The sequence below is a fragment of the Calidithermus timidus DSM 17022 genome (genome assembly GCF_000373205.1).
GTDB classification, from domain to species: Bacteria; Deinococcota; Deinococci; order Deinococcales; family Thermaceae; genus Calidithermus; species Calidithermus timidus.
On the sequence record NZ_KB890696.1, the window covers coordinates 389,265 to 444,477 of the forward strand.

Annotated in this window: 51 protein-coding genes and 1 tRNA gene (2 of these 52 only partly in view); 18 read left to right on the top strand and 34 right to left on the bottom strand. The window is 65.3% G+C overall.

Going from position 1 to position 55,213, the window contains the following annotated elements; genetic code table 11:
* Positions 1–904 carry the 5' portion of a DUF1385 domain-containing protein gene (locus B047_RS0108455; protein ID WP_018466528.1) on the bottom strand. Its footprint begins 80 nt before the window's first position, so 904 of the gene's 984 nt are visible here — the first part of the coding sequence; its start codon is at positions 902–904; its stop codon lies off the left edge, out of view.
* An 87-nt stretch (positions 905–991) separates the two neighbouring features.
* On the opposite strand from B047_RS0108455, the gene B047_RS0108460 reads away from it, so the two are divergent.
* Positions 992–2,458 carry a leucyl aminopeptidase gene (locus B047_RS0108460; protein ID WP_026234738.1) on the top strand — a complete coding sequence of 489 codons (1,467 nt, stop codon included), beginning with the start codon at positions 992–994 and terminating at the stop codon, positions 2,456–2,458.
* Positions 2,459–2,510: 52 nt separating this feature from the next.
* Here the strand turns inward: B047_RS0108460 and B047_RS0108465 are convergent, their stop codons facing one another.
* Positions 2,511–2,951, bottom strand: a complete 441-nt coding sequence (locus B047_RS0108465) for a Fur family transcriptional regulator (RefSeq protein ID WP_026234739.1) — start codon at positions 2,949–2,951, stop codon at positions 2,511–2,513.
* Positions 2,952–3,122: 171 nt separating this feature from the next.
* Between B047_RS0108465 and B047_RS0108470 the strand changes: the two genes are divergently transcribed.
* The 3 genes from B047_RS0108470 (at position 3,123) to B047_RS0108480 (ending at position 4,048) form a co-directional block, all read left to right on the top strand.
* On the top strand, positions 3,123–3,386 hold the full coding sequence (locus B047_RS0108470) for a septum formation initiator family protein (protein WP_018466531.1): 264 nt from the start codon (positions 3,123–3,125) through the stop codon (positions 3,384–3,386).
* On the top strand, positions 3,376–3,645 hold the full coding sequence (locus tag B047_RS0108475; RefSeq protein ID WP_018466532.1) for a hypothetical protein: 270 nt from the start codon (positions 3,376–3,378) through the stop codon (positions 3,643–3,645). Before B047_RS0108470 ends, B047_RS0108475 begins: the two co-directional genes overlap by 11 nt.
* A gap of 124 nt (positions 3,646–3,769) precedes the next feature.
* Complete coding sequence (locus B047_RS0108480; RefSeq protein WP_018466533.1) at positions 3,770–4,048, top strand: hypothetical protein; 279 nt, start codon at positions 3,770–3,772, stop codon at positions 4,046–4,048.
* Between the two features lie 102 nt (positions 4,049–4,150).
* Here B047_RS0108480 and dnaE read toward each other — a convergent pair whose 3' ends face one another.
* A complete protein-coding gene (gene dnaE, locus B047_RS0108485) occupies positions 4,151–7,912 on the bottom strand; it encodes a DNA polymerase III subunit alpha (protein ID WP_018466534.1) in 3,762 nt (1,253 codons plus the stop codon).
* Between the two features lie 87 nt (positions 7,913–7,999).
* On the bottom strand, positions 8,000–8,443 hold the full coding sequence (locus B047_RS0108490) for a universal stress protein (RefSeq protein ID WP_018466535.1): 444 nt from the start codon (positions 8,441–8,443) through the stop codon (positions 8,000–8,002).
* Positions 8,444–8,616: 173 nt separating this feature from the next.
* On the opposite strand from B047_RS0108490, the gene B047_RS0108495 reads away from it, so the two are divergent.
* Genes B047_RS0108495 through phoU form a run of 3 tightly spaced genes read left to right on the top strand, consistent with a single transcriptional unit; the run spans position 8,617 to position 10,965 of the window.
* Positions 8,617–9,291 carry a response regulator transcription factor gene (locus B047_RS0108495; RefSeq protein ID WP_018466536.1) on the top strand — a complete coding sequence of 225 codons (675 nt, stop codon included), beginning with the start codon at positions 8,617–8,619 and terminating at the stop codon, positions 9,289–9,291.
* Positions 9,292–9,336: 45 nt separating this feature from the next.
* Complete coding sequence (locus B047_RS0108500; protein ID WP_026234741.1) at positions 9,337–10,275, top strand: sensor histidine kinase; 939 nt, start codon at positions 9,337–9,339, stop codon at positions 10,273–10,275.
* A gap of 21 nt (positions 10,276–10,296) precedes the next feature.
* On the top strand, positions 10,297–10,965 hold the full coding sequence (phoU, locus tag B047_RS0108505) for a phosphate signaling complex protein PhoU (RefSeq protein WP_018466538.1): 669 nt from the start codon (positions 10,297–10,299) through the stop codon (positions 10,963–10,965).
* Positions 10,966–11,006: 41 nt separating this feature from the next.
* Here the strand turns inward: phoU and lpdA are convergent, their stop codons facing one another.
* From lpdA to B047_RS0108525, 4 genes are all read right to left on the bottom strand, one after another.
* Positions 11,007–12,389 carry a dihydrolipoyl dehydrogenase gene (gene lpdA, locus B047_RS0108510; protein ID WP_026234742.1) on the bottom strand — a complete coding sequence of 461 codons (1,383 nt, stop codon included), beginning with the start codon at positions 12,387–12,389 and terminating at the stop codon, positions 11,007–11,009.
* Positions 12,390–12,469: 80 nt separating this feature from the next.
* Positions 12,470–13,660 carry a 2-oxoglutarate dehydrogenase complex dihydrolipoyllysine-residue succinyltransferase gene (odhB, locus tag B047_RS0108515; protein WP_018466540.1) on the bottom strand — a complete coding sequence of 397 codons (1,191 nt, stop codon included), beginning with the start codon at positions 13,658–13,660 and terminating at the stop codon, positions 12,470–12,472.
* 95 nt (positions 13,661–13,755) lie between these two features.
* A complete protein-coding gene (locus B047_RS0108520) occupies positions 13,756–16,479 on the bottom strand; it encodes a 2-oxoglutarate dehydrogenase E1 component (protein ID WP_018466541.1) in 2,724 nt (907 codons plus the stop codon).
* Positions 16,480–16,595: 116 nt separating this feature from the next.
* Positions 16,596–16,886: a 4a-hydroxytetrahydrobiopterin dehydratase gene (locus B047_RS0108525; RefSeq protein WP_018466542.1), complete on the bottom strand. Its 291-nt coding sequence runs from the start codon at positions 16,884–16,886 to the stop codon at positions 16,596–16,598.
* Positions 16,887–17,052: 166 nt separating this feature from the next.
* Here B047_RS0108525 and rplM point away from each other — a divergent pair, with 166 nt between their 5' ends.
* Both rplM and rpsI read left to right on the top strand, forming a co-directional pair.
* On the top strand, positions 17,053–17,511 hold the full coding sequence (rplM, locus tag B047_RS0108530) for a 50S ribosomal protein L13 (RefSeq protein WP_018466543.1): 459 nt from the start codon (positions 17,053–17,055) through the stop codon (positions 17,509–17,511).
* Positions 17,511–17,897, top strand: a complete 387-nt coding sequence (gene rpsI, locus B047_RS0108535) for a 30S ribosomal protein S9 (RefSeq protein WP_018466544.1) — start codon at positions 17,511–17,513, stop codon at positions 17,895–17,897. Before rplM ends, rpsI begins: the two co-directional genes overlap by 1 nt.
* 391 nt (positions 17,898–18,288) lie before the next feature.
* Here the strand turns inward: rpsI and B047_RS0108540 are convergent, their stop codons facing one another.
* Positions 18,289–19,479 carry a thiolase family protein gene (locus B047_RS0108540; protein WP_018466545.1) on the bottom strand — a complete coding sequence of 397 codons (1,191 nt, stop codon included), beginning with the start codon at positions 19,477–19,479 and terminating at the stop codon, positions 18,289–18,291.
* Between the two features lie 236 nt (positions 19,480–19,715).
* On the opposite strand from B047_RS0108540, the gene B047_RS0108545 reads away from it, so the two are divergent.
* Entirely contained in the window at positions 19,716–20,312 is a 597-nt protein-coding gene (locus B047_RS0108545) for a dioxygenase family protein (RefSeq protein WP_211209139.1), read from the top strand.
* 2 nt (positions 20,313–20,314) lie between these two features.
* On the opposite strand, the gene B047_RS0108550 is transcribed toward B047_RS0108545, so the two are convergent.
* Positions 20,315–21,031 carry a hypothetical protein gene (locus tag B047_RS0108550; protein WP_018466547.1) on the bottom strand — a complete coding sequence of 239 codons (717 nt, stop codon included), beginning with the start codon at positions 21,029–21,031 and terminating at the stop codon, positions 20,315–20,317.
* A complete protein-coding gene (trpS, locus tag B047_RS0108555; RefSeq protein WP_018466548.1) occupies positions 21,028–22,038 on the bottom strand; it encodes a tryptophan--tRNA ligase in 1,011 nt (336 codons plus the stop codon). The genes B047_RS0108550 and trpS overlap by 4 nt, the downstream gene beginning before the upstream one ends.
* A gap of 119 nt (positions 22,039–22,157) precedes the next feature.
* Between trpS and B047_RS0108560 the strand changes: the two genes are divergently transcribed.
* A complete protein-coding gene (locus tag B047_RS0108560) occupies positions 22,158–23,192 on the top strand; it encodes a S1C family serine protease (RefSeq protein WP_018466549.1) in 1,035 nt (344 codons plus the stop codon).
* A 36-nt stretch (positions 23,193–23,228) separates the two neighbouring features.
* Here B047_RS0108560 and B047_RS0108565 read toward each other — a convergent pair.
* Positions 23,229–23,315 (bottom strand) — tRNA-Leu (locus B047_RS0108565).
* A gap of 230 nt (positions 23,316–23,545) precedes the next feature.
* Positions 23,546–23,953, bottom strand: a complete 408-nt coding sequence (locus B047_RS0108570) for an acyl-CoA thioesterase (RefSeq protein WP_026234744.1) — start codon at positions 23,951–23,953, stop codon at positions 23,546–23,548.
* Positions 23,954–24,051: 98 nt separating this feature from the next.
* Here B047_RS0108570 and B047_RS0108575 point away from each other — a divergent pair, with 98 nt between their 5' ends.
* Both B047_RS0108575 and B047_RS0108580 read left to right on the top strand, forming a co-directional pair.
* The gene (locus B047_RS0108575) at positions 24,052–25,803 is read left to right on the top strand and encodes a M3 family oligoendopeptidase (protein WP_018466551.1); all 1,752 of its coding nucleotides are present in this window, start codon (positions 24,052–24,054) and stop codon (positions 25,801–25,803) included.
* A gap of 55 nt (positions 25,804–25,858) precedes the next feature.
* Complete coding sequence (locus tag B047_RS0108580) at positions 25,859–26,596, top strand: YebC/PmpR family DNA-binding transcriptional regulator (protein WP_018466552.1); 738 nt, start codon at positions 25,859–25,861, stop codon at positions 26,594–26,596.
* A 1-nt stretch (position 26,597) separates the two neighbouring features.
* Here the strand turns inward: B047_RS0108580 and B047_RS0108585 are convergent, their stop codons facing one another.
* The 4 genes from B047_RS0108585 to B047_RS0108600 all read right to left on the bottom strand — a co-directional run bounded on the left by B047_RS0108585 (position 26,598) and on the right by B047_RS0108600 (position 32,468).
* Positions 26,598–27,413, bottom strand: coding sequence for a metallophosphoesterase (locus B047_RS0108585; protein ID WP_018466553.1), 816 nt, complete (start codon positions 27,411–27,413; stop codon positions 26,598–26,600).
* A 28-nt stretch (positions 27,414–27,441) separates the two neighbouring features.
* Positions 27,442–30,459, bottom strand: a complete 3,018-nt coding sequence (secA, locus tag B047_RS0108590; protein ID WP_018466554.1) for a preprotein translocase subunit SecA — start codon at positions 30,457–30,459, stop codon at positions 27,442–27,444.
* A gap of 62 nt (positions 30,460–30,521) precedes the next feature.
* A complete protein-coding gene (gene tsaD / locus B047_RS0108595; RefSeq protein ID WP_018466555.1) occupies positions 30,522–31,490 on the bottom strand; it encodes a tRNA (adenosine(37)-N6)-threonylcarbamoyltransferase complex transferase subunit TsaD in 969 nt (322 codons plus the stop codon).
* 3 nt (positions 31,491–31,493) lie between these two features.
* Positions 31,494–32,468, bottom strand: a complete 975-nt coding sequence (locus B047_RS0108600; RefSeq protein WP_211209140.1) for a tRNA dihydrouridine synthase — start codon at positions 32,466–32,468, stop codon at positions 31,494–31,496.
* Positions 32,469–32,532: 64 nt separating this feature from the next.
* On the opposite strand from B047_RS0108600, the gene B047_RS0108605 reads away from it, so the two are divergent.
* Positions 32,533–33,435 carry an AAA family ATPase gene (locus B047_RS0108605; protein WP_018466557.1) on the top strand — a complete coding sequence of 301 codons (903 nt, stop codon included), beginning with the start codon at positions 32,533–32,535 and terminating at the stop codon, positions 33,433–33,435.
* A gap of 14 nt (positions 33,436–33,449) precedes the next feature.
* The gene (locus tag B047_RS0108610) at positions 33,450–34,169 is read left to right on the top strand and encodes a DUF58 domain-containing protein (RefSeq protein ID WP_018466558.1); all 720 of its coding nucleotides are present in this window, start codon (positions 33,450–33,452) and stop codon (positions 34,167–34,169) included.
* On the opposite strand, the gene B047_RS0108615 is transcribed toward B047_RS0108610, so the two are convergent.
* The 15 genes from B047_RS0108615 to B047_RS0108690 form a co-directional block, all read right to left on the bottom strand.
* The gene (locus tag B047_RS0108615; RefSeq protein ID WP_018466559.1) at positions 34,166–35,086 is read right to left on the bottom strand and encodes a lactate/malate family dehydrogenase; all 921 of its coding nucleotides are present in this window, start codon (positions 35,084–35,086) and stop codon (positions 34,166–34,168) included. The genes B047_RS0108610 and B047_RS0108615 overlap by 4 nt on opposite strands.
* A 409-nt stretch (positions 35,087–35,495) precedes the next feature.
* Positions 35,496–36,146 carry a nuclease-related domain-containing protein gene (locus B047_RS0108625; protein ID WP_018466561.1) on the bottom strand — a complete coding sequence of 217 codons (651 nt, stop codon included), beginning with the start codon at positions 36,144–36,146 and terminating at the stop codon, positions 35,496–35,498.
* Between the two features lie 54 nt (positions 36,147–36,200).
* Positions 36,201–37,955: an acyl-CoA dehydrogenase family protein gene (locus B047_RS0108630; RefSeq protein WP_018466562.1), complete on the bottom strand. Its 1,755-nt coding sequence runs from the start codon at positions 37,953–37,955 to the stop codon at positions 36,201–36,203.
* 160 nt (positions 37,956–38,115) lie between these two features.
* On the bottom strand, positions 38,116–38,745 hold the full coding sequence (locus B047_RS0108635) for a hypothetical protein (protein ID WP_018466563.1): 630 nt from the start codon (positions 38,743–38,745) through the stop codon (positions 38,116–38,118).
* Between the two features lie 219 nt (positions 38,746–38,964).
* Entirely contained in the window at positions 38,965–40,137 is a 1,173-nt protein-coding gene (locus B047_RS0108640; RefSeq protein ID WP_018466564.1) for a thiolase family protein, read from the bottom strand.
* A 35-nt stretch (positions 40,138–40,172) separates the two neighbouring features.
* Positions 40,173–40,661 carry a DUF4442 domain-containing protein gene (locus tag B047_RS0108645; RefSeq protein ID WP_018466565.1) on the bottom strand — a complete coding sequence of 163 codons (489 nt, stop codon included), beginning with the start codon at positions 40,659–40,661 and terminating at the stop codon, positions 40,173–40,175.
* Complete coding sequence (locus tag B047_RS0108650; protein ID WP_018466566.1) at positions 40,658–41,287, bottom strand: SGNH/GDSL hydrolase family protein; 630 nt, start codon at positions 41,285–41,287, stop codon at positions 40,658–40,660. Before B047_RS0108650 ends, B047_RS0108645 begins: the two co-directional genes overlap by 4 nt.
* 9 nt (positions 41,288–41,296) lie before the next feature.
* Positions 41,297–43,591 (bottom strand): 3-hydroxyacyl-CoA dehydrogenase/enoyl-CoA hydratase family protein, encoded by a 2,295-nt coding sequence (locus B047_RS0108655; RefSeq protein WP_018466567.1) that lies wholly within the window; start codon positions 43,589–43,591, stop codon positions 41,297–41,299.
* A 170-nt stretch (positions 43,592–43,761) separates the two neighbouring features.
* Positions 43,762–44,916: a BMP family ABC transporter substrate-binding protein gene (locus B047_RS0108660; protein ID WP_018466568.1), complete on the bottom strand. Its 1,155-nt coding sequence runs from the start codon at positions 44,914–44,916 to the stop codon at positions 43,762–43,764.
* Between the two features lie 87 nt (positions 44,917–45,003).
* Positions 45,004–45,876, bottom strand: coding sequence for an ABC transporter permease (locus B047_RS0108665; RefSeq protein WP_018466569.1), 873 nt, complete (start codon positions 45,874–45,876; stop codon positions 45,004–45,006).
* On the bottom strand, positions 45,876–46,934 hold the full coding sequence (locus tag B047_RS0108670) for an ABC transporter permease (RefSeq protein ID WP_018466570.1): 1,059 nt from the start codon (positions 46,932–46,934) through the stop codon (positions 45,876–45,878). Before B047_RS0108670 ends, B047_RS0108665 begins: the two co-directional genes overlap by 1 nt.
* A complete protein-coding gene (locus B047_RS0108675; RefSeq protein ID WP_211209144.1) occupies positions 46,931–48,457 on the bottom strand; it encodes an ABC transporter ATP-binding protein in 1,527 nt (508 codons plus the stop codon). Before B047_RS0108675 ends, B047_RS0108670 begins: the two co-directional genes overlap by 4 nt.
* A 129-nt stretch (positions 48,458–48,586) precedes the next feature.
* Entirely contained in the window at positions 48,587–50,077 is a 1,491-nt protein-coding gene (locus B047_RS0108680) for a SpoIID/LytB domain-containing protein (protein ID WP_157205854.1), read from the bottom strand.
* A 2-nt stretch (positions 50,078–50,079) separates the two neighbouring features.
* Positions 50,080–50,748 (bottom strand): DNA repair protein RecO, encoded by a 669-nt coding sequence (gene recO / locus B047_RS0108685; RefSeq protein WP_018466573.1) that lies wholly within the window; start codon positions 50,746–50,748, stop codon positions 50,080–50,082.
* Between the two features lie 55 nt (positions 50,749–50,803).
* Positions 50,804–51,232: a bifunctional nuclease family protein gene (locus tag B047_RS0108690; protein ID WP_018466574.1), complete on the bottom strand. Its 429-nt coding sequence runs from the start codon at positions 51,230–51,232 to the stop codon at positions 50,804–50,806.
* A gap of 109 nt (positions 51,233–51,341) precedes the next feature.
* Between B047_RS0108690 and B047_RS0108695 the strand changes: the two genes are divergently transcribed.
* Positions 51,342–51,881, top strand: a complete 540-nt coding sequence (locus tag B047_RS0108695) for a phosphoribosyltransferase family protein (protein ID WP_018466575.1) — start codon at positions 51,342–51,344, stop codon at positions 51,879–51,881.
* Positions 51,882–51,907: 26 nt separating this feature from the next.
* Positions 51,908–52,444, top strand: a complete 537-nt coding sequence (locus B047_RS0108700) for a type I phosphoribosyltransferase (RefSeq protein ID WP_026234746.1) — start codon at positions 51,908–51,910, stop codon at positions 52,442–52,444.
* A 34-nt stretch (positions 52,445–52,478) separates the two neighbouring features.
* On the opposite strand, the gene B047_RS0108705 is transcribed toward B047_RS0108700, so the two are convergent.
* Positions 52,479–53,135 (bottom strand): carboxylesterase family protein, encoded by a 657-nt coding sequence (locus tag B047_RS0108705; protein ID WP_018466577.1) that lies wholly within the window; start codon positions 53,133–53,135, stop codon positions 52,479–52,481.
* A 99-nt stretch (positions 53,136–53,234) separates the two neighbouring features.
* Positions 53,235–54,890, bottom strand: a complete 1,656-nt coding sequence (locus B047_RS0108710) for an acyl-CoA mutase large subunit family protein (RefSeq protein ID WP_018466578.1) — start codon at positions 54,888–54,890, stop codon at positions 53,235–53,237.
* 170 nt (positions 54,891–55,060) lie between these two features.
* Between B047_RS0108710 and B047_RS0108715 the strand changes: the two genes are divergently transcribed.
* Positions 55,061–55,213, top strand: the 5' portion of a protein-coding gene (locus B047_RS0108715) for a TQO small subunit DoxD (protein ID WP_018466579.1). It continues 426 nt past the right edge of the window; 153 of the gene's 579 nt are visible here — the first part of the coding sequence; it begins with the start codon at positions 55,061–55,063; the stop codon falls past the right edge of the window.

Sequence of the window (55,213 nt, forward strand, 5' to 3'; positions counted from 1 at the left end):
CGGTGGGCTCTTTCACGGTCAGCATCTGGAAGCGGAAGCCAAAGCCCCGCAGCAGGCGGGAGAAGGGGTCGTTGTGGCTGGCGGTGAAGCGCAGCAGCTCGAAGGCCAGGCCGGCCACGATGGGCAAAAACAGCACCCTCGCGCCCAAGCGCCAGGCCAGGTTGTCCTGACCCGGCAGCACGCTGTAGACCACGATGCTCGCCAGGATTACAAAAGCGATGAAGGTGGTGCCACAGCGAGGGTGATAGGCGGGTTGACCCCGTACGTTCTCGACGGTCAGGGGCAGGTCTCGCTCGTAAGCCGCGATGGCCTTGTGCTCAGCCCCGTGGTACATGAAAAAGCGCTTGATGTCGGGCAGGCGCCCGATGAACAGCAGGTATCCCACCAAGATGGAAGCCTTGAAGACCCCAGCCAGGGCGTTGTACCACACCGGATAGCGCGCAGCGTCGATGATGAAGCCGGAAAGCAAGCCCGGTAATACGATGAAGATCAGGATTCCGATAACTGCTGAAACGGCCATGGTGGTGTAGAGCACTCCCTTGGAGAGTTGCTCCTCCTCTTCCCCGGCCAACTGCGCGCTGCGCGAGAGCGCGCGGTAGGACACCGACATGGCGTCGAACAGCGCGACCACCCCCCGCAACAGGGGCAGCCTCGCCCAGGCGTACTTCTTGGAGAGGGCGACCTCCTCGTGGCGCTCGGTGTGAATCTGGCCGCCAGGCAAGCGCACGGCTAGGGCCCAGGCTTCGGGGGACTTCATCATCACCCCCTCGAGAGCGGCGCTGCCCCCGAGGGCATTCTTGGGGTTGGCCTGGACATGAAAAGCCGCACCCACACGAGCCCAGAAGCTCAAAGCTGCCCCATGCAGGGAAGGCCGTGGAAGCGCGAAGGGTGGTTTCGTACTCATCCGTTCGATTATACGCGCCCGATTTTGAGGAAAAAGCCAGCGTAATCTCAGCTTTCTCTCAAAATCGCTGTGGTATGCTCCCGAAGTATGGAAATTACAATTAAATCCGCCCGTAGATATGTGGACGAGATACCCGCTCCGCTGACCGTCGCCGGATATTGGGGCGGTGAGCTCACCGAGGAAGCCAAGAAGCTGGATGCCAAGAGCGGGGGGCAGATCAGCCGGGTCCTCGACGAGCTCAAGTACAAGGGGGAATTTGGCGAAACCCTGCTGCTGCCGCTGGGGGAGCAATTCGTACTGCTGTTCGGGCTGGGCCGCAAGCGCGGGGTGAGCCTCGAGAGCGTGCGACGGGCCGGGGCCAAGCTGGTACACGAAGTCACTCGTTTGGGCTTCAAGGAGGCGGTCACAGAGACCTTTTTGGCCGAGAAATTCGGGAAAAAGCAGGCCAGCTATGCCCTGGCCGAGGGAGCGCTGCTTGGTGCTTATGAGTTCAAGAAGTACAAATCCGATCCGGAAATCAAGAAACTGCGCCTGTGGCTAGCGCGCTCCTCCGGTCCGGCGGTGGACCGGGCCGAGATCGTGGCCGAGGCCGTCAACTACGCCCGCGACCTGGTCAACGAACCCCCCAACGTCCTGACCCCTGCCGAGCTGGGCGAGCGGGCCAGGGAGCTGGCGCGGGAGGCGGGGCTCGAGGTCGAGGTCTGGGACGAGCGGCAGATCCAGCAGGCGGGGATGGGGGCCTTTTACGGCGTGGCCCAGGGTTCAGTGAACCCTCCACGCTTCATCCGGCTCACCTACCGACCCCAGGGCAAGCCCTCGAGGGTGGTGGCGCTGGTGGGCAAGGGCCTGACCTTCGACACCGGAGGCTATTCCCTCAAACCCAGCGAATCCATGCTGACCATGAAGTGCGACATGGCCGGGGCTGCTGCCGTGCTGGGCACCATGCGGGCCATCGCCCGGCTCCAGCCCGACTGCGAGGTACGCGCCTACGTGGCGGCTGCCGAGAACATGGTCTCAGGAGCAGCATACCGTGTCTCCGACGTACTCAAGAGCCTTTCAGGCAAGACCGTCGAGGTGCTCAACACCGACGCCGAGGGTCGCCTGACCCTGGCCGACGCCATCACCCATGCCGACCGCGAGGGCGCCGAAGCCATCGTGGAGCTCTCGACGCTGACCGGCGCCTGCGTGATTGCCCTAGGCGACAAAGTGGCGGGGATGTTTAGCACCGACACCCGGCTGGGACGCGAGGTACAAGAAGCAGCCGAGCGCGCCGGGGAAAAGGTCTGGCCGATGCCCTTAGAAGAGGAATACCGCGAGATGATCATCTCCAGCACCGCCGACCTCAAGAACGTGCACGGGCGCAGTCGCCACGGCGGGGCCATCGTAGCTGGGCTGTTTCTGGCGGAGTTCACCGAGAAGCCGCTGGTGCACCTCGACATCGCCGGGCCTGCCTACAGCGAGCGCCCTCACCCGCTGGGGCCCGCGGGGGGCGTGGGCTTCGGGGTGCGTACCCTGGTCGAGCTGCTAAGCCCCAATCCTCTGAGCGAAGAGTAGTTCAAAAAGGGCGGGGGTGCGGCACGCCGCACCCCCTTTTTAAGGGCCAAACTTACTGACAGTTGGGGCACACCCCACGCAGCTCGAGGCGGGCATCTTCGATGAACCAGCCCGTACGCGACTCAACAGCCCTCTTGACCGGCTCAGGATCGAACTCGGGCAGGTCCTTGGCCAAAAGGTCCTCGATGGTGCCGCACTGCACACAGAACAGGTGGTGGTGCTTCTCGGTAAAGCCGTCGTAACGGGTGTTGCCCTGCTGGTCCTTGAACTCCCACAACAGACCCGCGTCGCGCAGCACCTGGAGGTTGAGGTACACGGTGGAAAGGCCAATGGCGTACCCCTTCTTCTTCAGGCTCTGGTACAGCTCCTCGGGGGTGGGGTGAACGTTCTTCTTGTCCAAGAAGGACAGGATGCGCTCACGCGGCATCGTGTGGCGCAAGCCCACGGTTTTCAGCCGACTGCGGAATGTATCGCGTTCTTTTGTTCTAGCCATCTGTCGTCCCTCCTATGGGTACCAATCTGAGTATAATCCAGTTTGGCCGAAAATGCATGTCCAGTGGCGCATACACTTCTCGATTTCATAAACTCAGAATCCAGTCACATGCCTGCTTAACGCCGCTTGGTCCAGGTTCATATCCGGAAGCTGGTTTATACTGGGAACGTCGTGGAGCGGCCCGTCTACCGAGTTCTTCATCTGATTTTCGCGCTGGGCTCGTTGCACATGTTAGGCCTGATCGGCCTCGAAGCCAAGCGTTTTCTCGATCTCCGCCAAGAACGGGCGCTAACCCAGGCCCACATCGACGATCTGAAGAAACGCGTCGCCGCCTTGGAAGCCGACATCGCCGCGGCCCAGACCACCGAGTACCGGGAGGCCATGGTGCGCCGCTTAGGCTACGTCAAGAAGGGCGAGGTTCTCAATGCCAGATAGCATCGCCGAGCGCTTCCTCGAGGACGAGGGACTGTCCGAGGGCCTGACCGATCAGCAGGCTCATGAGCTGGTGGACTGGCTGATCTCGGTTGCCGAAGACCTGGGCGAGCCCGCCTACGTCCCCCAACTGCAGCGCCTGGGGCGGGAGATCGCGAAGATTGCCCGCGACTACGGGGTTCCCGTCGAAACCCTTATCGATTTGGTGGAGATGGCCTGGGAAGATCCCGACGCTCCCCCCAACCCCGTAATGCGTGCGTAAATCCCCCGTGAATCGGCGTAGCCCGGTGCCGGAGGCTTCGATGAGAATCCCGTATTACAGGCGTTAATCAGGAAGTTGTGATTTTATAACGCTCGAATAACGCTTCGAGCAGTAGGCTTGGAGCATGGTGGGGGAAGTCGTTCGCAGCCGTGCGCGAAAGCTGATGTGCCTGGGGGCGCTGACCCTGGGGCTTTCGGCCACAGCGCTCCTGCCGAGTCCCTCCAGCCTAGCCCCCTCGCCCAGCCTCGAGGTACGCGGCTCGAGCTGGCGTCCTTCCAAGGCCAACAACAACCGGGGAGGCTTTTCGCTGCGCGACCTCCTGCTGCCTGAACCCCTGGCCACCGCTAGCAATGCTGTTACCCCACAGTTCACGCTCTGTGAGCGTGAGCATCCCAGGGCTTAGAGCGCTTCCCACGAATACCGCCTACAGCGAGAGGCTGCTGTAGGCGGTAATTTACGCTGCACGCGGTGCAGCGTAAATGCAAGAAACGCGAGAAGTCGCCCCCTAAAAAGGCACCACCGATTCGCTTTGCGCGCCATTGCCACCCTGCTGGCCAAACAGCAGCGCCTCGCGGTCGGGGATCAGGCGGGCCTCGAGCCAGTCCAGCGCCCTGAGGGCTCCCAGCGCGTCTTCGCCCACCTTGATACCTCGAGCCTCGAGCCAGGCCCAGCAATCGGCCCCGTGCACGCGCATCTGAAGAGGGAGGGTGCCCGCGTGCTCGTCGAGGATGCTGTAGAGGTCGCGCATCTTGTCATCGTCGAGGATGGCGATGTCGAGCACCAGTTCCATCACCCTGGGCATGCCCTCGAGGTCGTGGTAGGGGTATACATCCTGCGCCACCACCCGCAAGGTCTCCCCCTCCCCGTCCGGCTCCACCTCGGCCACCAGCAGCACCGGGGCATCTTCGCGTACCCGCGGCGAGACCCTGTCGTACGAGCGCCCAAAAGCCACCACCTCTACCGCACCGGTCTCGTCGCCCAGGGTAAAGCGGCACATCATCCCACCCGACTTGGTGGGCTTGCGCACGATGCCCTCCACCAGTCCCGCCAGCAACAGCTTGACCCGCCCCTTGCCGCTGCGCTGGCTGGCGTAGAATTCGGGCAATTCCTCGATGGTGCAGCTCGCGGCCTCACGCAGCCCCTCGTAGCGCTGGAGCGGGTGGCCGGTGACGTAGATGCCCAGGGCTTCCTTCTCGTAGCGAAGCCGAGTGATCTCGTCCAGCGGGGGCACTTTGGGTAAGGCGGGCTCGCTATGGGCATCGGCGAAAAGGCCTATCATGCCCGAATTCGCGCTCTCGCGTTCGGCCTGAGCCCACTTGAGCAGGTCGTCGAGGGCGGCGAGCATCTGCCCGCGCTCACCCAGTTCATCGAAAGCCCCGGCCTTGATCAGCGATTCCACCACCCGCTTATTGGCCACAGTAGAGTCTACCCGCTTGAGAAAATCCGGCAACGACTTAAAGCGCCCACCCCGCTCGCGCTCTTTGATGATCGCTTCGGTGGGGCCTTCACCTACGTTTTTCACCGCCGAAAGCCCGAAAAGCACGTTCTGCCCTTCGGCGCTGAAGCTGAAGGAGGAGCGGTTGATGTCCGGCGGCAGCACCTCCACCCCCATCCCCCTGGCCGCGCGGATGTACTCGGCCACCTTGTCGGAGTCACCGCGTTCGACCGTGAGCAAAGCGGCGTGGAACTCAACGGGGTAGTGGGCTTTGACGTAGGCGGTCTGGTAGGTGAGGATCGCGTAGGCCGCCGAGTGCGACTTATTGAAGCCGTAGTTGGCGAAGGCCTCGAGCAAGTCGAAGAGCCTATCGGCTTCCTCCTCGGGGATCCCCTTCTCCGCTGCGCCCTTCTTGAATTGGGCGCGGTGCTTGACCATCTCCTCCATCTTCTTCTTGCCCATCGCCCGGCGCAGCAGGTCGGCCTCGCCCAGGCTGTACCCGGCAGCTGCCGAGGCGATCTGCATGATCTGCTCCTGGTAGACGGGGATGCCGTAAGTCTCGCGCAGGATGGGCTCGAGGTACTTCGCGGCGTTGGGGAACTGTGGGTACTCGACAGGCTCGCGTCCGTGGTGGCGGCGGATGTAGGTGGGGATGTTCTCCATGGGGCCAGGCCGGTACAAAGCACCCAGCGCGATGATGTCCTGGATGCGCCGGGGCTTGAGCCCGCGCACGGTGGAGGTCATGCCCGCCGAGTCGAGCTGGAAGATGCCCTTGGTCTCGCCCCGCCCCAAGAGTTCGAAGGTCTTCTCGTCGTCGATGGGGATGGCGTCGTAGTCGATATCCATGCCCTTGGATTCCTTGACGATGCGCTTGCACTCGTCGAGGAAAGAGAGCGTGCGCAGGCCCAAAAAGTCCATTTTGAGGAAACCCAGCGCCTCGACCGAGCCCATGTCGTACTGGGTGACCTTACCCTCGCCGTCGCCCGCCCGCATCAGGGGAACGTAGTCCATGAGGGGAACGTCGGAGATCACCACACCCGCCGCATGCACGCTAGACTGGCGGTTGAGACCCTCGAGCTTCTTCGCCACCTCCATCACCCGCGCCACCAGGGGGTCCTTCTCCATCTCGGCCCTGAGGTCGGGGATGGTCTCGATGGCTTTCTCCAGCGGCGTGGGTTTGCCGAAGACCACCGGGATGAGCTTGGCCAGCTCGTCGGCCTTCTTCACCGGCAGCCCAAAGACCCGTGCCGCGTCCTTGATGGCGGCCTTGGAGGCCAAGGTGCCGAAGGTGCCGATCTGGGCCACCCTCTCGTCGCCGTAGCGCCGGCGCACGTACTCGATGACCTCGCCGCGGCGCACGTCGGAGAAGTCGGTATCGATGTCGGGCATCGAGACGCGGGCGGGGTTGAGGAAGCGCTCGAAGAGCAGGTCGTAGGCCAGCGGGTCGATGTTGGTGATGCGGGTCGCATAGGTCACTAAGCTCCCCGCCGCCGAGCCACGCCCCGGACCCACGCTGATGCCGTTGTCCTTGGCCCAGTTGATGAAGTCGCTCACGATGAGCAAGTAGCCGGGAAAGCCCATGCGCTCGACCACGGTGAGTTCGTAGATGGCGCGGGAGAGGATCTCCCAGGGCCCCCACTGGATGCCCTCCTTGAGTTCGGGGAGGTGGGCGCGGGCGGCCTCGAGGTCAGGCAACTCGGCTAGGGTCTTGGCCAACACCTCTCCATCCCCGTGCGGCACCAGCCGGCCCAGCCTGCGCAGGAACTCGCGGTAGAGATCCTCGGTGACCCGCTCGGGGTAGCGCTTGAGGAGGCCGCTGAAGGTGAGCTCACGGAAGTACGTGACCTCGGTGCGCCCCTCGGGCAGGGGGTACTTGGGGATGCGGTACTGCACCTTCTTGGGCACGAGTTCGACGTTGCACATGCGCCCGATCTCGAGCGAGTTGTCGAAGAGCTCGTCGAAGCGCTGGCCCCACAGTTCGCGCTCGTCCTCGAAGGTAGAGCGCATCTCCTCGGGGGTCTTGACGTAGAACTCGTCGCAGGGGAACTTCCAGCGGTTTGGGTCGTCCCAGGTGGCCTTCGACTGCACCGCCAGCACCACCGCGTGCGCCTCGGCGTCCTCCTTGCGTACGTAGTGCCCGTCGTTGGTCGCCACGATACCCAGGCCGTACTTGTCGGCGAACTCCTTGAGCACCCGGTTGACCTTGTGCTGCTCGGGGAGGCCGTGGTCCTGGATCTCGATGAAGTAGCGCTTGTCCCCGAAGATCGAGAGGTACTCCAGCAGGCGCCGCTCGGCATCCTCGTAGCGCTCTTGCAGGATGAACTGGGGGATCTCCGCCCCCAAGCAGCCCGACAGCGCAATGATGCCCGCGCTGTGCTCGCGCAGGATCTCGCGGTCGATGCGGGGTTTGCCGTAGAAGCCCTCGAGGTAGGCCCGACTTGCCAGGCGGCAGAGGTTCTGGTATCCCTCGAAGTCTTTGGCCAGCAGCGTGAGGTGGAAATAGCCCCCATCGAGCCCCTTGCCCTGCTTGCGGTCGAAGCGGCTCTCGGCGGCCACGTAGGCCTCGTAGCCGATGATGGGCTTGACCTCGGCCTCGGTGGCGTACTTGTAGAACTGCACCGCTCCGAACATGTTGCCGTGGTCGGTCATGGCCAGCATGGGCTCGGTGGGGCTGACCTGCTTGACCCACTTGATGAGGTCTTTGAGGCGCGCCGCCCCGTCTAAGAGCGAAAACTGGGTGTGCTGGTGCAGGTGGGCGAACTTGCACACCGGGCAGTGATCGGGCTCATGCTTCGGGCGATCGGCGAAGGGATTCAGGTCGTTGGCTGGCATTACGCCAAAAGCATAAGCCGTGGATGGCCGCTCGGAAAGTCACCAAGGTGCAATTCCCGGCCTGGTAAGCGAATCTGGCATTCAACCTCAGGCACTCGAGCCCCGCAGCACCAGCACCGGTGTGGAGCAGTTGTGCAGTACCTTGTCGGTCACCGAGCCCATCAGCACCCGCTCGATGCCCTTGCGACCGTGGGTCGCCATCACCACCAGGTCGTGCTCCTTGGCAGCCTCGAGGATCGCCGAGACCGGGCTATCCTCGACCAACACCGCCCTGGCGCTCACGCCCTGGGCGGCGGCGATTTCCTTGATCTGGGCCAGGGCCTTCTCGCTCTCCCGGCGGTACCGCTCCAGCGCCCGCTCGATCTGTTCGGGGGGTTCGGCGCTGTAGGCGGGCGCCAGCCCGTAGGGGTTTTCCAGGGCATAGAGGATGGTCACCTCGCTGCCCATGAGCCGGGCGACCTCGAGGCCTTGCTCGAGGGCGTTGCGCCCAAATTCGGTTGCGTCGGTGGGGATGAGAATGCGCTTGAACATGAGCCAACTCCTTCTCGCCGCATCGCTCTGGCGAAGGCACTTCATACGGAGCGGCGCTCGTGGCTTTACCCTAGCCCAGCTTTCCTAGGACATGTGCCCCTGAGCCCGAGGTGGGGCTCTTTGCCCCGGCCTGACAATTTCCTGACGGCAGCACGGCTACACTGGATTCCAGGATGCCGCGCTTGCTTGTGGTCGAGGACGAACCCGCCGTGCGCATGGGCTTGCGGCTGAGCCTCAGCCGGGCGGGGCATCAGGTACTCGAGGCCGCTACCGCTGGCGAGGCCTGGCCGCTGGTGGAGCAAGCCGACCTGGTGCTGCTGGATTGGATGCTACCCGACGAACCCGGGGTCAGGCTGCTCGAGCGCCTGCGCTCCGACAGCCGCTACGAGAACCTGCCCATCCTCATGCTCACCGCCCGCAGCGGCGAGAGCGACCGGGTCGAGGGCTTCACGCGCGGGGCCGACGACTACCTGACCAAGCCCTTCTCGACCCCTGAGCTGCTGGCGCGGGTGCAGGCCCTGCTGCGCCGCTCGGGCCGAAGCGGGCGCATCGAGCGGGGCGCGCTGGTACTCGACCTCGAGCGCCATCAGGCCTACCTGCACAACACCCCCCTCGATCTCACCCGCCGTGAGTTCGACTTGCTGGCCTTCTTAGCCCGACATCCGGGGCGGGTCTACACCCGCGAGGAACTGCTCGAGCGGGTCTGGGGGCAGGAGTTCATGGGCACCGCCCGCACCGTGGATCAGCACGTGGCCCAGTTGCGCGAGAAGTTGCAGGAAAACCCCAAGAGCCCGCTCTACCTCGAAACCCTGCGCGGGGTGGGGTATCGTTTCCGTGAGAGCCCATGAGGTCCGTGTCCCCGAGTGCTTCCCCCCGCGGTGAGGGGTGACCCCGTGGAAGCCATCGTCGGCCTCAAAGCCCTCGAGCGCGCTTGGGAACAGGCCCGCGAGGGCGTGGTGCTGCACGCCGAGGAGCGCGTGACTTACCTCAACCCCGAGGCCGCGCGGCTGCTGGAGGTCGCGCGGGAGCGGGTGCTGGGCAGGCCCCTGATGCTGGCGTTGCGCGACCACCGCCTCGAGCGGCTGTGCCGCGAGGGGGGTCAGGCCCGGCTCGAGTTGCGCGGGCGGTACCTGTGGGCCAAGGCCGTGCCGGGGGCGCTGCTCCTGCTCGACCAGACCGCTGAGCTGCAGCGCCTGGAGGCCCTGGAGGAGTCTAGCCGGGTGTTGGCCCACGAGTTTCGCACCCCGGTAGCCGGCATGCTCTCCCTGATCGAGGCCCTGCAGCAGGGTTTGACGAAGGAGCAAGAGCAAGAGGTGTTGGGGTTGATTCTGCAGGAAGCCCAGCGTTTGCGGCGACTGGTCGAGGACCTTCCCCTGAACCGTCTGCCGGGTCAGGAGCGCACCTTCGCCTTCGAGGAGCTGCGCCCCCGGCTCGAGCGCTTCCTGGCCCCTCAGCTCGCCGAGCGCAGCGCCTGGATCACCTGGAAGATTCCCCACACCGTTCGGGCCAACCCCGACGCGGTGTACCAAGCCCTCCTGAACCTGCTCGACAACGCGCTCAAGTACGGCCCTGGCGGAGAGGTCATCGTCGAGAGTGGCCAGGACGAGCAGGGGGTGTGGCTCGAGGTGCGCGACTTCGGCACCCCCCTGGGCGATTACGAGCCACTGTTCCAGCCAGGCAAGCGCGGCTACCACGCCGCCAGCGTGCGCGGCTCGGGGCTGGGGCTGGCCCTGGTGCGCCGCCTGGCCGCAGGCTGGAGTGGTCAGGCCTATGGCAAAGCCTGGGAGGGGGGCAATGCCTTCGGTTTGCGTTTTCCCTACGATAGGGGCTGATAATTCTCCCTGGAGGTTCTTATGCGTGAAGCCTTAGACCAAGAACTCGCCCGACTTACCCAAGAGAGCATCCGCATGGTCTCTCTGGTGCGCGAAATGGTGCATAAAAGCGCCAAAGCCCTCGCCGAGCAGGATCCGGCCTTAGCCAATGAGGTCATCGCCCAGGACAAGAACGAGGTGGACCCCCTCGAGCTCAAAATCGAGAACGACATGATCGTCCTGATGGCCCGCCAGGGGCTCGTCGCCAGCGACCTACGTCTCGCCATGACCATCATCAAGTCCCTCACCGACCTCGAGCGGGCCGGGGACTACGCAGCCCACGTGGCCGAGGACGTGATCGTGCTGGCCAAGGAGCCGCCGCTCAAGAACTACGTGATCCTGCCTGAGATGGCGCACCGCCTGGCGGGGATGCTCGACCTGATCGCCAAGGCCATGGCCGAGCGCGACCAGGAAGCCGCCCGCGAGGTTCTGCGCCGCGACGATGAGGTGGACGGGATGTACGAGTCGGTGACGCGGGAGCTGCTGACTTACATGATGGAAGACCCCCGCACCATCTCCAAAGCCCTCACCCTCATGCGCATTGCCCGCAGCTACGAGCGGCTGGGCGACCACCTGGAAAACGTCGCCGAGCGCATCCTCTACTGGCTCACCGGGCGCATGGAGAAAAAACCCGAGGACGTCCACGGCTGAGCCTGCCGGGCCGAGGTCGTAGGTCCTATGTCTCGACGACCTCAGATATGAATCGGCTTGTCGTACGCCGCCATCGCCGCCTCCTTGAGGGCTTCGGCCAGCGTGGGGTGGGCGTGGGAGGCCCGGCCAATGTCTTCTGAGGAAGCCTTGAAGGTCATGGCGGTAGCGGCTTCGGCGATGAGGTCGCCCGCACGGGGACCGATGATATGAACCCCCAGCACCCGGTCCGTCTGGGCGTGGGCGAGCACCTTAACAAAGCCCTCGGTATCGCCCATGGCCCGCGCCCGCCCGTTGGCCTGGAAGGGGAAGCTGCCCTTCTTGTAGGGAATACCCGCCTCCTTGAGCTCTTCTTCGGTCTGGCCCACCGAGGCGATCTCGGGATGGGTGTAGACCACGTTGGGTACGGTGTTGTAGTCCACGTGGCCCCAACCCGTGACCATACCCTCCACCGCAGCGATGCCGTCTTCCTCGGCTTTGTGGGCCAGCATTGGGCCAGGGATCACGTCGCCGATGGCATAGATGTTTGGGACGCTGGTCTGGAAGCGATCGTTGACCGGGATGCGCCCCCGGCCATCGAGGGTGATGCCCGCGGCCTCGAGCCCCAGCCCCTCGGTGTTGGGCACCCGGCTCGCCGCCAGCAGCACCTTGTCGGCGGTGAAGGTCTCGCCCCCTTCGACCTCAACCACACCCTTGCCGTCCTTGACGTAGGCCCGCGTGACCTTCTGCGAGGTGCGGATGTCGAGGCCCTGCTTCTTGAGGATCTTCTCGGCAGCGCGGGAGAGTTCGCCGTCCATACCCCCCAGGATGCGCGGCAAGTACTCCAAAACCGTCACTTTCGAGCCCAGGCGGCTCCAGACCGAACCCAGCTCGAGGCCGATCACCCCACCCCCGATCACCACCATGGTTTCGGGAACCTGCTCGAGCGCGATAGCTTCGTCGGAGGTGATGATGGTCCGGTAGTCGACTTCGACTCCCTTCAGCATGGCCACCTTGGAGCCGGTGGCGATGATACAGCGCTCGAACTCGAGCTCGGTCTGACCCTCGGGGCCCTCCACCATCAGCTTGTGGGTCGAGACGAAGCGGGCGTGGCCCAAATAGCGGGTGACCTTGTTCTTTTTGAATAAGAAGCTCACCCCGTCGGTGTTAGCCTGCACCACCTTGTCCTTGTGGGCCATTATGGCGGGGAGGTCTAAGCTCACGTCCTGGAACTTCACCCCGATGAGCGCGCCCTTCTTGGCCTCGTAGAACTTCTCGCTGGCTTCCAGCAGCGCCTTGGAGGGAATGCAGCCTACCCGCAAGCAGGTGCCGCCCAGGGCCTGCTCCCGCTCTACGCAGGCTACCTCGAGGCCGAGCTGTGCAGCCTTGATGGCAGCCACGTAACCTCCAGGCCCCGCACCGATGACGACGAGTTGATGTTTTGGCATATGCTTCGCTCCGCGAACGTCCTACGCCGCAGGTCTTACGCTTTTGATCTGGCTTACGACACAGGACACAAGACGTAGAACTATACTTCCAGCGCCAGCCGAACTGGGTTCTCGATGAGCTCCTTCACCCGCTTGAGAAAGGTCACCGCCTCGCGCCCGTCCACGATGCGGTGGTCGTAAGAGAGGGCCAGGTTCATCATGGGGCGGATCACCACCTGGCCATTCCTGACCACCGGACGCTCGACGATGGCGTGCATGCCCAAGATGCCCACCTGGGGCGGGTTGAGGATGGGGGTAGAGTTCAAGGAACCGTAAATTCCGCCGTTGGTGATGGTGAAGGTGCCGCCCATCAACTCCTCCGGCTTGATCTTCTTCTCGCGCACCCTCGCGCCGTAGTCGGCGATGATCGCCTCGATCTGGGCCATGGAGAGCTTGTCGGCGTCGCGGATCACCGGCACCACCAGCCCCTCACCCCCACCCACCGCGATACCGATGTCGTAGTAGCGGTGATAAACGATGTCACCACCGCGAATCTCGGCGTTGAGTTGCGGGATTTCCTGCAACGCCTGCACCACGGCCCTGACAAAGAAGCTCATGAAACCCAGCTTCACCCCGTACTTCTTCTGGAAACCCTCGCCGTATTCTTTGCGCAGCTCCATCACCATGCCCATGTCGGCCTCGTTGAAGGTGGTGAGCATGGCGGTGTTCTGCTTGGCCGCCAGCAACCGCTCGGCGATGCGGCGGCGCAGCGGGGTCATGGGCACCACATCGTCCTTGCGCTCGCCGGGGGCCTTGGGGGTGAGGGGTACTGTGGGCGTAGGCGTGGGTGCCGGAGCCGGAGCGGGCTTGGTGGCAATGGCCTGCTGGACGTCCTCCTTGAGGATGCGCCCGCCGGGGCCGGAGGGCTGCACCTGGGCCGGGGTGATGCCGCTGTGGGCCATCAGGCGCTCGGCAGCGGGCATGGCGATGGGTTGAGCGGGCTGAGCGGGCTGGGCCTGGGGTGCAGCTTCAGCTTCGGGACGGGCTGCCGGGGCAGCACCTTCCTCGAGCATCGCCACCACGTCGCCCACCTTGGCCACGCCGGATGAGATCAGAATCTTGCCCAGCACGCCGCTTACCGGGGAGGGTAGCTCGAGGGTGGCCTTGTCGGTGACGAGTTCCACCAGCGGCTCGTCGACCTTCACCGCCTCACCTTCCTTCTTGAGCCACTGCCCGATCTCCACCTCGGTAATGGATTCGCCCACCGCGGGCACTTTGAGTTCTACGGCCATCGTGAATCCTCCTAAAGCTCTGTTAGTCTATCGCTGTTTGACTCGAGTCGCTTCGTACGAGATAAACCCCGGCTACTGCGCCGGGGTTTGGGGGCTCAGAGGCCGAGGGCCTCCCTGACCAATTGCTCCTGTTCGCGCTTGTGCACCTTGGACGAACCCACAGCCGGGCTGCTGGACTCGGGGCGGGCAATGCCCTCGAAGGCATGTCCGTAAATGAGGTGGCCGAAACGGGCCTTGAGGAACCACCAGGCTCCCATGTTACTGGGCTCCTCCTGCACCCAGTACACAGGCACCTTCTTGCCAAAGGGCTCGAGCGCCGCCGCCAGCTCCCCTTCGGGGAAGGGGTAGAACTGTTCCAGACGTACGATGGCCACGTCCTCCTTGCCTGCGGCCTTGCGGGCGGCCTCGAGGTCGTAGAAGACCTTGCCCGAGCACAACAGGACACGCGAAACCCTTTTCGGATCGGCCCCGGTGCTGTCGGGCAACACCCGCTGGAAACGGCCTTTGGTGAGCTCTTCGATGGGCGAGACCGCCTCGGGATTGCGCAGCAGGCTCTTGGGCGTCATCACGATGAGGGGCTTGCGCCAGGGGCGCTTGACCTGGCGGCGCAGCAGGTGGAAGTACTGCGCGGGGGTGGAGGGGTAGGTCACCTGCATGTTATCGGTAGCGCACAACTGCAGGAAGCGCTCGAGGCGGGCGGAGGAGTGCTCGGGACCACCCCCTTCCATGCCATGCGGCAGCAGCATCACCAGCCCCGAGAGGCGGCTCCACTTGACCTCGGCGGAGGCGATGAACTGGTCGATGATGACCTGGGCGGTGTTCACGAAGTCGCCGTACTGGGCTTCCCAGATCACCAACCCATCGGGGGCGTCGAGGCTGTAGCCGTACTCGAAGCCCAGCACTCCGGCCTCGGAGAGGGCTGAGTTGTAGAGCTCGACCGGAGCCTGTCCCTCGACGAGGTGCTGGGCGGGGATGTAGCGCCTGCCAGTGACTGTATCGGTGTAGCCGCCGTGCCGCTGAGTGAAGGTGCCGCGCACCACGTCCTGACCACTCATGCGCACCCGGTGTCCCTCGGCGGCGAGACTAGCGAAGGCCAGCGCCTCGGCGGCGGCCCAGTCCAGAGGCCGCTTGCCCTCGCCCATCTCAGCGCGGCCCTGCACGAAACGGCCCAGCTTGGGGTGCAGGTTGAAGTCCTCGGGTAGCGTGGTCAGGCCCTTCATCAGCTCGTACAGCCTCTCGAGCGCCACCCCCGTGTCCACGTCAGGAGTGCCGTTTTCAGGACCGCCATGATAGCCACTCCAAATGCCCCCGCCCGCGTGCGGACGGACGGTGGAAGGTGCACTGCGCGCTTCGGCGAAGGCCGCATCCAGCTTGACCTGGTATTCCTGGGCCATCGCCTCGGCCTCGGCTTTGCTCAGCACCCCGGCGGCCTCGAGCTTAGGGAAGTATCCCTGGTAGGCCGGGGGCTTGCTCGCGATGATCCGGTACATCTCGGGCTGGGTGAAAGCGGGTTCGTCGGTCTCGTTGTGGCCGCGGCGGCGGAAGCCCACCAGGTCGATGAACACGTCGCGCTTGAAAGCGGCGCGGAACTCCATGGCCATCACCACGGCAGCGTAGACGGCATCCGGGTCCTCGGCGTTGACGTGGAAGATGGGGCTTTCGATCATCTTGGCGATCTCGGTGGAGTAGCGCCCGGCAGTGTAGTCGCTGGGGTCGGTGGTAAAGCCCACCTGGTTGTTGAGGATCACGTGCAATGCGCCCCCCACGGTGTAGGCCCTCAGCCCAGAGATGTTGAGCGTCTCCTGCACGATGCCCTCACCAATGAAGGCCGCATCCCCGTGCACCACGACCAGCAAGCCCTTCTTGCGCTCGGTGTCGCCGAAGCGGTCCTGCTTGGCCCGCAAACGTCCCATCGCCACCGCGCCCACGAACTCCAGGTGCGAGGGGTTGAAGTTGAGCGAGATGTGCAACGGCCCGCCAGGGGTCTGGATGTCGTTGGAGTGGCCCAGGTGGTACTTCACATCGCCGTGATACCCCTCGGGAAATTGCTCCTCGAACTCCAGGAAGATATCGCGCATGGGTTTGCCCACGATGTTGACGAGCACGTTGAGCCGGCCCCGGTGGGCCATCCCCATCACCACCTCAGTCACCCCCTGGCGGGCCGCCTGCTCCATGGCCAAATCCAGCAGGGCGATGATGGCTTCAGAGCCTTCGGTGGAGAAAGTTTTAGCGCCCAGGTACTTCTTCTGCAGGAACTCCTCAAACAGCGTGGCCTGCATCAGGCGCTCGTAGATGCGTTTGCGGGTGGAAGCGTCGGGCTGGGGGAAGGCCCCGTCTTCGATGCGGGCCTCGATCCAGCGGCGCACCTCGGGATCATCGAGGTGACCGATCTCGATGCCCATGCTGCCGGTGTAGCGCTCCTTCAGGCGCTGTACAGCCTGCCCCAGGGTCTCGGCCCCGCTCACCAGGCCGGGCGGGATGGGGCGCTCGAGGTCGGCGGCGCTCAGACCGTGGTATCCCAGCTCGAGTTCAGGCACCGGGGGACGTGGCCGGCCCAAGGGATCGATCCGGGCAGCCAGATGACCACGCTCGCGGTAGGCCGAGATCAGCCGGGTGGCCTTGAGTAGAAAGTCGGCCAAATCGGCGGGCAGGGCCGCCGCACCTACCGTAGCAGCTAAGCCATTGCTCAGCCTGCCATCGGCCAGGGTTCTGGCAAAGTACCCCTGCCACTCAGGGCTGACGCTGGATGGGTTTTGCTGGTAATCGTTGAAAAGGGCCTCGAGGTAGGCCAGGTTGGCGCTGTCCACCGCTCGCTCCATACACTCACCAATCGAAAAGTTTACTCCCTTTTTTATATGTGCAAGGTGAAGCGGGGCGGCTTGGGTGTAGGTACACCCTCAACCCCAATCCCCCGACACACCCGCAACCCGTAGTTTCAAGCGAATTTAGCGTACACCGCATCTGTAGCCCTGGCAGCCTCGATGTCGAGGGAGGTGATACCTCCTTGGGAATGGGTTATGTAGGCTACCTGCACCTTCTTCCACCCGATGCCCAGCAGGTCGGGGTGGTGGTCCTTCTTCTCGGCCAGCAGCGCGATCCGCAGGGCGAAGGCCGCCCCGTCGGCATAGCTGGCGAAGGTGTAGGTCTTCTCGAGCCTCCCGCTCACCACAGCCCAGCCCGGCAACTCGGCGAGGGCCTGGGCGATTTCCTGGTCGCTGAGTTTCATGCCCCTCGAGTTTAACCCCTTCCCCGGTGAGCTGTGTTTCGATTCGCGTCTTGCACACGCCCCCCGCTCTTTACCCAGGCCAAAGCCCTATGCTATATTGCTCGCTGGCGTTCTTTGCGGAAGGCCCCCGATCCTTTTGTCAAAGAACAAACCTCAACCCCCGCTGATGGTAGGCAGCGGGATCAGGAGAGCCCAAGTGTTCAAGACCTACGTTCCTCAAGAGCGCGAACCCGGTTGGGTCGTGGTAGATGCCGAGGGCCAGACCCTCGGTCGCCTGGCTTCGCAGATCGCCCGCGTGTTGCGTGGCAAGCACAAGCCTGACTGGACCCCCAACATGGCCACCGGCGACATCGTGGTGGTGATCAACGCCGCCAAGGTGCGCCTGACCGGCAACAAGCCCCACACCAAGGTCTACACCCGCTACACCGGCTACCAGGGCGGCCTCAAGAAGGTCGTAGCCGCCGAAATGCTGGCCCACAAGCCCGAGAAAGCCATCGAGCATGCCGTCAAGGGCATGCTGCCCAAGGGTCCGCTGGGCTACCGCATGTTCCGCCGCCTCAAGGTCTACGCGGGCCCGACCCACCCTCACCAGGCCCAGAAGCCCACCAAGCTGGAGGTCAAGTAATGGAGCAGTACTACGGCACCGGCCGTCGTAAAACCAGCGTGGCGCGGGTCTTTCTGCGCCCCGGCAAAGGCAAGGTCAGCGTCAACGGCCTCGAGTTCCAAGATTACTTCGGCAACCTCGTGAAGGCTGTGTCGGCCCTCGAGCCCCTGCGCGCCGTGGACGCCGCCAACCGCTTCGACGCCTACATCACCGTCGAAGGCGGCGGCAAGAGCGGCCAGATCGACGCCATCAAGCTGGGCATCGCCCGCGCGCTCGTCAGCTACAACGCCGACCTGCGCAGCAAGCTCAAGCCCCAAGGCTTCCTCACCCGCGACCCCCGCGAGGTCGAGCGCAAGAAGTACGGCAAGCACAAAGCCCGTCGGGCGCCGCAGTACTCCAAGCGTTAAACGCGCTCGAGAATTTCAAAACCCTCCCGTCTGGGAGGGTTTTTCTTTGATGCTACGTGGCCGATGGCCGATCCCGCTCTTCGTGGGCTAATGAACTACCCACAACCAACTACGTCTGGTTGGAGTTTCGCGCGACCATCCTCACAGGCTCAAACGTGTGTGGGGCACTCGCCTGCGGCTCCCTTTACGCGCATCCCCGTTCCAGGGGCGACCCACACAAGTATTGTGGAGCATTTTGCCCCGGTGGGGCTATCCTTCCCCTGAGTACCGGCATCGCCGGGGGCCGGATGGCCCTTCACTTGAGTACCGGCATCGCCGGGGGCCGGATGGCCCTTCACTGACCAGCCCAACGGCGGTCTGGTCGGGGACTGCCGCCCCACGCCCCTATGGTTCAAATGGCCTCGAGCGCCAGCGCAGCAGAGCCCCCTGTACCGTGGCAGATCGCCGCCAAGCCCCGGCTCTTGCCGTAGGTGTGCAGGGCGTGGATCAGGGTGGTGAGGATGCGCGCGCCGCTCGCGCCGATGGGGTGTCCCAGTGCGATGGCCCCGCCGTGAACGTTGAGCTTGTCCATCGGCACGCCCAGCAGCCGGTGGAAGAGGAGGTTGTTGAGGGCGAACGCCTCGTTGTTCTCGAAAAGGTCGAAGTCGGAGAGCTGCATCCCCAGCTTGCCCAGCAGCTTCCTGACCGCGGGAACCGGAGCTTCGGGGAAGCGCCAGGGTTCCCCGGCAGCCCAGCTCGAGCCCAGAATGCGGGCGATGGGCTTGAGGCCGTACTTCTGAAGGGCTTCACCACTCGCCAGCAACAAGGCCGCCGCCCCGTCGGAGATCTGCGAGGAGTTGCCGGCGGTGAGCACGCCGTCCTTCTTGAAGGCCGGGCGCAGGGCGGCCAGGGACTCGAGGGTGGTTTCGGGCCGCACCCCCTCGTCCTTGCTCACCACCTCCACGCCCTTACGGGTCTTAACCTCGATAGGCACGATCTCCCGGCTGAAGTGGCAGGCTTCCGTCGCCTGAGCCGCCCGCCAATTGGAGTGCAGCGCCACTTCGTCGAGCTCGGCGCGGCTTACCCCGAACTCGGCAGCTAGACGCTCGGTCTGCTCGCCCATGGCCTCGCCGGTGAAGGGATCGGAGAGTCCGTCGCGCTGGAGGATGTCCTGCAGTTGCTCGGGGGCCCCGGCCAGGTACTTGTAGCCCCAGCGGGCTCGGCTGCTGAGGTAGAAACCGGTCTGGCTCATGGACTCCATGCCCCCCACCAACACCAGCTCCGCATCGCCGCTCTTGATGGTCAGCGCGCCGTTGGCGGTAGCCTGCATCCCCGAGGCGCAGACCATGTCCACCGCGTAGCCGTCCACGCTCTGGGGAATGCCCGCCTTGAAGGCGGCCTGACGGGGGGGTAGCTGACCGTGCCCGGCCCTGAGCACCTGCCCAAAGATGAATAGGTCGAGGTCGCCGCCTTGCACCCCGGCCTTCTCGAGCGCCGCCTTCATCACGTGGGCCCCCAAATCGACCGGGGAGAAGTCCTTCAGCGCCCCGCCAAACTTCCCAATGGGGGTTCGAACCGCCGAAACCACAAACACTTCGCGCATGATCGCCTCCTTGCTATATGCTACGGTATTTGAGCGGTGAGTTGTAAAAACGTCACATCGGGTGGCCGAGTTGTAAATCCCAATAACCCCTTCTAGAATCGGGGCAGTTTGCGCCGATGTCAAACCTAGGGGGTCGGATGGACGGGTCGTCCGCACACGCCACTTGTTCGTCCAACGTTCACACCCGCAGGCTACCCTGTCCCCAGGACTCAGGCTGCATGCCGAAGGAGGAAAGCGTGGAAAACAAGCCAACGAAACAATGGACCCGGCGCAAATTTCTCTGGGTGGCCCTGGCCGCTCCCCTCCCGCTGGCCCTGGCTCAGCCCGGCCCCACCCTCCCGGCCACCCCAGCCTGCGGCGACGAGGACGACGAACCCACCCCTCCCCAGACCGAAGGCCCCTACTACAAGCCCCGCAGCCCTGAGCGGAAGTCGCTGCTCGAGGGCGGCCTGAGCGGGACAAAGCTGCTGATCCAGGGTTACGTGCTCTCCACCGGCTGCAAACCCGTGGCCCGCGCCCTGCTGGACTTCTGGCAGTGCGACGCACAGGGGCAATACGACAATCAGGGCTTCCGTCTGCGGGGTCACCAGTTCAGCGACGCCAGCGGGCGCTTTGTGCTCGAGACCATCGTCCCCGGCCTCTATCCGGGCCGTACCCGGCACATTCACGTCAAGGTGCAGGCCCCCAACCGACCGGTGCTCACCACCCAGCTCTACTTCCCCGACGAGCCCTCCAACGCCTCCGACCGCATCTTCGACCGGCGGCTGACCATGGCCGTGCAGAAGAGCAACAACCTGTGGCAAGCCCGCTTCGACTTCGTGCTGCGGGTTTGAGCTCAATCCGCCGAAGCCTGCAACCCTGAGCGCGTTTGGGACGGGTTAGGAAGGGCTTCCGGCGCGATGAACTCGACCTCGAGCGCCCCGAAGTTCTCGCTCTGCCGCAGGCGCACCTCCCCTACCCGGTGGGCCTCGAGCAGGGCCGAGAAGGCCACGGTCTGCTCGGCCCAGGTGCTCAGGGGCAGTTGGCCAAACAGCGCCCGCCGCACCCTGAGCAGGAAGTCCCGCAGCCTGGCCCAGGCCTCCTTGAGGCCAAAGCGCTCGGGCTCCATCTGGATTTCCGCCCGCCGGGTGAAGGGGCGCACGGCCTCGAGCAGCCGCTCGAGCGGCAAGGGGCGCAGGCGTCTGTCTTTGGGCAGGGGTGGCGGGGGCACCGGCAGCACCCTCGAGCGCTCCTCAGCCCGCTGGCGCAGGAACTGGATGGCCTCCTGCAAAGCCACCAGGGTTTCCAGGAAGCCGGCGGCCTCGTCCGCTTCGTCCTCCTCTATGGGGGCTGGCTCGACCCTGGCGAAGGCCCGCAGCTTGAAGAGGATCAGCTCGGCCAGCAGGGGCAGCAGCTCGCTGCGCTGGGAGAGCTCGAGCGCCTCGACCTGGGCTAAAGCCTGCTCGACCAGGCTCAGGACGGGCAATTCCCTCGCTGCCAGGCTACCCCGCCGCACGGCTTCGGAAAGCTGGAGCGGCGTGCCGGAGAAGCCAGGAAAAGCGAGGTGGATCAAGAAAGCACCTTCCGTCGGGGAGCGAGCAGGCCGAACTTCTCGCGCACCTCTTCCATGGTGGCCTGCGCGATGGCCCGCGCCCTGCGCGCGCCGTCCTCGAGGGCGTCCAGTACGCGCTCGGGGTTGGCCCGCAGCTCCTCGGCCCGCTCGCGGATGGGCCGCAGCGTTTTCATCATCTCCTGAAACAGGATTTGCTTGACGACCAGCGTGCCGATGCCCCTGCGGGCGTACTCCTCGCGCAAGACCTGGATCAGCTCGGGCGGGGCGAAATACTGCAAGAACTTGAAGGGCACGCTGCGCTCGGGGTCACCGGGGTCGGAGAGGCGGATGCGGGCGGGGTCATCGGGCATGACCCGGATCTTCTGCCAGATGCTCTGCTCGTCCTCGAGCAATCCGATGGTGTTACCCACGCTCTTGCTCATCTTGGCCTTGCCGTCGATGCCGGGTACGCGCGGAGCGTTGGGGTTGAGGTAGATCTGTGGCTCGGGGAAGGTCTCGCCGTACTCCTGATTCCACCTCCGGGCGATCTCGCGGGCGAGCTCGAGGTGTTGGGTCTGATCGTCCCCTACCGGCACGGTGTCGGCCTTGTAGATCAGGATGTCGGCAGCCATCAGCACCGGATACATCAGCAACCCTGCCGGGACCGACTCGAGCCTGGAAGCCTTGTCCTTGAACTGGGTCATGCGGGTCAGGTCGCCGTAAGGGGTCTGGGTGGTAAAGATCCAGGCCAGCTCGGTGTGTTCGGGCACGTGCGACTGCACGAAGAGGATGACCTTGTCGGGGTCGAGGCCCGCGGCCATGTTGACCAGCCCAGCCTCGAAGGTGCGCTGTCGCAGCAAATCCTTGTCATAGGCCGCCGGGTTGGTGGGCGCGTGGTAATCCACGATGCAATAGATCGCGTCCCGGCCCAGCCGCTCCCCGAGGGCCACATAGTTGACCATGGCCCCCAGGTAGTTGCCAATGTGAAGCTCGCCGGTCGGTTGAAAGCCGGAAAACACCCGTTTCATCCGGAACAGGATACCAAAGCCAGCTCGTACGTCTCACGTCTGGTTCCCGCGAATACCGCCTACAGCAATGTGCTCCAAACCCCCACTTTTCGAGCCAAGCTCGTCCTACACTGTGAAACATGCGCACCCTGGTGCTGGCCGTGATGGTCGCTTTCATGGGGCTCTTGGCAACCGGAGCCCAGCAGAACGGCGAGCCTTCCCTGCCCGATCCACGCACTGCGAGGGCCCAGCTCGAGCAGATCTACGAGCAGATCCACCCAGCGGCAGTCCGCATCGAGACCCGGCCCGAGGGGGTCGGATCGGGCTTCTTCATCAGTCCCGATGGCCTGGTGCTCACGGCCTACCACGTCATCGAGGACACCCAGCGCTTCTGGGTGCGCAGTGCCGACCAAAGGCGTTACCCCGCCGAGGTGGTGGGCTACGACGCCCTGCGCGACATCGCCCTGATCAGGGCCAGGGTGAGCCAACGGGTGCCTTTCATGGAGCTCGAGACCGCCAAAGCCGTGCGCAAGGGTGAATCGCTCATGACCATCGGCAACTCGCGCGGCGCTTTCATCGCTCCACGGATCGGCGTGGTCACCAGCATCGGTCGCACCATCCGGCCCGACTTCCCCAGCGACCTCATCGCCTCGACCATGCCGCTGGCTCCGGGCGACTCGGGCGGCCCCGTGCTCAACACCGAGGGCAAGGTGGTGGCCATCGCCGTGGCCATCGGGCGGGAGGCGCAGGAGGGCCAAGATGTCCCCGTGTTCCAGAGCTACGCCACACCCCTGCTAGGCCTGGACAGCCTGGTCAGCCAGATCAAGGCTGGCTACCGCCGCGACATCCCCTTCATGGGCGTGAGCCTCAGCCAGCTTTCCGACGACGAGGCCCGCGCGGTGGGGCTGCGCCAGGGCGGGGTGGTGGTGATGGAGCTGCTCGAGGGCTATCCGGCGGCCACCTCGGGCTTGCAGCCCCCTCGCCGCCTGTCGGAAAACCGGGTGCTGGCCGATCTGATCCTCGAGGTCGATGGGCGGGTGGTCCAGAGCCCCAACGACCTCATCGCCTACGTGCGCAGCCGCCAGGTGGGCGACACCATCACCCTCAAGGTTCTGCGCGGCAATGAGACCCTCACCGTCAAGATCACGCTCACGCCGAAGTGGCGAAGCGGCTGAAAGCAAAACCCCCGGACCTGGAGTCCGGGGCCTTCGTGGTGCCGGGAACAGGACTTGAACCTGCACACCCTTGCGGGCACATGACCCTGAATCATGCGCGTCTACCAATTCCGCCATCCCGGCACAGGATGCGCTTCAGACGCAAAAGAAATAGTAGCCGCGATGCTTCGATTCGTCAAGGGGAGGTTATACCAGATTCGGTTAGTTCGTCACCGAATGGGAACGCCGCCCCGCCAGGGCGGGGCGGTCGACCGAAGGGATACGCTTGCTTCGCCGACCGTCAGGGAGGGGTGTGCTCTGGGATTCAAAAAGATAGCCTCTGGGTTTTGAAGAGTATCTCTTTGAATCCGCTACTATAGCCCCTCGACCGGATCGGTCTCGAGCCGCCGGATCGCCTCGCGCAGGGCCCCGGGCAAGGGGCTCGGCTTGCCCTGCTCGAGCCACACCTGCACCGTCTCACCCTTGGCGGCGAGTTCACCGTTGGCCCACACCTCGAAGATCATGCGGAAGCTACTGTTGCCCACCTTGCTCACGCGGGTCATGACCCTGACGTCGTCGTGAAGGACGATGGGACGCCGGTAGTCCACCTCGGCCCTGGCCAAGATGAAATTGCCACTGCCCGCCTCGTAGCCCAGTCGTAGGAAATACTCCACCCTGGCCGTCTCGGCATAGCTCAGGTAAACCGCGTTGTTGACGTGGCCCAGCGGGTCCAGATCGCGGAAGCGCACGTCGATGTGCACACAAACGGGGAAATTGCTCACCGCTTAACTCTACACGCCCGCCGAGTCATAGGGGAATGACCCATGACCATCGGAGCTGCTGACATCAGCAGCGCTTGCCCGCCGCGTATACTCAGGCCATGCACCTAACTGCTCAGCTCCCCCGCTGGAACCTCGAGCCCCTCTTCAAGGGCCTGCAAAGCCCCGACTTCCTGGAGGCCTACACCCGCCTCGAGCAGCAGATCGCCGAACTCGAGGCCCTGTTCGAGCGCTACCAGATCGGCGCACGCCCCATGCGCGAGGACGATCCGGCGGCCTTTGCCGCCATCATCGAGCAGCTCAACGCCATCACCCTCTCACAAAGCCGCATCAGCACCTACCTCCACGCCCTCATCTCCACCGACTCCACCAACGAGGAGGCCCAGGCCCGCTACTCGCTCTACCGGGGTCTGATGGTGCGCCTGCAGAAGCTACGGCCCAGGCTCACACCCTGGCTGGCCGCCCTCGAGCCCGAGGTGGTGAGGGCCGGGGAGTACCGCATCTTGATCGAAGAAGCCCGCGTCCAGGCTCAGCACCTCATGAGCGAGGCCGAGGAAGTGCTGGCCGCCGAGCTCTCACTCTCCGGCGGCAGCGCCTTTGCCCGGTTGCACTCCGACGTCTCGAGCCAGATCACCGCGAGGGTGCGGGGTGAGGAGCTGCCCATCTCCAGCGTCCGCCTGTTGGCCTTCGACCCTAACGAGGCCACCCGCAAGGCCGCCTACGAGGCCGAGCTCGAGGCCTGGAGGGCCCACCAGGTCCCCCTGGCCGCCGCGCTCAACGGCTGGAAGGGGCAGCAAAGCACCCTAAACCGCAAACGCGGCTGGGCCGACGACCTCGAGCCCACCCTCTTCGCCAACCGCATCACCCGCAGGGCGCTCGAAGCCATGCAGGAGGTGATGGAGGCCAGCTTCCCCCACTGGCGGCGCTACTTCCGCGCCAAGGCCAGGGCCTTGGGGAAGGCGAGCTTAGACTGGTGGGACCTCTTTGCCCCGGTGGGCAAGGGCCATAGCCGCTGGAGCTGGGAGGCGGGCCGCGACTTCATCATCGAGCACCTGGCCTCCTTCTCCCCCGCCGACGCCGAGGTGGCCCGGCGCATGTACGCCGAGGGTCGCATCGACGCCGAGCCGCGCAAGGGCAAGCAGGTGGGGGCCTACTGCGCCCACTTTGGCGGCGGCGAGAGCCTGATCTTCACCAACTACGAGGAGAGCTTCGGCGGGGTGGGCACCATGGCCCACGAGCTCGGCCACGCCTACCACAACCACTGCCTGCGCTCCAAGCCTCCCCTGCTCGCGCGCGGCCCCATGACCCTGGCCGAGACCGCCAGCATCATGAACGAGACCATCGTCACCGAGGCCGCCTTGCGCAAGGCGAGCGCAGACGAGCAGGTCACGCTGCTCGAGGGCAACCTCCAGGACGCCGCCCAGGTGATCGTGGACATCCACTCCCGCTTCCTCTTCGAGCGCGCGGTCTTCGAGCGGCGTAAGGAGCGCGAGCTGTCGGCCAGCGAGTTCTGCGCGCTGATGCTCGAGGCCCAGCAGGCCACCTACGGCGACGGCCTGGCGAGCTACCACCCCTACATGTGGGCCGTGAAGGGCCACTACTACGGCATCGACTTCTACAACTACCCCTACGCCTTCGGCCTGCTCTTTGGGTTAGCCCTCTACAGCAAGCAGCTCGAGCTCGGCCCCGACTTCTTGCCCCAGTACGAGGACCTGCTGGCCTCGGTCGGGGTCTATCCGGCCAGGGAACTCGCCGCCCGCTTCGGCTTCGACCTCGAGGATCCCGCCTTCTGGCAGGGGGGAATGGACGTGCTGATCGAGCGCATCGGGCGCTTCGAGCGGCTCGTGGGGTAACCAGCGGCCTAAGGCCCCGCGTCTCCGCCCACCCTATAATGGAGAGCGGTGACTTATGGCAGGCCATAGCAAGTGGGCTCAGATCAAGCGGAAGAAAGCCGCCAACGACCTCAAACGCGGCAAAGTAATCAGCAAGTACCTGCGGGCCATCGCGGCGGCGGCCAGGGCCGGGGGTAGCGCCGATCCGGCGGCCAATGCCCAGCTTCGCAACCTCATCGAAGCGGCCAAAATGGACGACGTACCCAACGACAACATCGAGCGCCTACTCAAGCGCTTACAGGGCGGCGAGGAGGAGGGGTCCAACTACGAAGAGGTGGTGTACGAGGGCTACGCGCCGGGCGGGGTGGCGGTGCTGGTGTACGCCCTCACCGACAACCGCAACCGCACCGCCAGCGAGGTGCGCCACGTCTTCAGCAAGCACGGGGGCAGCCTGGGGGCCAGCGGAGCGGTGGCCTGGCAGTTCGAGCGCCGGGGCTATATCTGGCTCGAGCCCAATACCGAAGCCGCGCAGGAGGCCGCCATCGAACTGGGGGCTTTGGACTTGCAGGAGAGCGAGGAGGGATTGGAGGTCTACACCGATCCCCAGGAGGTCTACACCATCGCCAGTGGGCTCAAGGAGCGGGGCTTCAAGCCGGAGGATGTGCAGATCACCATGGTTCCGCAGAACACCATGGCGCTGGCTCAGGAAGACGCCGAGAAGGTGCTGCGCATGATCGAAGCGCTCGAAGACCTCGACGACACCCAGAACGTCTACTCCAACCTCAACCTCGAGAACGTCACGGTCGAAGCCTGACCTACAACCGCCCTCCCTGGCCAGCTTCGAGTGTGCCAGGGAGGTGGTTGTTTTGCTTCCTGCTTTCCCCCGGGTGCAGCTCGTGGATGACGATTTCGGCCTTGGCCCGGAAGCGGATGGGCACCGTGGAAACACCCAGGCCCCGCGAGACGAAGCCTTTCACCGGACTTTCAAACCAGCCCTCCGCGAAGCGCTTGCCATACCTCGAGGAGGTGCTGACGGGCCCGATGATGGGCAGCTTGATCTGCCCGCCGTGGGTGTGCCCCACCAGCGTCAGGCCCACCTTCGCGGGTATCTCGAAGAAGTAATCGGGATTGTGGCACAGCAGTAACACTGCCCCCCCAACGTGTTCCCGTAGGGCTCGCTCAACGTCGGGCTGGCCGTGCCAGAGGTCGTCCACTCCGGCCAGGTAAAGGTCATTGCGCACCTGAACCCCGGCGTTGTTGAGCAGTCGCACCCCGGCCTGCTCGAGCCACCCCTGGAGGTCGGAGAGATCGCGGGACTTGTAGCGCCGCAGCCGGTAGTCGTGATTGCCCCACACCGCCCAGGTGCCCAGTGGGGCTCTCAGCCCGGCCAGCTCAGCCACGGCGGGCCGGATCCACTCGGCGCGGTGGGTGTCGGTGAGGTCGCCGCTGATGACGATCAGATCGGGTTGGTGCGCCACGGTGGTCTCGACCCAGCGCCTGACGATCCTCGAGTCGATGTAGTAGCCGATGTGCAGGTCGGAGAGGTGGGCCACCCGCACCGGGCGCTCGAGGCCCGGAAGGGGCTGGGTATAACGGTTGACCTCGTGAGCGGCGAGCCAGGGAAAGCGCATGGAGATCGTGCTACTCAGGCCGTACGTCCTACTTCTTATGCTTCTTCCTCTCCTCGCGCTCGAGCTTGCGGCGCTCGGCCCGGCTCAGGCCCGAGGTGTTGGGGTTGTGGGCGGGCTTCTCGCGGCGGACGGTGAAGGGGTCGGGCTGGGGCTGGCCGAAGACGCTGGGGGCGGGGCTGGCCTCCACCACGGGAGCTGGGATGGCCTGCTGCCGGGGGGTGGGCTCGAGTTCGACCTTGAGGCGGAAGAGGAACTTGGTGACCTCGCTCTTGATGGTGGCGATCATCTCGTTGAAGAGCTTGGTGGCTTCAAACTTGTACTCCTGGAAGGGGTCTTTCTGACCGTAGCCGCGCAACCCGATGCCCTGGCGCAGCACGTCGAGGTTGTGCAGGTGCTCCTTCCAGAAGTTGTCCACCACCTGCAAAATCACGAAGCGCTCCACCGCCCGCATGATCTGGGGCGAGAGCTCGGCCTCGCGCCTGGCGTACTCGGCAAGTGCCGCCTCGATGAGCTTTTCCACGCCTTCGTCGGCCTTGAGCGAGCGCAGCGACTCGTAGTCGTAGTGCTCGAGGCCCGGCACGAAATCGGTCATGGCGCCCTTGAGGGCGCTGAGGTCCCAGTCCTCGGGATGTACCTGGGGGTTGAGGTGCAGTTCAGCCGCCGCCGCCACGCTGTCTTCGATCATGGCCTGGGCCGCTTCACGCACCTCCTCGTCCTTGCCCAGGAGGATGGTGCGACGCTGGGCGTAGACCACCTCGCGCTGGCGGGCCATCACGTCGTCGAACTGCAGCAGCTGCTTGCGAATGCCGAAGTTGCGGTCCTCCACACGCTTCTGGGCCCGCTCGATGGAGGCAGTGACCATGTTGTTGACGATGGGCTCGCTGTCGTCAAAGCCCATGCGGTCGAGCATGGCGATGATGCGCTCGGAGGCGAACAGGCGCATGAGGTCGTCGTCGAAGGAGACGTAGAAGCGCGAGGAGCCGGGGTCACCCTGGCGGCCCGCGCGCCCCCGCAACTGGTTGTCGATGCGGCGCGACTCGTGGCGCTCGGTGCCGATGATGTGCAAGCCGCCCAGTTCCTTCACCCTCACCTCGTCGGCGGCACAGGTGTCGCGCAGGCGGCGGATCTCCTCCATGATCTCGGGGCGCACGCCGAGCTCGGAGCCCAACCGCCGGGCTTCGTCTTCCTCACCTTGAACCAGCTTCTTGATGAAGAGCTCGACCTTCCACTCGTAGCGGTCGAAGCCTTCCTTTTGCAGCAGGGCCGCCGCCAGGTACTCGGCGTTACCGCCGAGCTTGATGTCGGTACCGCGCCCGGCCATGTTGGTCGAGATGGTCACGGTCTTGCTGCGCCCGGCCTGGGCCACGATCTCCGATTCGCGTTCGTGGTACTTGGCGTTCAAAACCTGGTGCGGGATGCCCTTGCGGATGAGCTCGAGGGTGTGCACCGAGCGCTTGAGCGCCTCCCAGGCGGTGCGGAGGTTGCCCTTGGGGGGGATGGCCGGGTCGTAGGGCTCGAGGTCGGCCTCCTTGAGCTGGGCCGGGCGGGCCAGGAGGCTCTTGATCTGCTCCCACTGCCCCCCGCTCTGCTTCTCGGCGGCCTTGAGGAAGAGCTGAGTGCGGAACTCGAGCTGGGCCAGGTAGTGGCGCGGCTCCTTGAGCATCGCCGACAGGCGCTCGGACTTCTCGACGGAGATGGTGCCCACCAACACCGGCTGACCCTTCTCGTACTTCTCGGCGATCTCCTCGACCACGGCGAAGAACTTGCCCCGCTCGGAGCGGTAGACCACGTCGGGGTTGTCCTCGCGAATGACCTTCTTATTGGTGGGGATGGTACGCACGTCCATCCCGTAGATCTCCTGGAACTCCTTCTCCTCGGTCTTGGCAGTGCCGGTCATGCCCGCGACCTTTTCGTAGAGGCGGAAGAAGTTCTGGTAGGTGATGGTGGCCAGCGTCTGGTTCTCGCGCTCGATCTTGACGCCCTCTTTGGCCTCAATGGCCTGGTGCAGCCCCTCGCCATAGCGCCGTCCGGGCATCAGGCGACCGGTGAACTCATCGACGATGATCACCTGGCCGTCCTGGATGATGTAGTCGCGGTCAACGTGGTAAAGCTCCTTGGCCCGCAGCGCCTGGGTGAGCATGTGGGCCTTCTCCATGTTCTCGGTGTTGAACAGCCCCTCCACACCCAGCAGCTTCTCGGCCTTGGCGATGCCCTGCACGGTGAGGTGTACCGACTTTTGCTTCTCGTCGATGGTGTAGTCGCCGGTGGGCTCCTTGCGCACACCGGGCTCGGCCTTCTCACCGCGCTCGAGCTTCTTGGCGATCTCGGCCATGCGGTAGTAGAGGTCGGTGGCCTTCTCGGCGGGACCGCTGATGATGAGCGGGGTACGGGCCTCGTCGATGAGGATGGAGTCTACCTCGTCGATGATGGCGTAGTGCAGCGGGGTGTCGTGGCGCAGCACCAAGAACTCAGGCTGCACGACCATGTTGTCGCGCAGGTAGTCGAAGCCCAGCTCCGAGTTGGTCACGTAGGTCACGTCGGAGCGGTAGGCCGCCTGGCGCTGCTCGGGGGTAGAGTTGTGCTGGATGATGCCCACGCTGAGGCCCAGGCCACGGTACACCGGCCCCATCCACTCCGCGTCGCGGCGGGCCAGGTAGTCGTTGACCGTGACCAGGTGCACGCCCTTGCCGGCGATGGCGTTGAGCGCGACCGCGAGGGTAGCCACCAGGGTCTTGCCCTCGCCCGTGCGCATCTCCGCAATCTTGCCCTCGTGCAACGCGGCCCCACCGATAAGCTGCACGTCATAGTGGCGTAGTCCCAGATAGCGTCGGCTGGATTCGCGGGTCAGGGCGAAGGCCATCGGGAGCAAGTCCTCGAGGGATTCCCCGTTCTCATAGCGCTGGCGCAGCTCGGCATAGGCCGCGGCCAGGTCTTCGATCTTCTGCACCTCGGGCTCGAGGGCGTTGACCGGCGCGACCACGGTTTTCCAGTAACGAGCGATATGCCGCTCGTTGTTGTCGAAGAGCTTATTGATGAGGCCCAACATAACCGTTCACGATTCTAACCCGGCAAGATGAGGATTTGGGTGGCCTCGAGCCGTCGGCATCATCACGCCAGCGGCAAATATGCGGCCGCCGGCAGGCTCAGGGCGTCCCCCCGGCCATCCCAGCGCCGCCAGGCGGCCAGGGCGATCATGGCGCCGTTGTCGGTGGCCATGCCCCTAGGCGGGAACAGGAGCTTCAGGCCCGCGTGCTCGAGCCGCTCCCGCAAAGCCCGGTTCTGCGCCACTCCCCCCGTGACCAGCAGGGTCTGGAGGCCGGTGTCCCGCGCTGCGCGCAGCACCACCGCAGCCAGGTGCTCGACCACGACCCGCTGGAAGCCGGCGGCGATGTCGGCCCTGTCGAAGCCCTTCTCGGCGGCCCGCAACGCGGCGGTTTTGAGCCCCGAGAAGCTGAAGGCGTACTGACTGTGCCCTTGCAACGGCACGCTGAAGGGCACCGCCTCGGGATCACCCTGAGCCGCCAATTTCTCGATCTCCGGCCCACCGGGGTAGCCCAACCCCAGCAGGCGGGCCACCTTGTCGAAGGCCTCCCCGGCGGCGTCGTCCATGGTGGCGCCCAGCAGCTCGTACTGGCCCCAGGCCGTGACGCGAAAGAGGTGGCTGTGTCCACCCGAGGCGATGAGGGCCAAGAAGGGCGGCTCGACCTCAGGATGCTCGGCCAGCGCGGCGTAGAGGTGGCCCTCGAGGTGGTGCACCCCTACGAAGGGTCTCTTCAGCGCCAGGGCCAGCCCCTTGGCGTAGGTATAGCCCACCAGCAGGGCACCGATCAGACCGGGGCCTCGGGTGGCCGCGATCAGATCGAGGTCCCGGAGGCCAATCCCCGCCTCGGTCAGGGCTTGCTCGAGCAGCCCGTCGATGACCTGGGTGTGCTCCCTCGAGGCCAGCTCCGGCACCACCCCACCATACTGCTGGTGCAGCAGGGTCTGCGAAGCCACCTTATTGGCCACGACCCGCCCGTCGCGCACCAGACCCACACCGGTGTCGTCACAGGAGGTGTCTATGCCCAGGACCAGCATCCCCTAGAGGATTGTGGGGGCTTGGCAGGTCGGGGTCAAGGGGCACAGGCTCGCGAGTATACCCTCGAGTTCCTGCAAGGTGCTAGCCCGCTTGAGCACGGAGTGAAGCTCGGGTCTCGAGGGAAAGTAGCGGGGCAACACCTTGCGCATCTGGCGTATCCCGGAGTGTTCCCCGTACCACTGCACGTTGAGCTGGGCGTGGCGCAGGGCTGTTTGAGCACGCTCGCTCTCGGAGGGTGGGGACTTCCCAGCGATCTGGGCGAAGATCCAGGGGTTGCCCACCGCGCCCCGCCCAATCATCACCCCGGCTACGCCCAGCTTCAGGCGCTCGAAGTACTGCTCGGGGGTGGTCACGTCGCCGCTGCCGATGACCGGGACGCGCACCGCCTGAGCCACGCGGGCGATGGCCTCCCAATCAGCCTCGCCTGCGTAGCGCTGCTGGCTGGTACGTCCGTGAATGGTGATCAGGCTGACCCCGGCAGCCTCGAGCCCCTGGGCGATCTCGAGGCTGCGGTCGCAGTCCCAGCCCAACCGGATCTTGGCACTCACCGGCAGGCTGGTGCCCTGGCGCATGGCCCGCACCAGGTCAAAGGCCAGCTCCGGCGTCTGAAGTAGGCAGGCCCCACCTCGACCCGCCATTTTGGGTGCGGGACAGCCTATGTTGAGGTCCAGGGCTACCGGGGCGAATTCGGCCTCGGCCTTGGCTGCCGCATCGCGCAGCACGTCGGGATCGTGGCCGAAAAGCTGGAGCACCAACCGCTCCTCGCCGGGGTAGGGGGCACCCAGCTCGAGCGAGCGGCGCTCCCCAGCCAGGAAACCCCGTGCCAGCACCATCTCGCTCACCACCCAGCCCGCGCCGTGCTCGAGGGCTAGCTTGCGGAAGGGCGCATCGGTGTAGCCGGCCATGGGCGCGAGTACCGCCCGAGAGTCGCGTAGGGCGCGGCTGTAGAAATCGTCCTGAAGGGGCACAGTAAGCACAACCTAAACACTCTACCCAAATCCGGTCTACCCCCGATACCCCATCCACCGCTATAGTCCAGACATGTCGCGCCCCGCACTCACCCGGCTCGAGGCCTCCCTCTGTGGCGTGCTCTTCGGACAGGAGCGCGTGATTCGCGAGCTCCTGGCCACGGCGGTGGCCGGCGGCCACGCCCTGCTCGAGGGCCTCCCCGGTCTGGGCAAGACCCTGCTGGCCCGCTCGTTCGCCCAGGCCTCGGGCCTCTCCTACCGCCGCATCCAGTTCACCCCAGACCTACTGCCCGCCGACGTGACCGGCACCGAGGTGCTCGAGGACGGCCAGTTCGTCTTCCGCCCCGGGCCGCTCTTCGCCCAGGTGGTGCTGGCCGACGAGATCAACCGGGCCACCCCCAAGACCCAGTCGGCCTTGCTGGAGGCCATGCAGGAGCGTGGGGTGACGGTGGGCGGAGAGCGCCACGCTCTGCCCGAGCCCTTCATCGTGCTGGCTACGCAGAATCCACTCGAGCTCGAGGGCACCTACCCCTTACCCGAAGCCCAGCTTGACCGCTTCATGAGCAAGATTACAGTAGAAGCCCCACCCAGAACGGTCTGGCTGCGCATCCTGAGCGAGGAGCCCGCCCAGCCAGTGGCGGTGGAGGGTCTGGACCTGCTGCAAGCCCGCCAGGAGCTAGGCCAGGTCGTAGTAAGCCAGCCCGCCCTGGAGGCCATTGCCAACGCCGGACAGCTGACCCTCGAGGACAAGCGCCTGCGGATGCCGCTCTCCCCGCGTGGGGCCAAGGCCTGGCTGGCCCTGGCCCGCGCCCTGGCCTACCTGGCGGGCCGGGCTCACCTGGACTGGGAGGACCTGCGCCAGGCCATGCGCCCGGCCCTCTCGCACCGCCTGCTGCTGAGCGAGGAGGCCCAATTCGAAGGCGTCACCGTGGAGGCGGTGCTGCAAGACCTACTCCGCAGGACGATGCCGAGGTGAAAGTCCTACCTACGATGACCCGCTACCGCATCCGCACCCAGCCCACCCAGCCCTACGCGGGCGAGCGCACCCGGCCCCGCCCCGGAAGGGGCCTGGAGTTTTACGAGTTGCGTGGCTACACCCCTGGCGACGAGCCCCGCTTCATCGACTGGCGGGCTTACGGGCGCAGCGGGCGGCTGTACACCCGCGTCTTCCAGGTCGAGCTTCCCGCCCGCTTCACCTTCTTGCTCGACGGCTCGCCCAGCATGGCCCTCTTCGGCAAGGCCCCCTATGCCGAGCGTGTGCTGCACCTGCTGGCCGGGCTCTCCAGAGCCGAAGGAGCCTTCCTGTGGGGGCAGGGACGCTATCGGGGTGGGGCCAAGGCTGTGGCGGAGGGACCTAGAGTGGTCCTTGGGGTTCCCCGGCCCAAAGGGACAACCGTGCTGATCACCGACGGGCTCGACGAGCTGGACTGGGTGCGCCTGTTGAACAAGCTCAAGCACGTGGTCCTGGTGCAGGTGTTGGCCCCCGAGGAGCTCTCTCCCCAGCCCCAAGAGGCCCTACTCCACGACGTGGAGACCGAAGAGAGGCTCGAGATCGGCCCTGCCGAGGTCGCCGCCTACCAGAGCGCCCTCGAGGCCCACCTGCGCAAACTCAGGCTCACCGCCCGCAGGCTGGGGAGCTACGCCCTGCTGCGGGTGGGTGAGCCCATGGTGCCTGCGCTGCTGCGCCAGGGAGTCTTGGAAGAGCGCTAAATGCGCTCGAAGATGCCCTTCAGGCTGTTGACCAGCACCTCGAGCCGGAAGCGCTCCTCGTGCGAGTAGGGTAGGTCCAGGGTCTCGATCACGCCTCTGGCCCCCACGATACGCGGCAGGGAGAGGGAAACGCCGTATTCGGGGCTTCGGGCGCTGACGGTGAGCACGGTCTGGGCGTCGCGCAGGATGGCTTCCACCACCCGCGTAATGGCCGCCCCGACCCCATAGGAGATGGCTCCCTTACCCTCCACCACCCGCCGGTTGGAGCGCTGCACGCGGTCGGTGATCGCGGCCTGGTCACGGGTGGTCCAGGGCACCCCGCGCTGCTCGGCGAACTCGGTCACCGGCAGCCCTGCGACGTTGAGGTTCGACCACGCCACCAGCGCCGAGTCGCCCTCCTCCCCGACCACGTAGCCGTGGACGTGCTCGGGCGCAATTCCAAGGTGCGCCGCCACCGCCGCCCTGAGCTGCATGGTCTCGAGCACCGTCCCCACCCCCAACACCCGGCTGACCTCGCGCCCTTCTAGCAGGCGGTAGACGTACTCGGTCATGGGATCGACCGGCTGTGTCGCCACCAGGATTACCGCCTGGGGAGCGGCCTCGAGCAGCTGCGGCATCACCTCGCGGAAGATGAGGGTATTGCTGGCGATCAGCTCGGTACGGCTCAGACCCCCCTTCTGCCGCAACCCCGCTGCCAACAGCACCACATCGGCCCCCCGCACCTGGGCGTAGCTTCCGCTATAGACCCGCACCCCTCGGTTGAGCGTGGCCGCCGCGGCCACGTCGGCAGCCTGGGCTTGAGCTTTGTCCTGATCAACGTCCAGCAGGACGATTTCCTCGCACGACCCCCGTAGCGCCAGGGTGTGAGCGGTAGTAGCTCCGACCAACCCAGCGCCGATGATGGCAACTTTGCTCATGCTCACGCTCCTGTTTCCCAGTCTAACCAAGTCGGCAAGCCGTCCATCTGCGCTTACTCGAGCCATGGCCCACCAGAATCCCGTCCGGCAAGCCGCTTTTGAGGAGCACTCGCAGGTATGCCATGATACCGGATTCAAAAAGATAATCACCAAAACCAAAAACCTTCAGAGGCCATCTTTTTGAATCCTAGAGCACACCCCTCCCTGACGGTCGGCGAAGCAAGCGTATCCCTTCGGTCGGCCGCCCCGCCAAGGCGGGGCGGCGTTCCCATTCGGGAACGAACTGACCGAATCTGGTATGAGTTCTTGAAAGACAGCACCTGGCGCTACGAAGCCCTCGAGGGAAGCGACGTTCTCGAGCTACCCTGCCTCGAGCTCGGGGTGGGGCTCGAGGAGATTTGCCGGAGCGTCACTTGACCAACCCTTCGGCCTTCTTGACCGTAGCGATGAAGTCGCCATACTCCCAGACCTTCGGCAGGCTCGAGAGATGGCGCAGCAGTTCCTCAGGGCGTTTGACCGGGAGTTTTCCGACCCGGTCCCCCTCGAGCTGATCGCTCACGAGCACCAGAATCGGCTTTACTTCTACCCCCAGAATCTCCTTGAGCTTGTGTGACTGCCGCCAGGCCTGCTTGACCACCTCGTCCTGGCGTCTGCCCTTGTTGTACAACCCCTTCAGCGTCGCGATCACCTTGCCGCTGTAGTTCTTGACCTCCACGTTGAACACCCCGGCGGGTCCGATCACTAAATGGTCCACGTTCTCCCCACCCAAGTCCAGGTCGTGAAAGACGCGCCAGCCGGTGGGGAGTTGCTCGAGGATCCTGCCGACCGTGACCTCCCCGACGTAGCCCTTGCCTACGGCCCGGACGGCCTTGGCCATCTCTTTGCTGCTGAGTACCCGCAGGACGAGGAACAGGGCCACCAGCGGAGCCGCCGGGGCAAGGAAAGGCACGAGCACCCGGATGAGGAGGTATCCCCCGATCCCAACGACGAGGAGGATCACCGCTAAGGCAAGAAGCTTGTTGCGCAAAGTCTTTCCGGCTGTACCGTGCTTGATGGGCATGCCCCAAAATACAAAACCCCCGCGATTCTGCGGGGGCATTTGCCGCATCGAGGCTCAAGCCTTGGGCTGTGGGTAGCCTTCGGCTTCCAGCACCTTCTGGGCGATGCGGCGGCGCAGCTCCACGAGGTCGGTGGGTTCGTGCTTGGTCAGGCGGCGCACGGCGGAGGCCATCACCCGCATCTCATCGCCTTCGGCCAGGCGGGGCAGCACGCCGAGGGCGGCAGCCTGGGCGCGGTCCAAAGCCTGGTAGAGGTAGAGGGTGGTCATGTCGGCCCAGACCCCACCCCCTAAGCGGCGTGAGCGCAGCAGCATGGACTCGGCGGCGTAGATGTCGATGAGGATGTCGGCGGCGGTGGCCAGGATCTCCTGTTCCTCCTCGAGCTTGGTGGTGTACTTCAGGGCCGCCAGGCCGCTCGTCATCAGCACCAGCTTCTTGAGGTTTTCGATCTGGGCGAGCTCGAGGTCGTCGGGTTGGTCGAAGGAGGGCTCCAGGAGTTCCTTTTGCAGCTTTGTAGCCGCATCCACCAGCGGCAGCTCACCCTTCATGGCCCGCCTCAGCAGCATGCCAGGGATCAGCAGGCGGTTGATCTCGTTGGTGCCCTCGAAGATGCGGTTGATGCGGCTGTCGCGGTAAGCCCGCTCGATGGGGTACTCGGCGCTGTAGCCGTAGCCACCGTGGATCTGCACCCCCTCGTCCACGCAGTAGTCGAGCACCTCCGAGCCCAGCACCTTGATGATGCTGGCCTCGATGGCGTACTCCTCGATACCCGCCAGCACCGCCTCGGTGCCGCTCTTGCCCTGCAAAGCCTCATCGATGAGGCCCACCGTGCGGTAGGTGGCGCTCTCCCCGGCATAGATGCGGGTAGCCATCTCGGCGAGCTTGTGCTGGATCAGGCCGAAGTGGGCGATGGGCTTGCCGAAGGCCACGCGCTCCTTGGCGTACTTGGCCGACAGCGCCAGGGCGTGCTTGGCCCCGCCGATGGCCCCCGCGCCCAGCTTGTAGCGGCCCACGTTGAGCACGTTGAAGGCGATCTGGTGGCCCTTGCCGATGGTGCCCAGCACGTTTTCAACGGGCACCTTGACGTTCTCGAGGATCACCATGCGGGTGCTGCTAGCCTTGATGCCCATCTTCTTCTCCTCGGCGCCGAAGGAAAGACCGGGGGTGTCGCGCTCGACTAAGAAGGCGGTGAAGCCGCCGGGCCCGGCGGCTGAGCCGTCGATTTTGGCGAAGACGGTGAAGAGGTGGGCAAAGCCGGCGTTGGAAATCCACATCTTGGTGCCGTTGAGAACGTAGTGCTTGCCGTCTTCGCTGAGCACCGCCTTGGTCTTGGCCGCCAAAGCGTCGGAGCCGCTGCCGGGCTCGGTGAGGCAGTAGGCCGCGATCCACTCGCCGCTGGCCAGCTTGGGCAGGTACTTGGCCTTCTGCTCGGGGGTGCCGAAGTAGACCAGGGGGAGGGTGCCGATGGAGGTGTGAGCCCCGTAAGTCACGCTGAAGCCGCCAGTAGGCGAGAGCTCCTCGGCCACTACGGTGGAGATGGTCTTGGAGAGGTCGAGGCCGCCGTACTCTTCGGGCACCTCGATGCCCAACAGGCCCTGCTCGCCAGCCTTGCGCATCAGGGGAAGGTTGAGCTCGAGTTCGCCGTGCTCGAGGCGCTCGGCTACAGGCTGGTACTCACGCTCGACGAAGGTGCGGGTGGTCTTGATGATCTCGCGGACGGTGTCGTCGAAGTCCTCGGGGGTGAAGATGCCCTCGGGCCTCTCCAGCAGCCAGCCGCCGCCTTTTTTCGCCAGTTTGCGATCTGCGATCATGCCTGTACCTCCGGGAAACTTATACCGAGTCAAAGTTTATACCAAGGCAAAGCCTAAGTCAAACGGCCCTGGCTGGGCAAGCATGCGAAAGCTCGAGCCCCGCCCTTCACCAGCCCGCTTGCAAGTGCGCCCGCAAGCCACCCCTTCCGCGTCTGTAGAACTACTTGGTGGGCTCGACGATCACCTGGAGATCCTGCCGAACCCCCTTCCCGCTGAGCACGTCTTCGACTTCAACACGCAGGGTGTACTGTCCTGGCGGCGTACCCGTCGGGACATCGAAGGCCAGCACCATGTGGAGCCTGGTCGTGAACTCGATGCTCAGAATGCTCTCCGGCAAGGTGGGGTCCATCTGGGTAGGTGGGGCCAGGTCTCTGCGCTCCGCTTGAAGGCACTCGAGCACGCCCTCGGCAGAGATCAGGCCCACAGGCCAGCTTCCCGGCGACTGGCGCAGCACGAAACCCTCCAGCGAGCGGCGGGTAGTCAGGCCAGCATAGGTGCAGCGGGCAAAGGGGTTGAGCAGGAGTTCCTCGAGGCTTCGCTCGAAGATCGGGGTTGAGGTATAGCCCAGGCTCTCGATCGAAGCGTTGGTGAGTTGCCCACCCACAAGCCGGATAGCCCTGCCCCGCCAGTGCTGTTGGTCGTAGTCCGCCGCGACGTACCAGCGCTGTCCGGCGGCGACGGTGAGCACTCGGCTCGAGGTCAGGTCGAAGGCCTTGCTCGAGACACTCCCCAGCGGCACCGGGGCACAAGCTGCCAGGGCAAGGATGAGCGGGGGCAGGTAGCGAAACATGGCTCTAGCCTGTTCAATCAGGCTCCGGCTGTCAATCGGCCAAGCGACGGACAACCCGTGCTCACCATCAGGGAGCAGGAAGGGCGAAGGTTATACCGGATTCAAAAAGATAATCACCCAAACCAAAGACCTTCAGAGGCTATCTTTTTGAATCCTAGAGCACTCCCTTCGGTCGGGTCAGTTCGTTCCCGAATGGGAACGAACTGACCGAATCTGGTATTACAAGCTCGAGTAGACCTCGAACACCCCCGCCGCCCCCATCCCACCGCCGATGCACATCGTCACCAGGCCCAGCCCGCCCCCGCGCCGCCCGAGCTCGTGGATGAGCTGGGTGGTGAGCTTGGCTCCCGTAGCCCCCAGCGGATGGCCCAGCGCGATGGCCCCGCCGTTGACGTTGACGATCTCGGGGTTGAAGCACAGCTCGCGCATCACCGCCAGCACCTGTGCGGCGAAAGCCTCGTTGAACTCGATGAGCTTGATGTCCTCGAGCTGGATGCCGGCCTTGGCCAGCGCCTTGGGCACGGCCTTGATGGGTCCCACGCCCATGATGTCGGGCTCCACACCCCCGGTAGCGAAGCTTACGAAGCGGGCCAGGGGTTTGAGGCCCAGTTCATCGGCCTTCTCGCGGCTCATTAAAAGCACCGCCGCGGCCCCGTCGGAGTAGGGCGAGGCGTTGCCTGCGGTCACGGTGCCGCCCTCCTTGAAGGCGGGCTTGAGCTTGGCCAGGCGCTCGAGGCTGGTATCCGCGCGCGGGATCTCGTCCTTGGCGAAGTAGGTCTCTTCCACCTGCTTCTTGGCTCCCTTCCAGCTCACCTTCTTCACCGCCACCGGCACGATTTCTTGGTCAAACTTGCCCTCGGCCTGCGCCCTGAGGGCTTTCTGGTGCGAACCATAAGCCCAGGCGTCCTGGTCCTCGCGGCTCACGCCCCAGCGTTCGGCCACCCGCTCGGCGGTGAAGCCCATGCCGATGTAGGCCTCGGTTAGCTCGGGGTGGAGCTGGGTGTGGTAGCCCGACATGGGCACCTGGCTCATCATCTCCACCCCCCCAGCCAGCACCACCTCGTTCATGCCCGAGAGGATGGCCTGCGCCCCGTAGGCGATGCTCTGCAGGCCCGAGGAGCAGAAGCGGTTGATGGTAGCACCGGTGACCTCGACCGGAAACCCCGCCCGCAGCAAGGCGAGGCGGGCGATGTTGAGGCCCTGGCTGGCCTCGGGCATGGCACAGCCCCACTGCACGTCCTCAACGACCTCCGGGCGCACCCCGGCTTTTTCGATGGCCGCTCGCATCACGGTGGCCGAGAGGTCGATGGGGTGAACGCTGGCGAGCGATCCGTCGCTCTTGCCGCGCCCTACGGCGCTGCGGACTGCACTGACGATCACGGCTTCTTTCATCTTGGCTCCTTTGTACTCGGTTTAGTCTTTTCCGACTATGACGCAAAACCCTTCCTGCGGATGTAGAGGGTTTTTTCGAAGGAGGCGTGGACTACGCCGTCCTTATCCACCAGATCCACCGGGTAGACCCGGTCCACGGATGGGTTTTGCGCGGTGAGGACGCGGATGGTCCCCAACTCCTCATCCGTGAGCACGAAGCGGGCGTAGAGCGTGGTCTTGCCCGGCTTGCGGAAGCGGATGGTGGCCGCCTTGTCCCACACGATGTAATCGGGCCCCAGCAGCTGGATGAGCATGAGCATGTAGATGGGGTCGATGGCGCCGTACATGCTCCCGCCGAAGATGGTGCCCACGTAGTTGCGCGTGCGCCAGTTGAGCGGCAGCGCCACGTGAACCTCCTTCCAGTCGGGGGCGATGTAGGTCACCCGCCCACCCGTGCCCCGGTAGGCCGGGAACAGGTTGAAGCCCCAGCGCCAAAGGCGGGTGCGCCAGGACTCGGCCTTGGCCTTAGGGAAAGCCGTGGTCATCTCCCCTCCCCCTGCGCTGCCAGCACCCGCACCGCGATGCCGTGCCGCTCGAGCACCGGCGCCACCTGGTGGGCGATCTCGAGATACCCCTTGGCGTTGGGGTGCACCCCATCCTCACTCCACAGGACTGGCTCGTGCTCCAGCGGGTGCTCCCAAAAGTCGAAGAGAAGCGCGCCGTGCCGTCGGGCCAGCAGCCGAATGAGCTCATTAGCGGCCTCGAGGTTGCGCTTCACGCGCTCGCACACGCCGCCCGGGAGCTCGAGGCGCAGCGTGAAGTTGGGCAAGGTGGCGGTGAAGAGCCGCGCCCCCACGCTCTGGAAGGCCCCCAGCATCAAGTTGAGCTCGGCCCGTAAGCGCTCGGCGCTGAAAGGTCCCCTCAAACAGTCGTTGGCCCCGACGACGATGCTGACGAAGTCGGGCTCCAGGCTGAGCCCGCGCTGGAGCTGCTGGCTGCGGACTTCGGCGGCGCGCAGCCCCCGGCTGGCGAGGTTGGTGTAGCGCAAGCCGGGGTTGGCCGCCTGCATCCACTGGGCCAGCCAGTCGTGGGAGGAGCGCAAGGGGATGCCCTCCACCGGATCGCCCACTCCTTCGGTGAAGCTGTCGCCGAGGGCCACGAAGTGCCGCATAATCCCAACTCAGTTGCGCAGCGGCTTGCCGGTCTTGAGCGTGTGCGCGATGCGCTCTTGGGTCTTGCGGGTGCCCAAGAGCTTGAGGAAAGCCTCGCGCTCGAGGTCGAGGATGTCCTGCTCGCTCACCTCGCGGGCCGGGCCATCCCCGCCGCACAGCACGTAGGCCAGCTCGGCGCCGATGCGGGCGTCGTGCTCGGAGGCCTGACCGGCCTCCTGGAACTGCCACAGCGCGTAACGCAGGTTGCCGATGCCCTCGGCGCCCAGGGCCCGGACCTTCACGGGTGGGGGGGGCACGTAGTCGGGGGCGAGGTCGAGCACACGCTGCTTGGCGTCGGCGATGAGGCGGTCGCGGTTCATGCTGATGCGGTCCTGGCCTCGCAGGAAGCCCATGTTGCGGGCCTCGAGGGCGCTGGTGGAGGTCTGGGCCAGGGCGATCATCTGGAAAGCCCGCTTCACGCCCTGGAAAAGGTCGGCTTCAGGGCCATAGGCGGCGAGCTCGCTGGTGAAGCGGAAGAGCATCTCCTTGGTGCCGCCGCCCGCCGGGATCAGGCCCACGCCCACCTCGACCAACCCCATGTACAGCTCGGCGTGGGCCTGGATGAGGTCGGAGTGCAGGCTGAACTCGGCCCCACCCCCCAGCGTCAGGCCGAAGGGGGCCGACACCACCGGGAAGGGCGAGCGGCGCAGGCGCATGGCGGTCTGCTGGAACTGGTGGGTGGCGAGGGCCATGGCATCCCAGTCGCCCTCCTGCGCGGCCATCAGCACCAACGCGAGGTTGGCCCCGGCGGAGTAGGTGCGGGGGTCTTCGTGGGAGAGCACCAAGCCGTGGTAGCCGTGGGCCTCCACCCAGTCCAGCGCCTTGTGCAGGTCGCGGATGACCCCCTCGCCCAGCGTGCCCATCTTGGCGCGGTTCTCGAAGAGGGCCACGCCGTCGCCCAGGTCGAGCAGGGTGGTCTCCTTGCCCTCCAAAAGCACCTTCCCCGCCGCCCTCACCTCGGAGAGCTTGATCACGCCCTCCTGCTTGGGCACGGGGTAGTAGTGGCCGTCGAAGCCCAGGTAGGACCCGTTCTTGTAGAAGCTGCCCTGGGCCTTCTTCAGCAGTTCGGGCTCAGAGAGACCGTGCTCGCGGAAGAGCTCGCGCACGGTCGCCAAACCCACCGCGTCCATGTTCTTGAACGGGCCCTCACTCCAGCCGAAGCCCCACTCGAGCGCGTGGTCTACCGCCACGATGTCGTAGGCGATCTTCTCGGCGGTCTGAAGGGTGTAGTGTGCGGTCACGGCGAAGAGCTTGCGCATGAACTGGCCGTGCTTGCCCGGCAGCTTGAGCAGCCCGCGCAGTTTGTCGTGCAGCGGCGCGTCCTTGAGCGCGCCGAGCTCGGGAGTGCGCAGCTTCTGCTGCGGGACGTACTCACCGGTGGCATAGTCGAGGGTGAGGATGTCCTTGCCCACCTTCTTGTAGAACCCGGCCCCGCTCTTCTCGCCCAGCGCTCCCCTCTCGATGAGCCCGTTCACCCACTCGGGCAGGGCGAAGTCCTCGCCGGTGTTGTGGGCGAGCTCGGTGGAGACGAGCTTGAGCACGTCGAGACCGGTGAGGTCGGCGGTGCGGAAGGTGGCCGAGTTGGGGCGGCCCAGGAGGGGTCCGGTGAGGGAGTCCACCTCGTCGATGCTCAGGCCGAACTCCTGCATGATGCGGATGGCCTGGATCATGCCCATCACGCCCAGGCGGTTGGCGACGAAGCCCGGCGCGTCCTTGGCGACGACGATGCCCTTGCCCAAGACGCGCTCGCCGAAGCGGGTGATGGCCTCGAGCACCTGGGGGTCGGTGTCGGGGGTGGGGATGAGCTCCAAAAGGTGCAAGTAGCGGGGGGGGTTGAAGAAGTGCGTGCCCAGGAAGCGCTTGCGGAAGCCCTCGCCGCGGCCCTCGAGCAGGATGCTCATGGGGATGCTCGAGGTGTTGGTGGTGATGATGGCCTTAGGTGCGGCGGCCTCGAGCCGGGCGTAGAGCTCGCGCTTGGGCTCGACCTTTTCGATGATGGCCTCCACGATCCAGTCGCAGTCGGCCAGCAGCTTGAGGTCGTCCTCGGTATTGCCGAGCTGGATCAAGTCGGCCCGGGCCTTATCCATGAAGGCGGCCGGGCGGGCCTTGAGCTGCCGCTCGAGGCCCTTCTTGGCGAACTCGAGGCGGTCTTCCTTGCCGGGGATGTCGAGCAGCACCACCGGCACACCCGCCGAAGCGGCCAGCGCTGCGATGCCCGCGCCCATGGTACCTGCACCTACCACACCGACTTTCTTGATACGCATTTGACCTCCATCGGCACCACCACGGTGGTGCATATTTTTAGACTAGGTCAAAGTTTATCGTCAAGGGGGTGGGTTTGTCCACAGCCCCCGACTGGAAGGGCCCGATGATGACGCTGAGCGCATAAATCGAGAGGGGCGGCCTCGAGGCCGCCCCTCACAGATGTGCCGACTTACTGCTTGGGTTCGTCGGCGACCTGACCCACCACGCCGGGGGCCATCCACTGCATGCTGTTGAGCTCGGCAACGGTCATGGTCTTGCCCGCTGGAACCCGCAGCACGCCGTAGCGGTCTCTGATGGGACCGGTGAAGGGATCGAAGGTGGGTTTGGGGCTCGACATGTTCTTCAACAGCTCCATCACCCGGTCGTACACCGAGACCTGCTTGCCGTTGACGGTCATCTTGGCGGCCTTGAGCGCGGGCACAAACTTGGGGTTGATGGGCATACCGGTCTGGGCGCCCAGCTCGACCGCGCCCTCGCGCAGTAGCCACCAGTAATCCACGTCCTGCAGGTTCTTGTTGGTATAGGTGCCGTTTTGCACCTTCTTGAGGAAGTCGATGTAGATCTTCTCCCAGTGCACGATCTGGCCCGAAACCACGTAGTCAGGGGCGTATTTGTACATGGAGTTGTAGTGGGAGAAGCTGGGAATCTTCTTCCTGGCGGCGGTCTGCACCACGGTGGCGGTGTCCTCGGTGAAGGCCAGGATGTCGTTGCCCTCGGCGATGAGGGCTTCGGCGGCCTCGCGGGCCTTGGCCGGGTCGAACCAGGCGTTGATCCACTTGACGTTGACGGTGGCCCTGGGGTTCACCGCCCGCACGCCCAGCGCAAAGGCCGAGATGTGGCGCTTGAGCTCGGGGATGGGGAAAGCGCCCACGTAACCCACTTTGCCGCTCTTGGTAAGGGCTCCGGCCATCAGGCCGTTGAGGTAGTAGACCTGGTAGAAGTCGGCCATGTAGGTGGCCATGTTGGGGGCGCGCTTGAAGCCCGAGGCGTGGGCGAAGATCACGTCGGGGTACTTCTTGGCGGCCTCGAGGGTCTGGTCCATGAAGCCGAAGCTGGTCGTGAAGATCACGTTGCAGCCATCGGAGACCAGGCGGTCGATGACCGGCATAGCCTGCCCCTCCGGCACCGACTCGACGTACCTGGTCTCGAGCCCCGGGATGGCCTTCTCGGCGGCCAAGCGGGCCTCGTTGTGGGCGAAGGTCCAGCCCACGTCCCCGATGGGACCGACGTAGACGAAGCAGGCTTTGAGCTTCTTCTCCTGGGCGGTGGTGGTTCCCAGCCCCAGGAGCAGGGCAACCAGCGCGAGCAGCCAGCGCGTTCTCATAACCCTATCTCCCTCCTCGCTCGCGGCCTAAGGACCTCGAGGCCGCTTGCTGAGGCGAATATACACTTTGGAAGAGGCTCATCACCACTACCTCTCCCCTCGCTGATAAGGCCGTCCCAGCGCCTCCGGCGCAGCACCCTGCACCCGGCGCAGCCCCGCCAGGGCCAGCACGACGATGACCAGCAGGTAGGGCATGGCCGCGAAGAACTCGGTGGGGATACCGCTCTGACCTTGTAGGCGGAACTGGAGGTAGTACAGCAGGCCAAAGAAGACGGCCCCGCCAATGGCCCGCAAGGGGCTCCAACCCACGAAGATCACCAGCGCCACCGCGATCCAACCCAGGCCCACGGTCATGCCATCGGTCCAGGAGGGGCGGTAGGCTAAGGAGAGGAAGGCCCCGGCCAATCCGGCCATCGCACCCCCGAAGGCCACCGCCAGGTAGCGCACGCGCAGCACATCGATCCCCAGAGCGTCGGCGGCCCCTGGGTTCTCTCCCACCGAACGCACCACCAGGCCCAATCGGGTGTAGGCCAGCCCGAAGGCCAGCACCAGCGCCAGCAACACCGCACCCAGGGTGAAAGGCCACTCGGGAGCCTGGTTAAACAAGGGAAAGCCCTCGAAGCGTTTGCCCAAGAGCCCCGCCACGCCCAGCCCGATCATGCTGAGGGCCAGGCCGGAGACGAACTGGTTGGCCCGCAGGGTAATCGAGGCGAAAGCGTGCAGCAGTGAGAGCAAGGTTCCCGCCAACGCCGCGGCCACAACCGCGAGGTAGAGGTTGCCCTCCCCCGCTCCGCTGCCGTAGGCCACGGCGAAAGCGGCCAGGGCTCCTACGGCCATCATCCCCTCCACCCCCAGGTTGACCACCCCAGCCCGCTCGTTGATGATGGCCCCCAGACTGGCCAGCAGCAACGGGGTTCCAAAGGAAAGCGCCCGACTGAGGGCATTCCAGATCTCCTCCATCAACGCCCCCTCCACTGCACGCGGTTGCGCACGAAGATTTCCGAAGCGATCAGGCACAAGAGCATCACCCCGCTGAACACGTCGATGACCCGGAAGGGCATGTTCAGGCTGATCTTGAGCAGGTCGCCCCCGGCCAGGATCAAGCCCATCAGAGGAGCGGTGACCAGCACCAACGCCGGGTTGCCCCTGGCCAGCCAGGCCACGATCACCGCCGTGAAGCCATAGCCCAGCGAGATCTGGGCGGGCTCGAGCAGCCGGTGGTGAATCCCGGCCACCTCCCCCACCCCGGCCAGACCCGCCAATCCACCGGTAATGAGGGCCATGATCAGCACCACCTTGGAGATGGAAATCCCGGCGTAGCGGGCCGCACCGGGGTTCTCCCCCACCACCCGCAGCTCGTAGCCCAGCGTGGTGCGCGTGAGCAAGACCTGCAAGGCCAGCGCCAGGGCGATTCCCAGCACGAGCGTGGGCCAGTGCACCAGCGTGCCGGGGAGGGTAGGCAGTTGCTCATAGGGTGCGAACTCGTCGGAGTAGAGGAAGCCCCGCACGTGCTGGCCCTTCCAGGGGCCGTTGATCAGGTAGATGAGGATGTACTGGGCTACGTAGTTGAGCATCAGGGTGCTGAGGATCTCGTTGACGGCGAGCCTCGAGCGCAGCCAGGCCGCCAGCAGCGCCCAGGCCCCGCCCAGCAGCAAGCCCGCCACAAACATCGCCGGCAGGCTCAGGGCGGGCGGCAGCGGCAAGAACAAAGCCACCCCACCGCCGGCGATGGCTCCCATGAGGATCTGGCCCTCGGCTCCGATGTTGAAGAACTGAGCGCGAAAGGCCAGCGTCAGGCCCGCGCCCACCAACAGGAGCGGGATGGTGCGGCGCAGCACTTCCGAGAGGCCCTTCCAATCGGTGAGGGTGCCCCGGAGCATGGTGCCGTAGGCCTCGAGGGGGCTCAGGCCATAGGCGGCGAACACCCCCCCTGCGATGAGCAAGGCCACCGCGATGGCTCCCAACGAGACCCAAAGAACGCGCAGGCGGGGGGGGTTGGGATCGGGGATCAGCCTCATCGCTCACCTCCCAGGCCGGCCTGGGGAAGGGCGGTCGGGGGCTGTGAGCCGGTCATCAGCAGACCGATCTGCTCGCGGCTGAGGCTGCCGATCTCGAAGGGCCCTCGCAGTTGCCCCTGGTAGAGCACCGCCACCTGATCGGCCAGGGCCAGGATCTCGTCGAGGTCTTCGGAGACCAGCAGCACCCCGGCCCCCTGGTAGGTCTTCTCGAGCAGGATCTGGTGCACCTGCTCGGTGGCCCCTACGTCGAGCCCGTAGGTGGGGTGCACCGCCAGGATCAGCCGGGCCGAAGCGGCCAATTCACGAGCCAGGATCACCTTCTGGATGTTGCCACCCGAGAGCAGGCGGGTGGGGGTGGAGGGGCTGGGGGTGGCGATGGCGTACTGCTGCACCTGGGCCCTGGCCCGCCGGGCATACGCGGCGAGGTCGCGCAGGAAGCCCTTAGCCAGCGGGGGCTTCCCGTACTCGCGCAGGGCCAAGTTCTCCTCTACCGACATCGGCGGGACCGTGCCCATGCCGATGCGGTCTTCGGGGATGTGGGCCACCCCCATCTCGAAGAGCCGGGCGGGATCGGCGACCAGGGGCCGCCCCTGGAGGCTGAGCGAGCCGGCTTCGGGCTTGCGCAACCCGGCCAGCACCTCCACCAGCTCGCTCTGGCCATTGCCCGCTACCCCCGCCACGCCCAGAATTTCGCCCTCCCGCAAGCTGAAGCTCACGTCACGCAGCGCAAGGAGGCCCCGGCTCGAGCGCGCCTGCAAACCCCGTACCTCGAGCAGCACCCCTCCCAGCCTGGGCTCGACCCGCTTGCGATCGAAGCTCACGCTGCGCCCCACCATCAGCTCGGCCAGACGGCCTTTGGAAGCCTCGGCCACCGGCAGTTCCCCCACCACCCTGCCGCGCCGCAGCACGCTCACGCGGTCGGCGATGGCGAGCACCTCGTCGAGCTTGTGGCTGATGAAGATCAGGGATTTGCCCGCCGAGCGCAGCTCGCGCATCACCTGGAACAGGGCTTCGGCCTCGTGGGGGGTCAGCACGCTGGTAGGCTCGTCGAGGATCAGCACCCGCGCCCCCCGCAACAGCGCCCGCAGGATCTCGATGCGCTGCTTTTCGCCGGGCGAGAGCTGGTGCACGCGGGCGCGGGGGTCGACCTCGAGGCCGTAGCTGCGGGCGAGCTGCTCGATGAGGGGCCCTATGCGCTGGGCCGGGAACCAAAAACGCCCCACCCCCAGGGCCAGGTTCTCGGCTACGGTGTGCCGTCCTACCAGCAGGGGGTGCTGGGGCACCAAGCCGATGCCCAGCCGCAGTGCATGAGCCGGTGAAGCGATGTGCACGGGTCGACCGTCGATGCGAATCTCGCCCTCGTCGGGGCGGTAGAGCCCGTAGAGGATGCTGACCAGGGTGGACTTCCCCGCCCCGTTCTCGCCCAGCAAGGCCAACACCTCGCCCTCCTTGAGCTCGAGGTCTACCCTGTCGTTGGCAACGACCCCCGGAAAGCGCTTGGTAATGCCGGACAGTTGGAGGATGATTTGCGCCACAGCTTTTCCCTCTCGTGGTGCATCTTACCTGAAGGTCGATGGTCGGTAGCGGGGCGGGCCCCCGTGCCTGCCCCTACGTCTGGTGCTTGCGTCTTGTCCCTTGACCCCGCCGAGGGCTCATTTATCCTCCAGCACGCTTAGGGAAGTGCCGGGATAGAAGTGCTCGAGGATTTCCCGGTAACTCTTGCCCGCTCTGGCCAGGCCGCTGGCGCCGTACTGGCTCATGCCGACCCCGTGCCCATAGCCCCCACCCCAGAACGTCAGGCGCAGCAATTCGCCGGCAGCACGCTCTTCCTCCCAGGCAAAGGCCGCACTGGGCAAGGCCGGGAAGTTGGGGCTCGAGAGGCCGTTGAAGCGCTCGAGCAAAATATCTGCTCCACCGGTATAACGCCGGTCAGGTCGGATCAGCCTGCGGATGTTGGACTCGCGCCCCACCCAGTAGCGCCCCCTGCTGGTGCTGATCTCCAGCTCGGTGATGTAGCCGCCAGAGGTACGCCTCAAGACCTTGAGGCCCTTGAGGGTGCCCAGCTCGAACCCGGGATGCTCAGGGGCGTAGCGTCCTTCGATGGTGCGCACGAACTGGGGCGAGGTGCGCCGTAGGGCGGGGAGGGTTTTGGAGAGGATGGCCTCGAGGTCCTCCCGGCTCAGGCTCAAGCGCCAGCGAAACAGCGAGGATTCACCGTCGTAGAAGCCCTCGGGGCTCCAGTTTTTGAAGAACTTCAGGGCCTGGGCTTCGCTGGTGATGTTCACGGTGAGTGGGTTGGTCTGGGTTCTGGCCCTGAGGTAGGCCACCCGCTCGCGGTCGGGCCAGACCTCCTCGATGCTGGCGGTGGAGCCGGGCGAGGTGGAGAAATAATAGGCCTGGATGGCTTCGCCGCGGTAGGTCAGGACCTGCCCCAGGGTTTGTGCTACGGCCTGGTCGGTGAGGGGTTGAGGGGGTTGGGCATTGTAGAGCTGTTCGCTTGTGCTGTCGTCGAGATCGGCCCCGAAGGACTTCCAGTAGTTGCGCTCGGGGGGCGCACTCATGCGGCCATAGGCGTAGGTGCGGGCCGCCACGGCCTGGGCCTTGAGGGCCTCGAGGGGGAAGGTGGGGGGCATCTCGCTGGGCAACACCCGGCGCAGGTATTCCTGGATGTCGAGCTGGTTGACAACCACCAACCGACCCTCCCGCAGGCTCAGGTGGAGGCTGCCGGGATATTCGGGAAAGAAGCCGGGGCGGTTTTTGGCCCCGATCAGGAAGCGGGTGCCGGGCTGGGCCTCGGGGCTCGGTGAGGCCTTTGCAAAGGCACCGAGGTCGTAGCTGCGGCCCAGTACGCTGGCCCGAATCTGCCCATCCTCCACCGTGAAGCGGATGGGGCCGTCTCCCAAGCTGCTGAAGACCGGCCTCAGATTCTGGGGGCTGGCTCCACCCCATACCTGAGCGCGCTCGTAGAGGGGGATGACCTCGAGGCTGTCGAAGAGGTAGAGGCCAGGCCCCGACGACAGCAGCACCCGGATACCCTGCCCGCTCAGGGGAGAGGGCGAGGGCGGAGTCTCGGCCTGCCGCAGGAAAGACAGCGCCGACAAGACCGCGCAAGCGAACAGCGCACTCAGGTACATCCGGCTCATCTTCACCTTAGCAGTACCGCCGAGCCGAGCTCACCCACGGTATAGCGGGTGTGGGCCAGCAGGGCCTGCATCAGGCGGTCAAGCGGGGCTTCCTGCAGGGCGTCGATGGCTTCGCTGCCGGGAAGGCGCAGCACGGCGGCCAAGGCCTCGAGCCCCTCTAGGCCCAGATAGACCCCACCCCGGGTGCTCAGCTCGCCGTCGAGAAGGTTGGTACCCTCCCCGCTCAGGTTGGGAGCCAACCCCGCCGCCTTGAGGATGCGCCAGCTCCCCCAGATGGCGACCAGGCGGGGGTTGGGGTGCTTGGCCACGCCCCTGAGCGCCGAGACCAGCAGAGGCCACACCCGGCCCGCCACCTCGGGAGAGGCCACCCGGAAGGCCAATTCGGCCAGGAAAGCGGCGAAGGGGAAGCGTTGGGGGTGCTCGAGGCCCTCCAGCCGCCCCACCAGCTCGGCCTGGGTGAGGGTGGGAAGGTCGGAGCCGGGCTTCTGGTAGACCTGAAAGCGCAGGTGGTGAAACAACGACAAGCGCCCGCTGCGCCCCGAAGGGCGCATGGCCTTGCGGGCTACGGCCTGGCTGGCCCCCTCCGGTCCCACGAAGGAGAGGATCACGTCACCCCCAGGCATGGCCTTGCGGCCTACGACCAAGGCCTCGAGGGTGTGGTAGCGCTCCACTTCCCCATGCTACCAATGTCGATAGGAAAAAGAGGGCAGGCTCCCGTGCCCGCCCCTACGCCTGCGCCGTGCTGCCGCCAGGCATTTTGAACTCGTCCACACCGGCCTGCTTGAGCACCTCCTCGGCGATGAGGATCTCGGCTCCCGTGCGCAAGGCCAGGGCCAGGCTGTCGGAGGGGCGGGCATCGACGTCGTACTCTATCCCCCGCTGCTCGAGGATCAAGCGGGCGTAGAACGTACCCTCCTTGAGTTCGACGATCTCGACGCGGTGTAGCTTGACGCCGAGCAGGTCCAGCACCGAGGCGAATAGGTCGGGCAGCAGGGGCCGCGGGGGCTTCTCCTCGGAAAAAGCCGCGAGGATGTGCTGGGCCTCGAGGTGGCCGATCACAATGGGCAGAATGGGGCCATTCTCAGCCCTGAGCAACACGATCACGCTGCCGGAGTTGGGTTCCAAGCCCAGATTTTCCACTTTGGCCGGTACCATCGCTACCCTCCTGAGAATTCGTAGCTCAGTATAGGCGTTGATGCTTGTTGCCGGGTGTGCGGCTTTGAGGATGCTGCCCCAAACTCCGCGCTTACGATAAACTTTGGGGGTGAAAACTTACCCAGTCACCATCGCAGGGGTCAAGCGCGAGTTGCCGGTCGTGCAGGTGGGACCGGGGGTGGCAGTGGCCCTGCTCAACCTGCTGGGCGATACGGAGCTCGTCGAAGCGGCGGCCCAGGCCCTGGCCGAGAAATTGCCCGCCGAAGTAGAAACCCTCATCACCCCTGAAGTCAAGGCAGTCCCTCTGGCCCACGCGCTTTCCCGTCTCACCGGTAAGCCTTATGTCGTAGCCCGCAAGACCGAAAAACCCTACATGATCAACCCCGTGACCCGCACGGTGATCTCCATCACCACGGGTAAGCCCCAGCTCCTGGTGCTCGACGGCACCGATGTGCCCCTGGTCAAGGGCAAGAAAGTCGCCATCGTAGACGACGTGGTCTCCACCGGCAGCACCCTCAAGGGCCTGCGCGAGCTGATCGAGGATGTGGGCGGCCAGATGAGCGCGGTGCTGGCGGTTTTCACCGAGGGAACCCCTCGCGATGACGTGGTGGCGCTGGGGCACCTGCCCCTCTTCGAGCCGGAACGATAAACTAGAAGTCGAGGTCAACAATGAGCATGGATACCTACCCCATCACGGTGGGCCGTGTCACCCGGCACGTGCCCCTGGTCGAAACCCTCCCTGGCGTAAAGATCCCCCTGATCGAGCTGATGGGCGACGTCGAGCTGGTCAACGCAGCAGCGGAAGCCCTGCTCAAGCACCTGCCCCCCGAAACCGACTACCTGCTGACCATGGAGACCTCGCCCATCGTGCTGGCCCACGCCATGAGCGAGATGTCGGGCAAGCCCTATGTGGTCGTGCGCCGTCGCCGTCGCCCCTACATGCAAGACCCCATCATCCAGGAAGTGCAGTCGCTCACCCTGGGCGTCAGCGAGACCCTGTGGCTCGACAGCCGCATGGCCGAAAAGCTCATGGGCCAGAACGTGAGCCTGGTGGTGGACGTGGTCTCCTCGGGTGGAACGATCATGGCGCTCGAGAAGGTCGCCATTCGCGCCGGAGCCAAGGTCGTCGCCCGCCTGGCGGCCTTCCACCAGGGCACCAACAAGCTGCCCGTCACCTTCTTGTCGGAAATTCCCATCCTGCAGACGGCCTGAACGCCGCAGCGGAGGCAGGGTGCGCCCGCCTTGTTCAGCGCTTCCTGCGTTGGGCGAAGAGCCAGCGGGGGAGTTCTTCGTTGGCATAGGCCCTGTCCCAGACGGCGTGGCCCACCCCATCGTACTCGGTGAAGCGGTGGGCTTTGTTGCCGCTTTTCCTCAAGGCCAGCTCGAGCACCCGGCTGAACTCCACGGGCACCACCTCGTCGTCGGTGCCGTGGAAATTCCACACCGGCATGTGCCGTAAGCTGAACAGGACGCGGAAGGGATCGGCGGCTGCGCACATGGGGGCGATGGCGGCGAAGCGGTCGGGGTAGAGGCAGGCCAAGTTCCAAGCGCCGTGGCCGCCCAGGGAGAGCCCGGTGAGGTAGAGGCGGTCGGGATCGGTGCTGAACTCCCGCTCCAGCCGCCCGATCAGCCGGTAGACCGACTCGAGCACCACCCCCTCCCAACGCAGCCCCTCGGGGCACTGCGGCATGGCCACAATACCCGGCCAGCGCTCGGGGTGCTGCTTTAGATGCTTCGGAAGCCCCACGGTAGCCTGCTTCCTGCCGTCACAGCCTCGCTCACCCGAGCCGTGCAAGAAGACCACCAGTGGCCAGCCCTCCTTGGGCGGGGCGCCGTCGGGGAGGTACAGCGCGTAGGGTAGGGTGTCGAAGGCGGCCTTGCGGTAGCGGAAACGCACGCTCATGGCCCTCAGTCTAGGGCCTTGTCCAAGCCCGCCAGCGCCACCGTGGCCTTCGACAGCAGCTTTTGCGTGTGCAACTCCGACTCGACGACGACCAGGCTCTCAGACCAGCACCGGCTCCTCGTAGACCCCGTACACCGCCCGCAGCTCGTCCATCATCTCGCCCAGGGTGCAGTAGGCCAGGGCGCACTCGACGAAGTGGGGCATGGTGTTGCGGCCTTCTCTGGCTGCGCGGCGCAGGCCCTCGAGGGCCGCCTGCACGGCGGCGGGGTCGCGCTCGCGGCGCACCTGGGCCAGCCGGGCGTTCTGCACCTTCTCCACCTCGGGGTCGATGAGCTGGATGGGCACCTGCAAGCCCTCGTCCTGGAAGGCGTTCACACCCACGATGATGCGCTCACCGCGCTCGACCTCTTGCTGGAAGCGGTAGGAGGCATCGGCGATCTCGCGCAAGAAATAGCCCTCCTCGATGGCGCGCACCACCCCGCCCATGCGCCGGATCTCCTCGATGATCTGCATGGCCTGGCGCTCCATCTCGTCGGTGAGCCACTCGACGTAGTAGCTGCCGGCCAAGGGGTCGGCGGTGTGGGTCACACCGCTTTCGTAGGCGATGATCTGCTGGGTGCGCAAGGCGATCTTGGCCGACTCCTCGGTAGGCAAGGCCAAGGCCTCGTCGTAGGCGTCGGTGTGCAGGGAGTTGGTGCCCCCCAACACCGCGGCCAGGGCCTGGATGGCCACGCGGGCGATGTTGTTGAGGGGCTGCTGCGCGGTAAGCGAAACGCCGGCGGTCTGGGCGTGGGTGCGCAGCATCCAGCTAGCCGGGTTCTTGGCCTTGTAGCGCTCGCGCATCTGTTTGGCCCAGATACGCCTGGCGGCGCGGAACTTGCACACTTCCTCGAAGAAGTCGTTGTGGGCGTTGAAGAAGAAGGAGATGCGCGGGGCGAACTCGTCGATGTCGAGGCCGCGCTCGAGCGCAGCCTCCACGTACTCGAAGCCGTCGGCCAAGGTGTAGGCCAGCTCCTGCACGGCGGTGGAACCCGCCTCACGGATGTGGTAGCCCGAGACCGAGATGAAGTTCCACTTCGGCACGTTGCGGGGGCCCCACTCGAAGGTATCGATGACCAACTTGACGCTGGGCTCGGGCGGGAAGATGAACTCCTTCTGGGCGATGAACTCCTTGAGAATGTCGTTCTGGATGGTGCCACCCAGCCGCTCCCAACGGTAGCCCTTCTTCTTGGCCGCCGCCAGGTACATCGCCCAGATGGCGTTGGCAGGCGAGTTGATGGTCATGGAGGTGGTGACCTCTTCCAGGTTGATGCCCTCGAAGAGGATCTCCATATCGGCCAGGCTGGACACGGCCACCCCGCACTTGCCCACCTCGCCCTTGGAGAGGGGGTGGTCGGAGTCGTAGCCCATGAGGGTGGGCAGGTCGAAGGCAGTGGAGAGGCCCGTCTGGCCCGCTGCCAAAAGCTTCTTGAAGCGCTCGTTGGTCTGCTCGGCGGTGCCGAAGCCCGCGAACATGCGCATGGTCCACAGGCGGCTTCGGTACATCGAGCCGTAGACCCCACGGGTGTAGGGGTACTCGCCGGGGTGGCCCAGCTTCTCGTCGTAGTTGAAGCCCTTCAGGTCCTCGGGGGTGTAGAGCGGCTCCGGGGCGATGTCCGAGAGGGTCCTGTGCGCCACCGGGCGCTCGGGCATTTTCTCCACGGACTTCTGGTAGGTTTCCCGCATCCAGGCGTGCTTGGGACGGGTTGGGGTCATGGCAAGATTATATAACGTTTTTGAGTCTGTAGCTCATCAAAGCGTCAGGCGATTAAAGACAGCGTTTTTCTCGGGCGTAAAGGGACAAAAGTTTGGGTACAAACTCCCCTACTGCCGCTATGCCCTTTCCCGTACTTTAAATCTCGAAGGACGACGGAACGGAGGTAGATATGGCAGCGGTAAGGATCGGCACCAACGTCCAGATACCCGAGCCCAGCCTCACGCGCTTTCTCTTCGCGGATGCCAGGCTCTCGCCCATCTGGCTGATCTTGCGGGTTTACCTGGGCTGGCAGTGGCTCGAGGCGGGTTGGGGCAAGCTCACC

What these genes read in the sequence shown, in the direction of transcription:
- B047_RS0108585 (WP_018466553.1), bottom strand. Translation starts at nt 27,413, where the DNA reads ATGCGCTTTCCCTGGCTCGCCGCTCACGAGGTCAACCGTTATACCCAG.
- B047_RS0108540 (WP_018466545.1), bottom strand. Translation starts at nt 19,479, where the DNA reads ATGCGCGAAGTGTTTGTGGTTTCGGCGGTTCGAACCCCCATTGGGAAG.
- B047_RS0108710 (WP_018466578.1), bottom strand. Translation starts at nt 54,890, where the DNA reads ATGACCCCAACCCGTCCCAAGCACGCCTGGATGCGGGAAACCTACCAG.
- B047_RS0108460 (WP_026234738.1), top strand. Translation starts at nt 992, where the DNA reads ATGGAAATTACAATTAAATCCGCCCGTAGATATGTGGACGAGATACCC.
- B047_RS0108690 (WP_018466574.1), bottom strand. Translation starts at nt 51,232, where the DNA reads ATGGTACCGGCCAAAGTGGAAAATCTGGGCTTGGAACCCAACTCCGGC.
- secA (WP_018466554.1), bottom strand. Translation starts at nt 30,459, where the DNA reads ATGTTGGGCCTCATCAATAAGCTCTTCGACAACAACGAGCGGCATATC.
- B047_RS0108680 (WP_157205854.1), bottom strand. Translation starts at nt 50,077, where the DNA reads ATGAGCCGGATGTACCTGAGTGCGCTGTTCGCTTGCGCGGTCTTGTCG.
- B047_RS0108610 (WP_018466558.1), top strand. Translation starts at nt 33,450, where the DNA reads ATGACCCGCTACCGCATCCGCACCCAGCCCACCCAGCCCTACGCGGGC.
- dnaE (WP_018466534.1), bottom strand. Translation starts at nt 7,912, where the DNA reads ATGCCAGCCAACGACCTGAATCCCTTCGCCGATCGCCCGAAGCATGAG.
- B047_RS0108655 (WP_018466567.1), bottom strand. Translation starts at nt 43,591, where the DNA reads ATGCGTATCAAGAAAGTCGGTGTGGTAGGTGCAGGTACCATGGGCGCG.
- B047_RS0108670 (WP_018466570.1), bottom strand. Translation starts at nt 46,934, where the DNA reads ATGAGGCTGATCCCCGATCCCAACCCCCCCCGCCTGCGCGTTCTTTGG.
- phoU (WP_018466538.1), top strand. Translation starts at nt 10,297, where the DNA reads ATGCGTGAAGCCTTAGACCAAGAACTCGCCCGACTTACCCAAGAGAGC.
- lpdA (WP_026234742.1), bottom strand. Translation starts at nt 12,389, where the DNA reads ATGCCAAAACATCAACTCGTCGTCATCGGTGCGGGGCCTGGAGGTTAC.
- B047_RS0108660 (WP_018466568.1), bottom strand. Translation starts at nt 44,916, where the DNA reads ATGAGAACGCGCTGGCTGCTCGCGCTGGTTGCCCTGCTCCTGGGGCTG.
- B047_RS0108575 (WP_018466551.1), top strand. Translation starts at nt 24,052, where the DNA reads ATGCACCTAACTGCTCAGCTCCCCCGCTGGAACCTCGAGCCCCTCTTC.
- B047_RS0108630 (WP_018466562.1), bottom strand. Translation starts at nt 37,955, where the DNA reads ATGATCGCAGATCGCAAACTGGCGAAAAAAGGCGGCGGCTGGCTGCTG.
- B047_RS0108615 (WP_018466559.1), bottom strand. Translation starts at nt 35,086, where the DNA reads ATGAGCAAAGTTGCCATCATCGGCGCTGGGTTGGTCGGAGCTACTACC.
- tsaD (WP_018466555.1), bottom strand. Translation starts at nt 31,490, where the DNA reads ATGCTGGTCCTGGGCATAGACACCTCCTGTGACGACACCGGTGTGGGT.
- B047_RS0108580 (WP_018466552.1), top strand. Translation starts at nt 25,859, where the DNA reads ATGGCAGGCCATAGCAAGTGGGCTCAGATCAAGCGGAAGAAAGCCGCC.
- B047_RS0108650 (WP_018466566.1), bottom strand. Translation starts at nt 41,287, where the DNA reads ATGCGGCACTTCGTGGCCCTCGGCGACAGCTTCACCGAAGGAGTGGGC.
- B047_RS0108645 (WP_018466565.1), bottom strand. Translation starts at nt 40,661, where the DNA reads ATGACCACGGCTTTCCCTAAGGCCAAGGCCGAGTCCTGGCGCACCCGC.
- odhB (WP_018466540.1), bottom strand. Translation starts at nt 13,660, where the DNA reads ATGGCCGTAGAACTCAAAGTGCCCGCGGTGGGCGAATCCATTACCGAG.
- rplM (WP_018466543.1), top strand. Translation starts at nt 17,053, where the DNA reads ATGGTAGGCAGCGGGATCAGGAGAGCCCAAGTGTTCAAGACCTACGTT.
- B047_RS0108480 (WP_018466533.1), top strand. Translation starts at nt 3,770, where the DNA reads ATGGTGGGGGAAGTCGTTCGCAGCCGTGCGCGAAAGCTGATGTGCCTG.
- trpS (WP_018466548.1), bottom strand. Translation starts at nt 22,038, where the DNA reads ATGAAACGGGTGTTTTCCGGCTTTCAACCGACCGGCGAGCTTCACATT.
- B047_RS0108520 (WP_018466541.1), bottom strand. Translation starts at nt 16,479, where the DNA reads ATGGAGCGAGCGGTGGACAGCGCCAACCTGGCCTACCTCGAGGCCCTT.
- B047_RS0108605 (WP_018466557.1), top strand. Translation starts at nt 32,533, where the DNA reads ATGTCGCGCCCCGCACTCACCCGGCTCGAGGCCTCCCTCTGTGGCGTG.
- B047_RS0108475 (WP_018466532.1), top strand. Translation starts at nt 3,376, where the DNA reads ATGCCAGATAGCATCGCCGAGCGCTTCCTCGAGGACGAGGGACTGTCC.
- B047_RS0108700 (WP_026234746.1), top strand. Translation starts at nt 51,908, where the DNA reads ATGGATACCTACCCCATCACGGTGGGCCGTGTCACCCGGCACGTGCCC.
- rpsI (WP_018466544.1), top strand. Translation starts at nt 17,511, where the DNA reads ATGGAGCAGTACTACGGCACCGGCCGTCGTAAAACCAGCGTGGCGCGG.
- B047_RS0108490 (WP_018466535.1), bottom strand. Translation starts at nt 8,443, where the DNA reads ATGTTCAAGCGCATTCTCATCCCCACCGACGCAACCGAATTTGGGCGC.
- B047_RS0108625 (WP_018466561.1), bottom strand. Translation starts at nt 36,146, where the DNA reads ATGCCCATCAAGCACGGTACAGCCGGAAAGACTTTGCGCAACAAGCTT.
- B047_RS0108640 (WP_018466564.1), bottom strand. Translation starts at nt 40,137, where the DNA reads ATGAAAGAAGCCGTGATCGTCAGTGCAGTCCGCAGCGCCGTAGGGCGC.
- B047_RS0108525 (WP_018466542.1), bottom strand. Translation starts at nt 16,886, where the DNA reads ATGAAACTCAGCGACCAGGAAATCGCCCAGGCCCTCGCCGAGTTGCCG.
- B047_RS0108560 (WP_018466549.1), top strand. Translation starts at nt 22,158, where the DNA reads ATGCGCACCCTGGTGCTGGCCGTGATGGTCGCTTTCATGGGGCTCTTG.
- B047_RS0108495 (WP_018466536.1), top strand. Translation starts at nt 8,617, where the DNA reads ATGCCGCGCTTGCTTGTGGTCGAGGACGAACCCGCCGTGCGCATGGGC.
- B047_RS0108465 (WP_026234739.1), bottom strand. Translation starts at nt 2,951, where the DNA reads ATGGCTAGAACAAAAGAACGCGATACATTCCGCAGTCGGCTGAAAACC.
- B047_RS0108705 (WP_018466577.1), bottom strand. Translation starts at nt 53,135, where the DNA reads ATGAGCGTGCGTTTCCGCTACCGCAAGGCCGCCTTCGACACCCTACCC.
- B047_RS0108665 (WP_018466569.1), bottom strand. Translation starts at nt 45,876, where the DNA reads ATGGAGGAGATCTGGAATGCCCTCAGTCGGGCGCTTTCCTTTGGAACC.
- B047_RS0108635 (WP_018466563.1), bottom strand. Translation starts at nt 38,745, where the DNA reads ATGTTTCGCTACCTGCCCCCGCTCATCCTTGCCCTGGCAGCTTGTGCC.